Below are 56,211 nucleotides of genomic sequence, written 5' to 3' on the forward strand. Positions count from 1 at the left end.
CGACAGGCTCGGGGTGCCCTGAGCTTGTCGAAGGGCAGGACTCGAACCTGCCCGCCTCCGCGCTTCGCGCTGCGGCGTGGTCTCGCCGTAGCTCGCATGGATCTCCCGGCGAGCGAAGGCGGACGACCTCCTGGTTCGTAGGAATTCGAAAGGAGGCAACCGGGGGCAGCGGGAAGCCGCTGCCCCAATGTTTACGGGCCTTCTTTCACACCCGAGGCAACCCGAGCATGCTTCGAGCCGCCGCGGATTGTCAGTCATTTGTCAGTCAAAACGGGGGTCCCTGCGACGACCTGGCAACCCGCCAGGAGGTCGCAGCAAGTTCAGTATATAGTTGTTGTTCAACAATTATGAACATGTCATAATATCCGAACACCAGAGAACCGCCATGCCACCCCTCGAGCCGTACTTCGCCCTGCTCGCCACCTGGATACCCGGAGTCGACACCGGTGTCGTCGAGCAACTCCATGCGGGGAGGGGCCGTTTCGATGCCGCGCTCACGTGGAAGGGTCCTCGGGGAACGATTCGCTACCTCCTGGAAGAGAAGCGGCACCTCCCCAACCAGGACGTCCGCGTCGTCGTCGACCAGCTCGAGAGGTGGAGAGCGGAGCTGCCGGCCGCCGAGCGCCGAGCCAAGTTGCTCGTCCTGGCGCCTGCGGTGCGTCCCCACCAGGCCGCTGTCCTGGAGCGCGCGGGCGTCGACTATCTCGACCTCGCCGGCAACGCACACCTGGCCGGCCCCGGTTTGCTGATTCACGTCGAGGGTCGGAAGTTGGCGGAGACGCCCCTCGCCCGGCGCGGGCGACCGAACAGAGGCTGGGTGAAGGCCGTGCTGACCTGGCTGATTCAGCCAGAGCTCGTCGGCCGTCCGTATCGCGACACCGCGGAGCGGGCCGGCGTGGCCCTCGGCACCGTGGCCGCCTGCGTCCAGGACCTGATCGCACGTGGGCTGCTCGTCGAAGCCAAGCAGGCGCGGCAGATTGCGGACCGCCCACAACTCGTCGCGCTCTGGGTTCAGACCTATGTCGAGGTCCTCCGGCCGAAGCTGACCGAGCGGCGCTTCCAGGTTCGTGCCGAGACGAAGCCTGAGATCTGGACGCGGCTCGCAGAGACACTCGCGAAGCGCGGGGTCCCCTGGGCGTTGACTGGGGCGGATGCCGCAGAGCGCCGGACCCATTTCTTCCACGCCGAAGACACCGAGATCTACGCGCCGATTGCCGCGTTCGACGATCGCGAACTGCTGAAGCGGCTGGTGGCGCAGCCCACGGCACGCGGAGGGAATCTGCTGGTCATCGAGCCTCCGGTGCGAGCGGCAATACCGGCGGACCACGACGTTCCCCCGGTGGCGCCAGACCTGCTGACGTATGCCGAATTGCGCTACCGCGGCACAGGACAGGCCCTCGAGGCGGCGGAGCTGCTGTTACCGGGAGTGATCGGCCATGACGAGCGTTGACCCCATCGTCCTCGCCGCTCTCTTGGACCTGGCCCGGGGCCTTCGGGCGCTGCAGGTCAGGTTCTGCATCATCGGCGCGCTCGTTCCGGAGGTCCTGCTCGGAGCGGCGCCCCGGCGGCGAACGAACGACGCGGACGCCACGATCATCGTCGGCTCGCTCGAGGACTTCGACCGCCTCAAGCGACAACTCGTGGAGTTCGGGTTCGGCCCTACGCCGCGCCGATACCGTATCGCCCACGGGGCTGGAGGATGGGTCGACCTGATTCCCTACAGCGCGACCCTGGCGCCCAATGGCCACCTCGAGTTGGGCGACGAGGTGACTTTCAACCTGGCGGGTTTCGAGTTGGTGGTGCCGAATGCCGTTGACGTGCCGATCGGTCCCGAACTGGTCGTGCCGATGGTCCCGGTCGCCCTTTACGTGCTCCTGAAGCTCGTCGCGTACGCGGACCGGAAGGCGCGGAAAGACCTCGCCAGCGTGTTCCATTGCCTGCGACACTACCGTGAGGACGATGACGCCCGCTACGGCCTCGAGCATGGAGGCGAACTCGTCCCGTTCGAGTTCACGCCGGCGTGCCTGCTTGGCCTCGACACCCGCCCCTTCGTGCCGTCTCTCGCGTTATCCGTTCGTCCATTGCTCGACCGGTTCGATAGCCCCGATGCGGCAATCGTCGGACTCGTTGCCAGCGAAGATCGTCCCGGCCTGATAGAAGACGCGGACCGTATCGAGGTCTTCGAGCTCTTCCGCTGGTTCCGCTTGTCAGCCGGTCTTTGAAACCCGCTGGCACGGCCGGCGTTGCCCCCTCGTCCCTGCGGCCCGGAGCCACTCCCACGCCGCGAGCGACGCCATTCGAGGCGCCCTCAGGGCCCCTCCCCGCACAACCCGTTCGGTGTCGTGGAGGGACCTATGCACGAGATCGATCCCCGCGATTTCACCTCTCATGACCGTGACGATCGACGGCCCGGCCTGAGTCGGGGCGGACATGGCGAGCACGCCGCGCGAGGCCCCGAGAGAGCGACCGACGACCCGCGTGACATTGCCGTCCGCCACGTCAATCTCCCGAGCGGCCCGCGCCGCGAGCCGGTCCGCGTTCGCGGCCGCGACTACACGCTCAACGGTGATCAGAGCCGGGTGCTGGCCACCGTCGGCGCGTTCCGGGTGGTGTCGTCACACGACCTCGAGGTGAGCTTCGGACGGGCCGGCGATCACCGCTCCGCCGACCTCCGCCATCTTCGCGAAAATGGCCTCATCGACACCGTCGCCCGGCCCGGTCACGGCGACCGGACCGTGACGCTCACTGAGCGAGGACGGGACCTCCTGGAGGCCCAGCGCTGGCCAAATGAAGGCGGCGGCGGAGCCCGCCAGGCGTTCTACGCGGGCGTGCGGAAGCCGCGGGAACTGGAGCACGACGTCCAGGTGTATCGCGCGTACCGCGAGGCGGCGGACCGCGTGACGAGTCGTGGCGGCCGGCTGCACCGGGTCGTCCTCGACTACGAGCTCAAGCGGGAGTACCAGCGCTTCCTGCAGGAGCGGAATCGCGGCCGTGCCGACGGCGACGGGCGCCCCGATCGGGACGATGACGAGATAGCCGCGTGGGCCGTCGATCACCACCTGCCCTACTTCGACGAACAGGTCCACCTTCCCGACGTGCGCATCGAGTACGAGGACATCGACGGGCGCTCACGCGAGGAGGATGTGGAGGTGACGACGCCACACTACCGAGGGGCGCATGCGGCTGCGGTTACGCGCTCGGGATTCTCGAGCTACGGTGGCATGTCCTCGCGGGTATCAGCCGGTCGTGGAAGCGGACGAGGGCGGGGCGGCGGTCGCGATCCGCGCCTTGCCGAGGAGATGTTGTCATGAACGCCAACGAACGGATTCAAGCCGTGGAGCGCTTCGGTTTCACCACGCGCCAGGCCGGGTTCCTGGTGGCCGTGATGACCCACTCCGGCGTCTGCCTGCCCCGGCAGTACGCGGTCTTTGCAGGCGTGGCCTATGGGCACAAGGTGAACCGGTTCTTCGGACGCCTCGTCGCTCGCGGGTTCGCGTCGGCGTGCCCGTCGGCGCACAACCGCGCCCTCGTCTACCACGTGCAGCACCGTGGTCTCTACGAGGCGATCGGCGAACCTCATAGCCGGTTCCGGAGGCCGGTGCCGGCGAACGCCGTGGCGCCGCGGTTGGTCGTTCTCGACGCCGTGATCAGCGCTCCGGAGGTGACCAGGTTGGCGACGGCATCCGCCCGCGCCCGACGTCTATATCACGCTCGAGCGCCCCGTCGGTGCGCGCTGCCAAGCAGCACACCGCCGGAGCGCTTCACGTCGGACGGCAGCGCGTCGACCACAGGTCCCGTTCGCTTCCACGTCCGTCGAGCCGGCCGGAAGATGCCGCCCGCAAGACACGCCAGCGACGTCTCCGGCAGCAACCGGCTCGCCACCCGTCATGTTGACCGGCGCGGCCTCGAATGCCGCGCCCCGGACCGTGGAGGCGACCATGACAGAGACCTCGTATCGCGAGACGGAGACGCTTCGTGAGCCCTCGGTGAGCGACCGCGCGAGCACGTCCGACGGCCGGCCAGGCAAGCTCCTGACCGCCTTCGAAGTGGCCGAACTCGTCGGTTGTCACGAGGAGAGCGTGCGCCGCGCGTACCTGTGCGGCCAGCTCAAGCGACAGCGGTTCGGCGTTCGGAGCTGGCGTTTTCGCCCGGCTGACGTCGAGGACTGGATCGGGCGAGGCGCGCCGACGAGAATCTCGTAGAGGAGCGCCGGCGTGACGGCGGATTGGCCGCCTGCTCTGCCTGACGCAGGAAGGAGAGGAACGATGACCGTGCGAAAGATCTGCAAGCCGAAGGGCTGCCGGGGCAGCCCGCGATGCGACCACCCCTGGTGGTTCGACGTGATGTGCCAGGGTAAGCGCTGGCGCATGCGCGTCGACGACTTCGCGTCCCTGCGAGGCGCGAAGGAACCGGTGACCTCCAAGCAGGCAGCCGAGCGTGTGTGGGAGCCGAAGTTCGTTGGCGAGATCATGGCGGGGCGCGATCCGAGAATTGCGCCGGTGCCGGGGTCGGTCGGCGAGAGCCTAACAGTGGACGACTTCCTCGACCGCTACTTCAAGGAGTACGTCGAGGCCGAGGGCCTCCGGGACGCTGTCACGATCAGGAGCCAGCTCACCGCGATCAAGGCGGTGCTGGGCAACCAGGCGGTGACGACGCTCGAGAAGGTGAGCGAGATCCTGCGGTTCAAGGCCGCCTACCGCGAAGGGCGGTCCGTCGCCACGGTGAACCGGGCGCTCGGCACGCTTCGGGCGGCCATCAACTGGGGCCGCTTCCAGAACCCGCCGTACCTCGCGAACTCGCCGTTCCACCGGTTCGGCGTGACCATCAGGACGAAGGAGGAAACCAAGCGCGATCGGCGCGTGGGACCTGCCGAAGAGAAGGCGCTGCTCGACGCGGCCCTGGCGATGAACGCCTGGGAACATCGCTGGGTCGGCTCGTCGATGCACGACCGGATCATCGGGGCCCTCGAAACGTGCTGCCGCCAGGGAGAGATGCTGCGCATCCAGAACCGACACGTGGACTGGGACCAGCATCAGATTGCCATCCCGGGCGCGCACGCGAAGGACATGGAGAATCGGCGGATCCCGTTCGACCCGCAGGGGCGCCTCGCCCCGATTCTCAAGCGACGGAAGGAACTCGGGCCGGCCGCCTACGTCTTCGGCGGCGAGTTGGGCGAGTTCCAGGAGAGCTTCAAGACGGCCTGGGAGACGGTGCTCATGCTGGCGAACGGCCACGACTCGAAGCGGACCGCGCACGGTGTGCGCGTGGACCGCGAGAAGCTCAGGCAGATCGACCTTCACTGGCACGACCTGCGCCATGAAGGCGCCTGCCGACTACTGGCCGACGGCGTCGACATCCGCACGATTCAGCTGATGCTCGGCCACGCCGACATCAAGCAGACGCAGCGATACCTCAACATCACGGACGAGGAGCTGCGCAAGTCCATGACGGGCGTCTGGGAGCGCCGCCGCCAACTCCGCCTCGCCGGGCAGTCGAGCCACGGTGAGACCACCGCGGAGCAGGCGGTCGGCCAATAGGTCGCACGGCCAGGACGCAGACACGAGTCCCAGGACCACTTCGAGCCGCCGCAGATTGTCAGTCGTTTGTCAGTCGGCCGGTGGGAAAGTGGCGCGCCCTGCAGGACTCGAACCTGCGACCTCCTGGTTCGTAGCCAGACGCTCTATCCAACTGAGCTAAGGGCGCGTCGTGGGCTCCCGGGTCGCGCAGGCGCGCGGCCCGGTCAGGAACTTGAGATCTTAGCACGGGCACGCCGACGGCTCAACTCTGAGCGCCCGTCGAATCGCCGCAGCCAGGTGGATAGCCGCGAGCGCGCCCGGCCTCGCCGCGGCCAACCGGCTCAGGCGGGAAATCCGCGGGCTGGGCGCCCACGACGCTCGGACAGGGCCCGCGGCCACTCCGACAACGCCTACTTCGCCGGCCGCGCCAGGCCGTGGCCGACGGGGAACAGCCCCGGCATCGCGATCGGGAGCTTGCCGCCAATCGCAATCTCGCCCGCCAGCGCGCGCACCGCCGCCGTCTCCATCGCGTCGGAGAACTCGTAGGTCAGAAGCTGCGCCGGGAGCTTCTGCAGGGCCATCGCGGTGTACGGGTTGCCGAAGATCACGGTCACGAACGGCTTCTGCTGATCGTTCGCCACCGACTCCAGAAGCGACACGGCCTGCTGCGACAGGTCCATCCGCCCGCTGTAGGACGCGATGCGCACGAACACTGACGCGACGACCGCGTCAGCCTGCTTCGCCAGCACCCGCACCATGTCGAGTTCGGACGCCGTCGTGTGGTCGGAGATTTCCACGGCGGTGACGTTCGGCCACCGCTGCTTGAGCGCCGGGATGAACGCGCGGCTCGGCACACCCTCGCGCCAGCCGCTCGGGTAGTCCACGATCGACAGGTACAGGATCCGCGCGTCCTTCGCGGCCTTGAGCGGCACCTGGCCCCGGTCGTCCTTCACCAGCGTCAGCGCTCGCTCGCAGATCTCCGCGTTCACGGCCTCGTGCGCGCGACCGCCGACCTTCGTCTCGACGCCCATCGGATCGACGGTCCGCGACTTGTGGAGCCCGATCCGCGCCTTCGCGCGCAGGATCCGTTCGACCGACGCGTCCACCTGCGCCCGCCCGATCTCTCCCGACTCCACGGCCGCCTTGATCCCCTTGAACGCCGCATCATCGTCTGGCGAATGGAGGACGACATCGACGCCCGCCTTCACCGCCATCGCCGCCGCCCTGTCGTTGCCGAAGTTCCTGGAGATGGCCCACATCGACATCGAGTCGGTGTAGATCAGGCCGTCGAACTTCATCTCGCCGCGCAGCAGGCCGGTGAGGATCGGCCGGCTGAGCGTGGCCGGGATGCCCGGTTCCGGATCGAGCGCCGGCAGGATGATGTGCGTGGACATGAACGCGTCGATCCCCGCGTCGACGGCCGCCTTGAACGGCAGCAATTCGACCGCGTCGAGGTGCTCGCGCGGATGATCGATCTTCGCGAGCCCGATATGCGTGTCCACGCTGGTGTCGCCATGGCCCGGGAAGTGCTTCGCGGTGGCCAGCATGCCGCCGGCCTGGATGCCCTGCATGTACGCGACGCCCATCTTCGCCACGAAAGCGGGGTCTTCGCCGAACGAACGGATGTTGATGATCGGATTGCGCGGGTTGTTGTTGACGTCGAACACCGGGTAGAAGTCCACGAGGACGCCCATCGCCCGGCCTTCGATCGCGGTCAACTGCCCGGCCTTGAAGGCGAGTCGAGGATCGCCGGTCGCACCGATCGCCATCGCCCGCGGCAGCCGCGTCGCGCCGTTCATGATGTAGCCTGCCCCACCCTCGAAATCCGCCGACGTCAGCAGCGGAATGGTCGAGGCCTGCTGGAGCCGGTTGAAGAACGTCGCCGCGGCGAGCGGTTCCCCCTTCCGGCCCACGCTGCCGCCGGCGTAGTTCGGATTGAGCAGCGCCGCCGGCATCGCCTCCCATCCGGCGAACACGTGAATGGCTCCCACGTGCAGGTCGCGCACCAGGTGCAGCTTGCGCTCGTAGGTGTCCGTGTCGGTGCTCGTGAACATCGCGTCGATCGACGGCGAGAGCAACTGGCCCACCTTCTCGTCGAGCGTCATCTTCTTGAGCGTGTCCTGCACCCATTTCTCGGACAGCTTGTCGAGCGGCGGCCTGGGCGGCGCGGCCGCCACGAGCAGGGCGGCCATGGAGAGGACGATGAGGACCGGTATGAGTGCGACGACGGATCGGCGGTGGTTCATGGGCAGCAATCGTAATACCGAGCCGATGCGCGTGGGAAGTGGAACGTCTCGGACGCCGCCGGCGGGAGCCCCGGGGCGAAGTTCCGGGTCACGCGCCGCCGGCCCGCGCGGTGATGCGCGCGCCGTCGCCGAGGCTGTCGGGTGGATAGACGACGACACGGTCGCCGGGCCGGAGGCCGGAGAGGATCTCGGCCGAGGTCCCGTTCCGCTGGCCCACGGTCACCGACCGGATGCGGGCGAGCCCGCCGGCATCGACGTACACGGCCCACCCCTCGGCGCGGCGAAACAGGCTGCTCGTCGGCGCAAGCACGACGTCGGGCCGCTCCCACACGACGACGCGCGCCTCCACCCGGTAGCCGTCTCCGAGCGCCTGCGACGCGGCGCGGGGATCCTCGAGGTCGATCACCACGAGCACGCGCTGCTCCTCCACGCCGAGCGCCGAGACCTTCACGAAAGCCGAGGGCTCGACGCGCCCCACGATCGCCCGGAGCGGTTCGCTGCCGCCCCACTGGTCGATGAGCGCCGACATCCGCGGCTTGATCCTCACCGCGTCGGTGGACAGGAAGTCGGCGATCACCTCGATGGCCGCGGTGTCACCCACCTCGACGAGGGGCGCGCCCTGCGCCACCACCGCCTCGCTCTCCTGCAGCCTCGACAAGACGACGCCGTCGATTGGCGATCGAAGCGTGAGCACCGGCCGGCCGCCGGCGGCAGACCCGCCCGGTCCGCCGGACTCGACGAGCACGGCGCGCGCGGCCTCCACCTCGTGCTCGGCCGCCTCGACCCCCGCGTCGGCCGCTTCGAGCGCCCGCTGGCTGGCGGCCGAAGCCGCGTCCACGGTCTGCCTCGCCTCGACGGTCATCAGTCCGAACTCGGCGAGACTCTTCGCGCGGTTGCGCTCGACGGCCGCGTGCTCGCTCTGCACACGGGCCTGCTCCCGCTGCGCACGCGCCTGCTGCAGCACGGCCCCGGCCTCGCTCACCCTCGCCTCGGCCCCGGCCCGGCTTCGTGCGTCGAGCAGCGGGGGCGCGCCGGGCAGGAACGTGGCGATCACGGTCCGGTTCGCGACGACGCGATCCCCCGGGCGCAACTCGATCCGCCGGACGCGCCCCGCCACTGGCGCCGACACCACGTAGCGGTCCCGCACGCGGGTCTTGCCCTCGTGGTCCAGCGTCACCGTCAGCCGACCGCGGGTCACCGCCGCGAAGTCCACCGGGACGGCCCGCGGCATCATCGCCACCGCGAGCGCGCCCACGATCACCGCGCCGATGACTCCCCAGAACGCCACACGCCGCCTCGTTGCCGTCTTCATGGGAACCCCGCTCCACGTTCTCCGATGCCCGCGCTGCGTTCTCTTCGTTCCGTGCTCAGTTGCGATTCCGCGTGACGGCCGCCGACGTCCGGCGGCGCATCACTCGCGGGTCTTCAGGACCTCGACCAGGTCCAACCGGTCGAGTTGCCGGCGTACGACCAGCGCCGAGATCGCGGTCGCCGTCAGGATCGTCGTCCCGGCGAGCGCATAGGTGCCGGGCCCGACGACGAGCGGCATGCGCCACATCTCCGTGTCCATCGCCTTCACGAGCGCAGCGGCCATCCCGTACCCCGTGAGCAGCCCCAGCGGCACAGCCGCCAGCGACACCAGCGCCAGCTCGCCGAGCAGGATGTACGACACCTCGGCGCGCGTGAACCCGATGACGCGCAGCGTGGCCAGCTCGCGGCTCCGCTCCGACAGCGAGATGCGCACCGTGTTGTAGACGACGCCGAAGGCGATGATGCTCGCGAACAGGACGTAGACCACCTGGACCTTGCGCATCATGTCGGCCAGCGTGGCCTGGAAGCTGTCGATCGCCGCCCGCTTCAGCATCACGCCGGCCACGCGCGGCGTCGCCTTCAGCCGGCGGTAGAGCGCCGCGGCCTCGCGCCGGTCGACCTGCAGGTACGCCCCTGACACGGTTCCGTCCTCCCGCATCAGCCGGTGGAGGGCGTCGAGCGACATGTAGGCGTTGGTGCCCATGTATTCCTCGACGAGATCCGTCACTGGCACCTGCCGGATGGCACGCGGCCCTTCGAGCAGCTCGATCGCCACGGGGTCACCGCGTGAAACGCCCAGCAACTCGGCGAGCTTCGCCGACAGCACCAGGCCGTCCGCCGGCAGCTCCGTCGGGCCGCGCGACGCGTCCACGACGCGATTGAGCCGGCCGCCCGACAGCACGCCCAGCACCGCCACGTTGCGCGTCCGCGGGCCCGACTGCAGGCGCGCCGCCACGGCGCGGAACGGCTCGGCGTCCATGACGCCTGGCAGGCGGCCGAACTCGTCGGTCGCGCCGGCCGACGTGGGCTCGACGAGCGTCACCATCACGTCGTACCGCTGCGCGACGTCGAACTGCGTCCGCATCATCACGTCCACCGCGTCCATCGAGAAGTTGCCGACGACGAGCAGCGACCCGGCCAGCGCGATGCCGACCACCGAGGCGGCCACGCGGGCCGGGTGGCGCTGCAGCGTGCGGAGGATGATCCGCGCCGGCTGCGACAGCAGCCGTTTCGCCCCCGCGCGTTCGGCCCAGCTCTCGGAGAACCGCGCCGGCGGCTCCGGCCGCATCGCCTCGGCCGGAGGCAGGCGGACGGCGCGGCGCACCGCGGCGACGGCACCCGCCACGGCCGCGACGACGGCGATGACCCCGCCCGCCACCGCGACCTGCGTGTTCAACCGGTAGAGCAACACCGGGAAGTGGAAGAACTGCGTGTAGATCCGCGTCAGCGCCGAACCGAGCCACGCGCCCAGGGCGACGCCCCCAATCGCCCCGGCAACGGCCACGACGAGGCTCCACTTCACGTAGTGCGCGGCGATGGCAGCGTTCCCGTACCCGAGCGCCTTGATGGCCGCAATCTGCGCGCGCTGGACCGCAACGATGCGCGACAGCACGACGTTCAGCAGGAAGGCGGCGACGCCGAGGAAGATCACCGGCACGAGCGCGCCCGACACCTCGAGCTGGCTCAACTCGTTCGCCAGGTACCAGTGCGAGGGCTGGAGCGACCGCGGCACGGCGCCGACGCCGCCGTACGACGCGCCAATCAGCCGGTCGATCCGCGCCAAGACCTCGCGCTCCGGCGCGTGGTGCATCAGCTTCAAGACGACGTTGTTGAACGCGCCCTCCATCTGGAACGCGGACGCGAGGGCGCGCCGCTCCATCCACAGCACGGCGAAGCGCGATTCGTCCGGCAGCAGCTCGCCCGGGCGGATCGGGTAGATGTACTCCGGCGACAGCACGAGGCCGACGATCCGCAGCTCGCGGCGGCGTCCGTTGATCACCGCACCGATCGAGTCGCCCGGCCCGAGATGGTGGGCCCGGGCAAACGACTCGATCGCGAGCACCTCATCCGGTCGGCCGGGCTCCAGGTATCGGCCCGATCGGAGAAAGACGTCGCACACCGCAGGGCGACGATCGGCCGGGATCGACGTGATGCGTGCCGTGGCGGGTTCCGTCATCCCTGGCACGTCGAGCGTGACGTCCACGACCACGCGCGTTTCCACCTGCGCGACGCCCGGGATCGCCTCGATCTCGGGGACGAGCGACAGCGGTGCCCGCGACAGCGAGACGAAGACGTCGGCAAACCGGTAGCGGTCGTAGTAGGTGCGGAGCGAGAGGTCGAGCGAGTCGAAAGTCGAGTACATCGACACGAAGATGGCGATGCCCGCCGAGATGACGAGCGCGATGGCCAGCGCCTGCCCACGCGACCCCCACACGTCGCGGAGCAGCTTCCGGTCGAGGGCGGTCAGCCCCCTCCGAACCGCCGGCGGACGCTCTCCTGCCCGCCTCACCAGTGGATCTCCCTCGCGCCGGCGCGCCTCTCGTTCGCGTGGTCGTCCACGATCCGGCCGTCGGCCAGCGTCACGACCCGGTGCGCCATCGCTGCAATGGCCGCGTTGTGCGTAATGACCGCGACGGTCGTCCCGAGTTCGTCGTTCACGCGCGCCAGCGCCTCGAGGACGACGACGCCGGTCGAAATGTCCAGCGCCCCGGTGGGCTCATCGCACAGGAGGACATCGGGCCGCTTCGCAATGGCGCGGGCGATCGCGACGCGCTGCTGCTCGCCGCCCGAGAGCTGCGAGGGGAAGTGGTCGAGACGCTCCCGCAGTCCCATCAGCGCGAGCGCGTCGTCCGAGGGCAGCGGGTCGTCGGAGATCTCCGTCACGAGGTCCACGTTCTCCCGCGCGGTGAGGCTGGGGATGAGGTTGTAGAACTGGAACACGAACCCCACCCGGTGCCGGCGAAACGCCGTCATCGCCCGCTCGTCGGCCATCGTCAGCGCCTGGCCGCGGTAGCGGACCTCGCCGCTCGTCGGCAGGTCGAGGCCGCCGAGGATGTTCAGCAGCGTGGACTTGCCGCTGCCCGAGTGGCCGAGGATGACGACGAAGCGTCCCTCGTCCACGTCGAGGTCCACGCCCCGCAGCGCGTGCACTTCGACCTCGCCCATCCGGTAGACCTTCGTGAGGCCCCGGACCTCGAAGACCGGCGTCATGGCCGTATCTCCGGCCTGGTGCCGGACGGTGCCACGATCCGGCGCCAGAGGTCCACGGTGCGCTCGCTGGCGGCCTCGCGCTCGCGCTGGGCGAGCACCTCCCAGTTGGCGAGCAGCCAGCGGTCGGCCGCCTGGTCGGCCGTCGTCACGACGTCGAGCAGGAGGTCGAGCGAGAGGTCGGTGCGCACGATGCCGAGGGCCTGACCGCGCGCGAGGAGCGTGCGCGCCCAGGTATGGCCGCGTGCGATCTGTTCGGCGATCGCAGGGTCGATCCCCGTGCCCCGCTCGGGCTGGAGCAGGAGCCTGGCCACGCCGGCCAGCCACGGCTTCTCGCCGAACTGGGCGTGACTGCGCTGCAGCAGCCGGCGGACGGCCGGCCAGAACGTCTGCTCGTCGAGCGCGGCGACATTTACGTCGCCGAGGGCGACGGTGGTCTCCCAGATCATCTCGATGACGGCGGCGAACAGGTCGGCCTTCGAGTCGAAGTAGTAGTAGAAGACCCCCTTGTTCAGGCCGAGGGCTGTGATGATGTGGTTGAGCGAGGCGTGGGAGTAGCCGTGCGCGGCAAACTCCTCGGCGGCGCGCTCGAGGATTTCGAGCTGGCGGTCGGACGGGAGCTTCGAGAAGCGTGGACGGGGCATGGGTGATGCCTCAGGACATTAGACCGGCCGGTCTAACCAGATGGTAACCCAGCATCCGGGACCGGTGTCAAGAACGTTCGCCGGACTGCCCGGCCGCCTGTCTGCCTGTCCGCCTCCCCTCGTCCCGCCCCGGAACGGGTCGACCGGGCTCGCTCGGGACTTCGCAGGGCAAGCTGGTATGATTTCCCTATGGGACATCTCGAGCACAAGGCGCAGTCGCCCGCCGTGGCGAACTGCTACATCCTGACGATCAGCGATACGCGGACGGAGGCGACCGACGCCAGCGGACGCGCGATCTTCGACCTGTTGTGGGCGGGCGGCCACCAGGTGGCGGGGCGGAAGATCGTACACGACGAGCCGGACCAGGTGCGCGCGGCGATCGAGGACCAACTCGCCAACCCGGGCGTGCAGGCGGTCATCACGACGGGCGGAACCGGCATCACCTCGCGCGACACGACCTTCGAGGCCATCGACGCGCTGCTCGAGAAGCGACTCGACGGCTTCGGCGAGTTGTTCCGGATGCTGAGCTTCCAGGAGATCGGATCGGCCGCCATGCTCAGCCGTGCGTGCGCGGGGCTGGCCAGGAAGAAGGTGATCATCTCGCTGCCCGGCTCCGAGAATGCCGTGCGACTGGCCATGACCAAGCTCGTCCTGCCGGAACTGGGCCACTTGGTGAGAGAAGCGTCGCGGTGATGTCGAAGACTTCCATGCGACCGATTCGCGAGACGATTCCGCTCGAGGAGGCGCGCGCGCTGATGCGCCAGGCGGCCAGGCCGATCACGCGGACCGAGCGCGTCCCGCTCGACGAAGCAGCAGGCCGGGTCGTCGCCCGCGAGATCGTGGCCGGCCAGGACGTGCCGCCGTTCGCCCGAGCGGCGATGGACGGGTTCGCGGTTCTCGCCGAGGACACCTTCGGCGCGGGGCAGTTCGACGCGAAGGTGCTGCGCGCGGTCGAGAAGGTCTATACGGGCCAGATGCCGACGCGTGCCGTCTCGCCCGGCACGTGCATCGAGATCGCCACCGGCGCGCCGATGCCGGAGGGCGCGAACGCCGTCGTGATGGTCGAGGAGACCGAGAAGGACGAGTCGGGGCAGGTGCGCATCTTCAGCCCGGTCTACCCTGGGCAGAACGTCGGGCGCCAGGGCGCCGACATCCGCGCGGGGCAGACCATCCTCGCGCCCGGTGAGTACCTCACGTCGAGCCGCGTCGGCGCCATCGCCGCACTGGGCTTCGATTCGGTGGAGGTCTTCGCGCGGCCGCGCGTCGCGATCCTGTCGACGGGCAACGAGATCGTCCAACCGGGACGCCCGCTCGCGCCGGGCCAGATCTACGACATCAACCGTTTCACGCTCGGCGCCATCATCATCGAGCATGGCGCGGTGCCGGTGCCCCATCCGACCTCGGCCGACACGCTGGACGATCTCGACCACGCGCTCGACGCGTGTCTCTCCGAAGACCTCATCATCTTCTCCGGCGGCAGCTCGGTCGGCGAGCGCGACCTCATCCTCGATGCCATCGCGGCGCGGGGCGAGATCGTGTTCCACGGCATCGCGGTGAAACCCGGCAAGCCGACACTGTTCGGCCTCATCGACGGCACGCCGGTCCTCGGCATGCCCGGCTACCCGACGTCCTGCCTGTCGAACGGCTACATGCTGCTGGTTCCGGTGCTTCGCCGCCTGGCGCGCCTGCCCGATCAGGCCCCGCGCTCGCTGCGCCTGCCGCTCGGCCAGCGCGTCGTCTCGACGACGGGCCGCCACCAGTTCTATACCGTGCGCATCGTGGACGGCCAGGCGATGCCCGCGTTCAAGGCATCGGGCGACATCACCAGCATGTCGCAGGCCGACGGCTACATCGAGATTCCCGCGCAGACGGATATCGTAGAAAAGGGCGAGATGGTGGACGTCGTGCTCTTCTGAACCGGAAACCGACACGCATCTTCGACCATGCCCCGTCATCCCACTCTCGTGCCCGGCACGCCCGCACCGCCGTTCTCGCTCCCGTCGCAGCACGGGACGATGAAGACGCTGGCCGACTACTGCATGCTCGGCTCGGTGCTGCTGGCGTTCCACCGGGGCACCTGGTGACCGAACTGTCGCCGCCAGTTCGGTGAACTGGCACACCACTCCCTGGAATACCTGTCGCTCGGCGTGCAGGTTGCTGCCGTCGTTGCGCAGCGATCCGCCAAGGTGAAGCGGTACATCGAGGACCACGGCCTGCCGTTCGACATCCTGGTGGACGACTCGCGCGACACGGTGAAGGCGTACGGCGTGTGGCACCCGGTGGGATTCGATGCGTGGAACATCGCCCGACCGGCCCTCTTCCTGATCGACCGCGAGGGGGTCATCCGTTTCAGTTTCGTGGCGTCGTGGCAGACCGAATTCCCGACGCATGAGGAGATCGTGGAACAGATCGCGCTGTTGCTCTTGTAGCGCGCGGCGAAACCGAAGCCGCAGAATGAGAATCCGGATGGTCTCGGCGTCCTCTGCGGCCTCGGTGTCTGGTTGTAACCCGCCTTTCCGCCTTCCCGTCTTTCCGTCCTTTACTTGAGGCGGCTGGCCACGATGTCCCAGTTGAGCACGTTCCACCAGGCGGCGACATAGTCTGCCCGGCGGTTCTGATACTTCAGGTAGTACGCGTGCTCCCACACGTCGAGGCCGAAGACCGGCCACTTCCCGTCCATCAGCGGGTTGTCCTGGTTCGCCGTGCTGTCGATCGAGAGCGTCCCGTCGGCCGCCTGGACCAGCCACGCCCAGCCGCTGCCAAAACGGCCCATCGCCGCCTTCGCAAACTGTTCCTTGAACGTGTCGAGGCTCCCGAACGCGCTGTTGATCCCGCCGAGGAGCGGGCCGCCCAGGCGACCGCCGCCCGGCTTCATGATTTCCCAGAACATCGTGTGATTGACGTGGCCGCCGCCATTGTTGCGAACGGCGGTGCGGATGGCCTCAGGGACCGCGTTGAGGTGGCGCAGCAGGTCTTCGGCCGACTTCTGCTGCAGCTCGGGGTGTTTCTCCAGCGCGGCGTTCAGGTTGGTGACATACGCACCGTGATGCTTGTCGTGATGGATCCGCATCGTCTGTTCGTCGATGTGCGGTTCGAGCGCGGTATACGCGTACGGGAGTGGGGGCAATTCATGCGCCACGGGGGTTTCCTCCTTGGAGTGGCTGCGGTTGTGCTGTTGTGGATGGATCGATGGTACCAAGTGGAGAACGGAAGAGCAAGACATCGTCTCACCCGAGCTTCGAGTCCGGGGCCGCGTGTTATACTGGCGCCGCAACTGACGGTTCGCCGGCGTCCAAGCGAAGTGGGTGCAAGTCCCACACGGTCACGCCACTGTAAGCGGGGAGCGAACGCCGCAGAGGATCTCCCGTGAGATCCCGTCACTGTGCCGCTCACGGCATGGGAAGACGGCAGCGTTCGGCGCGGATCCGCGAGTCAGGAAACCTGGCCGCCCGGCACGTCCCAACAATCTCCTCGGCAGGGTTGCACTGTGTTGTGCCCCTGCAAGTCCGGCCCGATCACCATTCGGGCGTCAGGACGATGGAGATCGGCGCGAAAGACGCCGAAGGACAGCATCATGCTGAAGGCTCGTGTCTCGATCCGCTCTATCCGCCTGTCTCTTCTCACATTCACCCTCGTCGTCATTACCGTCATTTCAGGTTCCGCGGTAGCGGCCCTCGCTGCATCGCCCACGCCGGAGCCCCGGGTCCAGAGCCCGGCGGCCAGCACCCAGCATCCAGCGCCCGGGGCGCGAAACCCGGAGCCCGCGATGTCGGCCCCGGGAGGCGTGCAAGGTGTCGTCACGGATCCGGACGGCAGCCGCGTGCGCGGCGCCCGCGTCATCCTCGTCGGCCATGCGGCGGTCGCCAGCGCGGTGCTGTCGGACGCGGTCGGCCGGTTCCGGATCGAGCGCGTGCCAGCCGGACAGTACGAGCTTCGCGTGTCGGCGGATGGCTTCCGCGCGGATCCGGTGGCCGTCGCGGTGGATGCCGGACGCGACGCGGACGTGCCGGTGCGATTGCACGTGAGCGCCGTGTCGGAGTCGGTCGTGGTCTCGGCGGCGCAGGTCGAACTGCCGCTCGCGCGCGCGGCCGATTCGGTGTCGATCGTGTCCGCCCGCGAGTTGCGTGCGCTGCAGGCCGAAACCGTCGCCGACGCGATGCGCGCGGTTCCGGGCCTCTCCATCTCGCGCAACGGCGGCCGCGGAGGCGTGACGTCGGTGTTCCCACGCGGCGGCGAATCGGACTTCACGCTCGTGCTCGTGGACGGCATCAAGGCCAACGCGTTCGGCGGCGGCTACGACTTCTCCGCGCTGTCCGCCGCTGACGTGGAGCGGATCGAGGTCGTGCGCGGGCCGGAGAGCGCGCTGTTCGGTGCGGATGCGATGGGCGCGGTGGTGCAGGTCATCACGCGCCGAGGCGGGTCGCCGCGCGTCGAGGGCTCGATCGAATCGGGCTCTCTCAGGACGACGCGGCTGACTGCCGGCAGCTGGGGATCGCGCGGCGCCTGGAACTGGGGCGGGTCCGCCGAGCGGCTGTCGAGCGACGGCTTCACCGGGATCGCCCCGGCTACGGGCGAGACGGTGTCGAACGACGACTTCCTCATGAAGCACGCGTCGCTCAGTGGCGGCTGGCATGCGCCGGGCGGCTCCGACGTGCGCGGCACCTTCACCGTCACGTCGGGCGACCGCGGATTCCCGGGGCCCTTCGGATCGAATCCGATCGACGCCTACACCAGCGTGGACCGGATGTCGCGCGGCGCCACGACGACCTGGCAGTACGGCGCCAGGTGGCTGCAGCCGATCTCGAGTGGCTCGCGTCACATCCGGCAGACGTCGAGCCTCAACTACCTCGACCTGCACAGCGATTTCGCCAGCAGCTACGGCCTGTCGGCCTCGACGACGAGCCGGCTGGGTGTGCGGACGCAGACCGACGTGGACCTTTCGGGCGCGCTCGGGCTCTCGGCCGGCGTCGAGCTGCAGCGCGAGCAGGCGACGAGCACGTTCATCACCGCCGGCAGCACGGGGCCGGTTCCGATTCGTCGACGCGTGATCGGCGGTTTTGCCGAAGCGCGAATTCAACCGTCGTCGCGGCTCACGCTGACCGCCGGCGTGCGGGCTGAACAGGTGCAACGCGATCGGCTGGGCAGCAATCCCGATCCGTACGCACCGCGACCTGCCTTCGACACCGATACCCGCGTGTCGGTGAATCCGCGCATGTCGGCGGCGCTGTTCCTGCCGGGCCTGGCCGGGCCGCGGGGATGGCTGCGCCTGCACGCAGCGGCCGGTACCGGCATGCGTGCGCCCGACGCGCTCGAGATTGCGTTCACCGACAATCCGGGGCTGAAGCCGGAGCGCAGCCGCAGCGTCGAAGGCGGTGCGGACCATGCCTTCCTCGGCGAGACGCTCGTCGTCGGCGCCACGGTGTTCTTCAACCGGTACGACGATCTGATTGTGGCGATCGGACCGGCGCTGAAGGACGCCAGCCGGTACCGTACCGACAACATCTCCAATGCGCAGTCGCGCGGGGCGGAACTGTCGGCGGCGATGCGGGCGCGGTGGGGTCTGGCGGCAAGGGCCAGCTACACGTTCCTCGACACGGAGATCCTCGCGGTCGATCGCCTCGGCACGGCGCCTCCGCCCTTCAAGGCTGGCGACCCGCTGTTGCGGCGACCCAGGCACCTGGCGTCGTTCGACCTCACTATGACGCGCGGGAAGGCGACGGCGTTCGCCCGCGTGGGCGGCCGCGGCCGCACGCTCGACGTCGAGCCCTCGTACGGCACATACGGCGGCCTGTTCGACAATCCTGGCTACACCGTGGTGGACGCGGGTCTGACCTGGCGCGTCGGGCAGGTCGTCGAACTGTTCGGCCGCGTCGGGAACCTGCTCGATCGCCGCTACGAGGAGACGTTTGGCTTCCCGGCGCTCGGGCGCAACGCGACAATCGGGGTGAGGGTTGCTGCAGGCCGATAACGTCTCCATCGTCTACGGCGCAGGTCGCGGGGGAAAAAGCCCCTCACGGAGGATCGACACAGAGCACGCAGAGACCGCAGAGACAAAGACCGGCAGCGGTGGAGACCTGCGGACCACGACCGCCGTCCCTGCGAACTCCGCATGCTCTGTGTTGAATCACGAGCGACTTGCCGGGCTGCATGAGGTGTCGGTGCAAATCGCACGCGGCGCGCTCGTGGGGATTCTCGGTCCCAACGGTTCGGGAAAGACCACGCTGCTGCGGGTGCTCGGTGGCATGCTGCGGCCGTCGGCCGGCCGGGTCACCCTCGACGGGCGCGACATCTCGACCGTCTCGCGGCGTGCCCTTGCGCGACAGATGGCTGTCGTTCCGCAGGAGACGCGGCTGTCGTTCGACTACACCGTGATCGAAATCGTCCTGATGGGGCGGTTTCCTCATCTCGGTGCGTTCGAGCTCGAGAGCGACGTCGATCTGGCGATCGCGCGACAGGCGCTGGCCGATACCGGCACGCGCGCCCTCGAGGATCGGATGTTCGGCACGCTGAGCGGCGGCGAGAAGCAGCGCGTCGTGATTGCCGGCGCGCTGGCGCAAGCCGCCGGCCTGTTGCTGCTCGACGAACCCACCGCCGCGCTCGACCCCGGCTTCCAGATCGAGATTGCCACGCTCCTCCGCCGCCTGAACACCGAACGCGGCGCGACGATGGTGGTGGCGACGCACGATCTGAACCTGGCTGCCGGATTGTGCAAGGAACTGGTGCTGCTGCGCGAGGGCCGCGTGCTGGCCGCCGGCCCGACCGGGCAGGTGCTGACGCGCGACAGCATTCGCGCGCTGTACGACGTCGAGGCCGACGTGCAGTACCATGCCGGTGCCGGCCATCTGACTGTCGTGCCCATCGGGCGCAGCCGCGGACACGAACACCCGCGGTCACGGTGATGCCCGCCAATCGAGACCTTGTGACGCTTCGCCGACGAGTCATACTCACCGTGTTGGTGTTCGGCGTGATCGCGGCGGCAGCCTGCCTGCTGGCGCCGCTTGTCGGCTCGACGCCTGTGTCGCTGCGCCGCGTCTTCGACCGCGGCCTGCCGTTCCACGACAACGCCGACGCGCAGATATTCTTCATCGCGCGGCTGCCGAGGACGCTGGCTGCGGCGCTCGTGGGCGCCGCGCTGGCTGCTGCCGGCGTCGTGTTCCAGGCGCTGCTTCGGAACCCACTCGCCACGCCGTTCACGCTCGGCGTGTCCGCCGGCGCGGCCCTGGGCGCGATGCTCGCCATCACCTTCCCGGTGGCGCTCGCGTTCGCGGGCGTCACGACGGTTCCCATCGCGAGCTTCGCGGGCGCGATTGGCGCGGTCGCCGTCGTCTACTTCCTCGCGACGGCGCGGCGGCAGGGCCTCTCGACGAGCGTGCTGCTGCTGGCGGGCATCACGCTGAATTCGTTCTTCTCGTCGCTCATTCTCTTCGTCCAGTACCTCGCCGATTTCACGCAGACATTCCGTACCGTCAGGTGGCTCCTGGGAGATCTCGACGTCGCCGGCTACGGGCCGATCGTGGCGGCGTTGCCCTTCATGGTCATCGCGTTCGGGGCGTTTGCGTGGCTGCCGCGATCGTTGAACCTGCTGACGCTCGGCGCCGACGCCGCGTCGGCCCGCGGCGTGGACGTCCTCCGCACGCAGCGCCTCGCCTTCTTCAGCGCATCGCTCGCGACGGGCGCGGCCGTCTCGCTCGGCGGGCCCGTGGGCTTCATCGGCATCATCGTGCCGCACCTGGTCAGGTTGCTCGTCGGGTCCGACCATCGCATCGTGCTGCCGGCATCGGCGCTGTTCGGCGCCGCATTCCTGGTGTCGTGCGATGTGGCGGCCCGCACGCTGCTGGCTCCGATGGAGTTGCCGGTCGGGGTGCTCACCGCGATGATTGGCGGCCCGTTCTTTCTCTGGCTGCTCATTCGAAAGGCCTAGCGGAACATGTCCCCCTCGACGCACTCCGGCGCCGCATCGTCGCGCACAGTATCGCCACGCGGTCGCCCACTGGCGGGTCTTCTCTGCTGCGTCCTCGCGTTCGCGCTCGGGCAGGCGGCCTGCTCGCGCGAATCGCCGAGCCACCTCCGGCCACCACACTCCGAGACCGGGCACACGCCCCAGCGCATCGTGTCCATCGTGCCCGCCGTCACCGAGATGCTCTTCGCCATCGGCGCCGGTCCGCGCGTCATCGCGGTCGGCAGCTTCGACAAGTGGCCGCCTGAAGTGGGGAAGCTCACGAAGGTGGGCGCCCTGCTCGATCCCGATGTCGAGCGGATCATCGGCTTGCGGCCGGACCTGGTCGTGGTCTACGGCACGCAGTCGGATCTGCAGGCCCAGCTCGACCGCGCCGGCATCCGCACGTTTTCCTACGTCCTGGGTGGCCTCGGCAACGTGACCGCGACGATCCGGCGTCTCGGGAACGCCGTGGGTGGCCGCGCCCGCGCCGAAGAGGTGGCGACGGCGATTGAATCGCGTCTCGAGGCCATCAGGAGGGCGGTTGTGGGGAAGGCGCGACCTCGGACGCTCCTCGTGTTCGGCCGGGAGCCGGGCGCCCTGCGAGGCATCGACGCCAGCGGCGGCCCGGGCTTCCTCAGCGACCTGGTCGAACTCGGCGGCGGCGACAACGTCCTGGCGGACCAGAAGCGCGAATCGCTGCGCGCGAGCACCGAGACGATTCTCGCCGCCTCACCCGACCTCATCATCGAGCTGCACTACGGCCAGGGTCTGACACCCGACCAACTCGCCCGCGAACGCCTCGTCTGGAACGAGCTGCCGGCAATCCCCGCCGTTCGCAGCGGCCGCGTGGTGTTGTTGATGGGCGACCAGTTCGTGATCCCCGGCCCGCGCGTCGTGGACGCCGCCGAGGAAATCGCCAGGGCGATCGCGGCCCCGAGCGCTACTTCTTCTTCCGGCCGAGGACGTTGAATCCGCCGTAGGTGCGGAAACCGTAGGGAGTCACGGCGTTGATGATTTCCTGGTGCGTGGGGCTGCCATAGGGGACGTCGCCCTTGGTCCGGAGGTCGAAGTTCTTAAAGAAATCGACCGACGGTTCCTTGCCCATGACGTCAACGTGGAAGTCGTATCGAAGCGCCCCCTTGGGCGCTGTCGCCGGAGACTCCCGGAGCTGCTTGCGGATTCGGCTGAGGGAGACGCCCAGATCGGCGGCGGGTGGTTCGGAGGCCGGCGGCGCCATCGACGGCTGCTGCGCGCGCGCATCGGTCGCGGGAGGCGGCTCGTGCGCGGCGACCGGTGTCGCGAGCAACAGCGCGCCGATGAGTGGCATCGCAGCGAACGCTCGCATGGTCATCGCCCCATTACGACGCCAGCCCCGGGGGTTTGGCCTTGCCGGCCCCACTCGCGCATCAGAGAACCAGCGCTACGGCTGCGCGTCCTTCCACTCATCGTACCATGCCATCTGAATCGCTTCCAGGCGGCCTTCGGTCGAGCCGGTCTCGTCTTCGTTGAACCCGGGGAGCTGTGTCACCCATTCGCGCAGCTCGGTGAACCGCACGGACAAAGGGTCCACGGTGGGGTGCAGCTCGGTCAACGCGATCCCGATTTCTTCTGCGTCGGTCCAGGTCATGAGTCCTCGCCGCGCGGCCCCGGGCCGGGCGGCCGCCTGAGAACAGAAAGAGCAGCTTCCTGTTCAGCGCCTGGCCGCACCGAGGCGGATTCCCCCGCCCTCCTCCACGTAGTTCCTCGTGTAGGCCGGGATCTCGCACGTCACGTCACCCTTCACCACGGCCTGACACGCCAGCCTGGATGCCGGTGTCAGATCCCACGCCGTGTCGAGGCGATCCGCCTCGTTGTCGTCCATCTCGCTGAGGTGCTCCATCCCGGACCGGATGATGACGTGACACGTCGTGCACGCGCAGTTGCCGCCGCAGACGTGCTCGAGGGGCACGCCGACGTTCAGCGCGACATCGAGCAGCGACGCCGGCACTCCGTGGCGCTGGTAGGACAGCGTCGCCAGATCGATGGCGAAGGTCTTCGGCTCACCGTCCAGGATGAAGGTGACGTTCACGCTGTTCCCGCCTCCCCGCCTACCGGCTCAGATCCCGTCCACGCTCTTCCCCGCCAGCGCAGCCTTGACGCTTCGGTTCATCATCACCTCGGCCAGGTGACGCGTGACGTCGTTGAGCACCTTGGTCTTCTGCTCGATCGCGGCGCGGTCGTTCGATTCCATCGTTCTGCGGAGATCGGCCAGCGCCGACTCGATCGCGGCCTGTTCGCCGGGCGCGAGGTCGGTGGCCGCGACGGCGGCCAGATCGGGATTCCGCAGCGACTTCTCCGTGGCGCGCATCACGGTCTCGGCCTCGTTACGGGTCTCGATCAGGAATCTGGCCTCGACGTCCGCTTTCGCGTGCTCGAACGACTCGATCAGCATCCGCTCGACTTCCTCGTCGGTCAGACCGTACGACGGCTTCACCTCGATCGTCTGCTCGATGCCCGTGCGCAATTCGCGCGCGCTGACGCTCAGGATGCCGTTGGCGTCAATCTGGAACCGCACCTGGATCCGTGGCAATCCGGCGGGCATCGGCGGGATGCCGCGGAGCTTGAAACGCGCCAGCGACCGGTTGTCGCTCACCAGTTCGCGCTCCCCCTGGAGGACATGGATGTCCACGGCCGTCTGGTTGTCCACGAAGGTCGTGAACATCTCGGTGCCGCTCGCCGGAATCGTGGAGTTGCGCAGGATGATCTTCGACACCGCCCCACCCATCGTCTCGATGCCGAGTGAGAGCGGCGTGACGTCGAGCAGCAGCATGTCGCGGCTGCCGCTGATCATGATGTGGGCCTGCACGGCCGCGCCGAGCGCGACGACCTCGTCCGGATTCAACTCGGCGTGCGGCAATCGTCCGAACAGGCTCTGCACAGCGCGACGCACGAGCGGAATGCGCGTGGATCCGCCCACGAGCACGGCTTCGTCAACTTGCGACGGCTCGAGCCCCGCATCGGCCAGCGCGAGCCGACACGGCTCGACGGTGCGGTCGATGACCGGCCCGATGATCGTCTCGAACTCCGCGCGCGTGATGCGGCGCCTGAAGACCTCCTCGCGGGCGCCACCCGGGGCCTGCACGCGAATCTCGGTCTCGTCGCGCTCCGAGAGGTCCCACTTCGCCTGGATGACCGCCTGTCGGATCGCCTGCAGGAGCGCGGGAGGAAGATCACGCACGGGCGAGGACGCCTGTGCCACGCCCGGACCATGGGCATCCCCCCCGTTCATGTCGGCCACCACGAGGCTCACCAGCAGGTTGTCGATGTCGTCGCCGCCCAGGTGTGTGTCGCCGTTGGTGGAGAGCACCTGGAACACACCGTCCTCGACGCGCAGGATCGAGATGTCGAATGTCCCGCCGCCGAAGTCGTAGACGGCAATCGTGCCCCTCTTGTGCCGATCCAGGCCGTACGCGAGCGATGCCGCCGTCGGCTCGTTGATGATCCGCAGCACCTCGAGGCCGGCGATTCGGCCGGCGTCGCGCGTGGCCGTCCGCTGCGCGTCGTTGAAATAGGCCGGGACGGTGATGACGGCGCGATCCACTTCGAAATCGAATTCTCCCTGCGCCTGGAAGTACTCTTCGGCCCGCCGTTTCAGCTCGCGGAGGATGAACGCCGAGATCTCCGGCGGCGTGAACAGCCGATCGCCAAGGCCCAGGCGCAACACGCCGCCCGTTTCACCCTGGAACCGGAACGGGAACAGCTTCGCCTCGTCCCGCACATCGTCGCTGCCCCGGCCCATGAACCGCTTGACCGAGTAGACCGTGCGGAGCGGGTCGGTCAGGAGACGACGCTGCGCCTCGCGCCCGACGAAGACGGTCCCGCCGCCATCGACGGAGACGATGGAGGGGAGCAGGCCGTCGCCCGATTCGTCGCGGATGACGATGGGCCCGCCGCGCTCGACGCAGGCGACGAGGCTGTTGGTGGTGCCGAGATCGATGCCAACGACTCTGGACATAGACGCATGTCGGACGGGCGAGACACCCGTCCCGCTCGGTCAATGGTGACCTACAGGTCGGTCACGGTGGCGAGCAGGTTTGCCACGTAGCTGCGCTCCTGCAAGAGCCGGCGAAGCTCCTCGAGTGTCTCGCGCCTGGTCTCGGGTGTCGCCTGCCCGTCGACCAGACGGTCCCAGCGCTCGAACAACTCCTGCAGTCGCGCCTCCTGGCGCGCGGCGCGCTCGTCGATCGGACGCCGGGCGACCTCGACGCGTGCCTGCAACTGCTCGCGCGGCGTGCCTGCCGCCCGCGCAGCCCGAATCTCGTCGAGTTCCTCGTTCAACGCGAAGACGTCTTCCAGCACGCCGGCTGGAAGTTCCTTCGCGTCCTGGTGGCGTCCCATCGCGGGCATCCCTTCGATCTTGAGGAGATACTCCGCGCGATCGAGCGGCTGCTTCAGCACCCGGTACGCGTCGTTCAGGTACGACGAGCGTTCCAGGCTCGCGAGGCGTTCGGGGGTCGACGCCGTGTAGAAGTAGTCCGGATGGAACTGCCGGCTGAGACGACGGAGTCGCTGATCGAGATCGGCCTGGTCGATCGTCAGCCTGCGCGGCAGGCCGAAGAAACTGAAGTAGTCGCCGTGGCGCGCGAGCGTCATGATGCGGTCGCACTGGGGGCAGAAGTGTGCCTCGGCGGGCGCACCCGCGCCGCAGTGGCGGCACGACTGGAGCGTGAGGGTCCGGTCGTGGGGCACGTTACACCGTGAACGACGTGCCGCACCCGCAGGTGCCCTTCGCGTTCGGGTTCTGGAAGACGAACCCCTTGCTCATCAGGCTCGTGTCGTAGTCGAGCACCGTGTTGTCGAGATAGAGGAGGCTCTTGGTGTCGACGAAGATCCTGGTGTCGTCCGGCCCCTCGATCACCTGGTCGCCCGTGCGCGCCTGCGTCTCCCACGCGAACGTGTAGCTGAGGCCGGAGCAGCCTCCGCCCTTCACGCCCACGCGCAGACCGCCTTCGGTCAGCCCCTGCTTGGCCATGAGCATCCGAATCCGCTTTGCCGCCGTGTCGGTCACCTGGATTGCCATAACAGAATTCCCGCGGGTCCGAGGGACCCGCGCTACAGTGCCTTCTTCCCGTTGTCCTCTGCCTGCTTCCGCTTGTAGTCGGCAATCGCCGCCTTGATCGCATCCTCGGCGAGCACCGAGCAGTGGATCTTGACCGGCGGCAGGCTCAACTCCTGCACGATGTCGACGTTCTTGATCTCGAGCGCCTGGTCCAGCGTCTTCCCTTTCAACCACTCGGTGGCCAGGCTCGAGCTCGCAATCGCCGACCCGCACCCGAACGTCTTGAACTTCGCATCGTCGATGACGCCGGTCTCGGGGTTCACCCTGACCTGCAGCTTCATCACGTCGCCGCACTCCGGCGCGCCGACGAGCCCGGTTCCAACCGTGGCATCGTCTTTCGACAGCGACCCGACGTTGCGCGGGTTGTTGTAGTGGTCGATGACTTTTTCCGAGTACGACATACGTCCCCCTCGTGGGCTCTGGGCTCCAGGCTCTCGGCTACGGTCGAGCGCTGGTATTCTCCTTCGCCAACTCGTAGAGCGGCGACATCTCGCGCAGCCGTTTCACCACCGCTGCCACCTTGTCCGCCACGTAGTCCACCTCTTCCTCGGTGTTGAACCGTCCGAGGCCGAACCGAATCGACGAATGCGCCATCTCGTCGCCGATGCCCATCGCCTTCAGGACGTAGGACGGTTCGAGCGTCGCCGACGTGCACGCCGACCCGGACGAGACGGCGACGTCGTTGGTGCCCATCAGCAGCGACTCGCCCTCGACGTAGGCAAAGCTCATGTTGAGGTTGCCCGGCAGGCGGTGCTCCATCGAGCCGTTGACGACAATCTCGTCGAGTTCGCGCCTCAGGCCGTCGTACAGCCGGTTGCGCAGCGCAGTCAACCGCGGGCCTTCGGTCGGCAGTTCCTCGCGGCAGATCGCCGCCGCCTTCCCGAACCCGACAATGCCGGGAACGTTGAGCGTGCCCGACCGCATGCCCCGCTCGTGGCCGCCACCGTCGATGATTGGCGTCAGCAGCACGCGCGGGTTGCGGCGCCGCACGTAGAGCGCGCCCACGCCCTTCGGCCCGTACATCTTGTGCGCCGAGAGCGACACCAGGTCGGCCTGCACGGCGTTGACGTCGAACGGCACCTTGCCGGCCGCCTGCACCGCGTCGGTGTGGAACAGGATGCCCCGCTCGCGCGCGATGCGCCCGATCTCGGCGATCGGCTGCAGCACGCCCACCTCGTTGTTCGCGGCCATCACGCTGATGAGGATCGTACGGCTGGTGATCGCGGCGACGAGTTGATCCAGATCAACGAGGCCGTCTTTCTTCACCGGCAGGTACGTCACCGCGCAGCCCTCTTTCTCGAGGTGCTTGCAGGTGTCGATGACGGCCTTGTGCTCGGTCACCACCGTGATCAGGTGGTCGCCCTTCTCGCGGTACATGTGGGCCGCACCCTTGATCGCGAGGTTGTCGGACTCCGTCGCGCCGCTCGTGAAGACGATTTCCTTCGCGGTCCCGCCAATCAACTCGGCGATCTGCTTGCGACCCACTTCCACGGCTTCCTCGGCCTGCCAGCCAAAGGAGTGATTCCGGCTGGCCGCGTTGCCGAAGCGCTCGGTGAAGTACGGCAGCATCGCCTCCAGCACCCGGGGATCGACGGGTGTGGTCGCGTGGTTGTCCATGTAGATCGGGAACTTGAGCATAGACCTCTACCCGGCGTGGGGAATGACTTCCGTTCGGGAGGCGGGCGCCGTCGCGGAATCCAGAGGGCTTTCGGCGGCCATCTCCGAAACGGTGCACGTCGCCAGGGCCGTCACGATCCGCTCCCGTATCTTCCAGAGCGGGTCGCGCACGTTGCAGGTGGCGAACTGCCCGCACCGTTCGTTGTGGGCCGAGCAGGCGGTGACGGTCAGCGGACCGTCGATCGCCTGAATGACGTCGGCGACCGAAATGGTCGCTGACCCACGCGTGAGCTGGTAACCGCCGCGCGTACCCTGCTGCGACGAGAGCAGGCCGCGGCGCGCCAGACGCTGGAGCACTTTCGCCATCAACTCGACCGGAATCGAGTACAACTCCGCAATCTCGCGGGCGCTGGAGGAGCCAAGCCCCTCGCGCAGTGCAAGATGCTTCATGGCGATGAGCGCGTAGTCTGCCTTCTTCGACAACCTGAGCATAGGCTCTGCCTTAAATACGACCTCTCAAGTCGTATTTTAGCGGCCTCGGGCGGGAAAAATCAATACCGCACCATCGTCGGTTCCACCCGGTCGGCCCAGGCGGAGATGCCGCCCTCGAGGTTGCGGGCCCTGAAGCCGGCGCCGCGCAGGAGCTCGACGGCGCGCACGCTCCGGATGCCGTAGTGGCAATAGACAACGAAGTCGCGGGTGTTGTCGAGGTGCCCGAGTTGGTCGGGCAGGGTGCCGAGCGGCACCAGCACGGCACCGGGGAGGCGGTTGATCTGGAACTCCATTGGCTCGCGCACGTCGAGCAATACCGGCGGAACCTGGTCGTCGAGCGCCCGCCTCAATTCCTCGGGCGTGATGTCGAACCCCTTCTCGACGACCTGCCCGGTCGAGTGCGCGACACCGCAGAACTGCTCGTAGTCCTGGAGCTCGCGGATCGACGGCGCGGTGCCGCAGATCGGGCATTCGGGGTCGCGCTGCAGGCGCACCTCACGGAACCGCATCCGCAGTGCATCGAGAATGAGCAACCGCCCAACCAGCGTCTCACCGGCACCGAGGACGAGCTTCAGCGCTTCGGTCGCCTGGATGGTGCCGATGATGCCCGGCAGGACGCCGAGCACACCGCCCTCGGCGCACGTCGGCACGAGTCCGGGCGGCGGCGGCTCGGGATAGAGGCAGCGGTAGCACGGGCCGTCCTCGGTGGCAAACACCGACGCCTGTCCCTCGAACCGGAAAATCGCGCCGTACACATACGGCTTGTGCGTGAGGACACAGGCGTCGTTCACGAGATACCGCGTCGGGAAGTTGTCCGTGCCGTCCACGACGAGGTCGTAGCCGGCGAACAACCCGAATGCGTTCGCCGACGACAGCGCGACTTCGTGCGTGTCGATGTGAACGTCGGGATTGATCGCCAGGAGGCGCTCGCGCGCCGACTCGACCTTCGGGCGCCCGACGTCGCGCGTCATATGGAGGAGCTGGCGCTGGAGGTTGCTGTAGTCCACGACGTCATAGTCGACGATGCCGAGCGTGCCGACGCCGGCCGCGGCCAGGTACATCGCCACGGGCGAGCCGAGGCCCCCGGCGCCGACACACAGCACGCGCGCCCGCTTCAGCCGGCGCTGCCCCTCGACGCCAACCTCGGGCAACAGGAGATGCCGACTGTAGCGCCGCACCTCGTCGTGGGAGAGTTCGGGTAGCGGCGCGGCGGCAGACGTCGGAGGCATGTCGGACATAACAGGGGGATTGTACCAAAGGCGGAACGGCCTTGTCGTACGGCCTGGTAATACGGTGGCTGGTAGTAGAGTTGCCGTCCGGGACAGAATGGCCCGCCCTTGTCGTCATCAGGAGTGTCCATGTCCTCAGGCGCGTCTCGTCTTCATGTCACTGTCGCGGTCGTCTGTCTCATCGTGCTCTCTGCTTCGCTGGTGCTCGCCGAGTCGAGCGTGTCTGGAGTCGTCAAGGATTCGTCCGGCGCCGTCGTTGCTCGGGCGAGCGTGTCCCTGGTGACCGCCGAGCAGCGAATTGTCGCGGCGGGCTCGACCGATGCCGCCGGGCGATTCACGTTCCCGGACATCCGCCCGGGGCGCTACCTGCTCATCGTGTCGTCGCCGGGCTTCGGCGACGTGCGGCAGGCGGTCGTCGCCGGGGCGGCGGGTCTGCCCGGCCTCGCCATCACCCTGCAACCCCAGCCGGTACGTGAGGATGTCACCGTCACGGCCAGCCGCGGAACGGTGCAGCAGGCCGCTGCCTCGGTTCAGGCCGTCACGGTCATCGACGCGAACGACATCGCCTCGCGCGCACACTCGGTGGTCGCACAGGCCGTCTCCGAGGAGTCGGGCGTGAACCTGCTCCGCACGAGCCCGACGATGGCCGGGATCTACGTGCGGGGGCTGACGGGCAACAAGGTGAGCGTGTACGTCGATGGCGTGCGCTACTCGACATCCGCCGCGCGTGGCGGCGTGAGCACGTTCCTCGACCTGATCGAACCGACCAGTCTCCAGGCGATCGAGATCCTGCGGGGACCGAACAGCGCGCAGTACGGCAGCGACGCGATCGGCGGCAGCGTGCAGTTCCTCTCGAAGGTCCCGACCTTCGCGACCGCTGATGAGCCGCGTGTTCACGGCGCGGTCGCCCTGAACGGCGGCACGGCGGATTGGAGCGGCGGCGCCAACGTCTCGGCAGGCTACAGTCGCGGCCAACTCGGTATCTTCGCAAACCTCGCGGCCCGCCGGATCAACGACATTCGAACCGGGGAGGGGATCGACTCGCATGCGGCCGTGACGCGGTTCCTGGGCATCAGCTCGAATCGCCTCATGGACGCGCATCTCCCGGACACGGCGTTCACGCAGTACGGCGGTCTCGTGCGCCTCAACTGGGCGCCCACGCCGGACCAGCAACTGATGGCCTTCTACAGCCGTGCGCAACAGGACGATGGGAAGCGGTACGACCAACTGCTGGGCGGGGACGGGAACCTCGTGGCCGACCTCCGCAACCTGATGCTCGACCTGTTCTACGTCAAGTACCAGCGAACGGGCCTCGGGTGGTTCGATCAGGCCACAATCACCTACTCGTTCAACTCCCAGCGCGAGGAGCGCGTGAACCAGGGCGGGAACGGCAACCCGCGCGGATCCATCACGCACGAGTTCGAGCGAACCAATGCGCACGGATTCCAGGCGAACGCCACCCGCCGATTGAAGGGGCGCCACGACATCCTGATCGGCGGTGAGTTCTATCCCGAGCGCATTCACGCCCCGTCCTTCTCGTTCAACCCGGTGACGCAGGCATCCGCCACCCGGCGCGGCCGGGTGCCCGACCACGCGGCGTATCGCAGCGACGGGGCATACGTGCAGGACTCGTTCGACGCCATCCCCGGACGGCTGCAGGTCGTTGGAAACCTGCGCTACAGCTACGCGTCGTACGAATCGCTGGCGGCCGACCGCCCGCTAATCGGCGGCAAGCCGCTCTGGCCGAACGACTCGCTGTCGGTCTCGAACCTGACGTTCCGTGCCGGCGTGGTGGCCAAGCCGGGTCGCGAGGGCCTCACGCTCACCGCCAGCGTGAGCCGCGGATTCCGCGCGCCGCACGTGACCGACCTCGGCACCCTCGGGCTGACAGGTTCCGGCTTCCAGGTATCGGCTTCGTCGGTCCAGGGGATGAACGCGACGGTGGGCACCACGGCGGGGTCGACCGCGGTGTCCACTGGGCAACCGGTCGAGCAGCTCGGACCCGAAACGAGCCTGAGCTACGACGGCGGGTTGCACCTGCGAACCGGCCGTTTCTCGACCGATCTCTCGGCGTTCATCAACGACGTCTCGGACAACATCGCCTACCAGGCACTCATCCTGCCGCAAGGCGCCGTCGGGAAATCGCTGGGCGACCAGCCGATCATGTCGCAGAACGCCAACGGTGCGGTCTTCGTTTCAGCCAGTTCGTCGCCGGTGCTGGTGCGGACCAACGTCGGTGACGCGCGGATCTACGGCGTCGAGCACACGCTCGACTGGCGATTGTCGCGCGCGTTGTCCATCGGCACCGTCTTCACCTATCTGCACGCGGCCGACCGGTCGACGGGTTTGCCGCCAAACATCGAAGGCGGGACGCCGGCAGCGGACGCCTACGTCAGGGTGCGGTACATGCAGCCAGGCGGGCGCTGGTTTGTCGAACCCTACCTGCACGCGGCTGCGACGCAGGGCCGGCTGTCGTCGCTCGATCTCGAGGACCGTCGGACTGGCGCGACACGGTCGCGTTCGAACATCAAGAACTTCTTCTACAACGGTGCGACGGCGCGGGGATGGGTGGGCACCGGGCCTGACGGAATCGCCGGAACGGCTGACGATGTCCTCCTCATCACCGGTGAGACGCTCGCGCAGATCCAGGCGCGCGTGCTCGGCGTCGGCGTCGACTCGGCGCCGCTCGTCACGGAGGTGCCGGGTTATGTCACCGTCGGCGTGCGCGCGGCGCTCACGCTCGCGACGCGCCACGAGGTGACGCTCCAGGTCGAGAACATCGGCGACAGGAACTACCGCGGCATCGCCTGGGGTATCGACGCACCAGGGATCAATCTCGTCGTCGGGTGGAGGGCGAGATTCTAGAGGGCGGTTGCGGTTACCGGCCGGTGGTCCGCCTTCCCGGTTTTCTCGGCTCAGGTGCGCTGGGTCACGACGATTGTGAGCAGGTCGGCGGGGGACCGTGCCAGCGCGTCGGCCCCGGCGGCCTCGAGATCGCCGGGCTCGGAGGGTCCCCACAGCGCGCCGATCGTGCGCATGCCGGCCGCGCGACCCGCGGCCATGTCGTGGATGCTGTCGCCGACGTATGCGGTCCGCTCGACGGCCAGGTTCGCCTTCTTCGCCGCGAGGAGCAATGGCTCCGGATCGGGCTTGTGCCGGACCGTGTCGTCGTGGAACACGCCGACGCTGAAGAACTCGTCCATGCGGTAGCGCTCGTAACACTCGCGGGCGGCCCACTCGACCTTGCTCGTCACCACGCCGAGCGTCAAGCCTCGGCGATGAAACTCCGCCAGCGTCTCGCGCATCCCGTCATATGACCGGATCTGCCGGTCGAGTTCGCCGCGCTGATAGGTGCGGTACGTGTCCAGCATCGTGCGCGACATCGCCTTCGGGTCGGCCACGCCGGCGGCAGCCGCGTAGTCGTAGAGAATCTCGTCGAGCGACCGCCCGAGGTTGCCGATGATCACGCGGCGCCCCGGGTCGAATCCCGGGAGGTGTGTCGCGAGCGTATACGTGTAGCACGACAGGATCAGCGGGATCGTGTCGACGAGCGTCCCATCGAGATCGAAGAGTACTGCGTCTACGGAAGTCATCATGGTCAGATCTCTTGTACCATAGACTGGTGTCCAGCAGCGAACCGGGAGGGTTCATGCGCATCGACTCCTTCGTGATGGAACGCATGCAGTCGATCTGGGAGAACCAGGTCGAGATCAATCTGTCCGAGAGCGGCGTGCACCCGCTGACGGTCGGCGAACTGCTCGAGACCGACGCGGACCGCGCGCGGATGCTCGAGGTCGCACTCGGGTATCCGCAGACCAACGGGACGCTGGCGCTCCGAACCGCCATCGCGGCGATGTACCCGGACGCGACGCCGTCGCACATTCACGTGACCAACGGCGGATCCGAGGCGAACTTCTGCAGCACGTGGAGCCTGCTCGAGCCTGGCGACGAAGTCGTCATGATGGCTCCCAACTACATGCAGACGTGGGGTCTCGCGCGCGCGTTCGCCGGAACGCTGCGCGAGTGGCCGCTCCGCGAACACGATGGGAAGTGGCGGCCCGACGTGGACGAACTCGCCACGCTGCTCACTCCGAAGACGAAGCTGCTCCTCATCTGCAACCCGAACAACCCGACGGGGGCCAGGTTTGGCGCCGCCGACCTCGACGCAATCTGCCGCGCTGCCAGCCGGCACGGGACGTGGGTGCTCTCTGACGAAATCTACCGGGGGGCCGAACTCGATGGTGTGGAGACACCGTCCATCTGGGGCCGATACGAACGCGCGTTCGTGACGTGTGGCCTGTCGAAGGCGTACGGACTGCCCGGGTTGCGCATCGGCTGGATCGTCGGCCCGCCCGCGTTCGTGGAGACGACCTGGGCCTACCACGACTACACGAGCATCGCACCCGGCGCCATCAACGATCGCCTCGCGGCCTTCGCCCTCCAGCCCGCGCAGCGGGCGCGGATTCTCGGCCGGACGCGCGGAATCCTGCGCGCGAACTTCCCGGCGCTGGGCGACTGGCTGTCGGCGCGGCCCGACATGTTCTCGTTCATTCCCCCGGAGGCCGGTGCCATTGTCTACGTCCGCTATCTGCGCGCGGTCAACTCGTCGGCGCTGACGAACCGGCTGCGTGAGCAACGGGGCGTGCTGATCGTCCCCGGCGATCAGTTCGGCATGGACGGCTACCTGCGCATCGGCTTCGGTGGCCCGGCCGCCGCGTTGCAGGAAGGGCTGCGGCGGCTGGAGGGGCTGCTTCGGGCGTAGGCGGTCAGGCGGACCATCGTGAACGCCTGGAGGCGGAGTCATGCTGCTCGATCTCGCACTGGTCGGGTTCGGTAACGTGGGCCGGCGCTTCGTCCGGCTCCTCGACGAGCGTGCCGACGAACTGCGGCGCGACCACGATCTCGAGTGCCGCATCGTCGGCATCGCGACCGGGCGGCACGGCGTGGCGCGAGATCTGCGCGGCCTGGATGTGCCTCGCGCGGTTGGCCTCGTCGAGCGTGGCGAGGCGCTGGGCGCGCTCGACGCACCCTCTTCCTTTCCGGCCGACGTCGGTGCCGAGCCCCGATCGGGAACGGCATTCATCGAACAGGTGGCGGCCGGCGTCAGGGCGCTCGACGCCTCCCGCGTTCTCGTGGTCGTCGAAACAACCGTGCTGGACATCCACGCGGGACAGCCGGCCATCGATCACGTTCGAGCCGGCCTAGGCGCGGGCGCACACGTCGTCACCGCCAACAAGGGCCCGGCGGCGTTCGCGTACGCCGAACTCGCGGGGTTGGCGCGCACGTCGAACCGCTCGTTCCTCTTCGAAGGTGCCGTGATGGACGGCATCCCCATCTTCAATCTCGCCCGCGAGACGCTCCCGACGGTTCACGTCAACGGCTTTCGCGGGGTCGTCAACAGCACGACCAACTACATCATCACGGCGATGGAGAACGGTCGCGAGTTCGATGAGGCGCTCGCCGAGATGCAATCAGCCGGCATCGCGGAAGCGGATGCGTCGCTCGACGTGGACGGCTGGGATGCGGCGGCCAAGGCATCGGCGATCGCCAACGTGCTGATGGGCGGGGCGCTGACGCCTCAGCGAGTGGAGCGGACAGGGATAGGCGGGCTGACCGGAGCCGACGTGCGGGCGGCGGTCGCGCGCGGGCGCCGTCTCAAGCTCGTGGCCAGCGCCGAGCGGCGTGGCGGCGAGGTCCGTGCACGGGTGGCGCCGGAGGAACTGCCCGCAGACGATCTGCTCGCGACGCTGCGCGACCAGCAGAACGCCCTGCTCCTCGACACGGACCTGCTCGGTCGGTTCGCCATCGTTCAGCTCGGCGGCGGCCTGACGCAGACGGCGTATGCGCTGGTGAGCGATCTGGTTGCCGCGAGGAATCAGGTCGTGGCTTCCAATGCCTCCCGCAGCTTCCTCTCGTCGAAGCCTCGGACCACGTAGTCGCCGATGATGGTCACGGGAATCGTCATCAGGCCGAGCGCCGCCATTTCGCTGTAGGCGTCCGGATCGGTATCGACGTCCTTGACCGAATAGGTCCTGCCGGCTCGTGAAAGAAACTCCTTCACCTTCTGGCACGACCTTCAATGACTGCCCGAGTACACCGTGATGGCCATTCGTGTGCTCCTCTGTTGTCGTCCGCCGCCCAATTACGGCGGCGTTCGGCGCGTTCTATTGTACGATGCTCAGTGCTATGGAGATCTCAGACATCCGGCGACGGTTCAGGCACGCGCTCGATCAGGCAAGGAAGGCTGGCGCGGAGAAGCGCGCGCGGGCTGAGATGGCATCGACCGCCTACGACGCGTTCCTTCGCGACGTGGCGACGCCCGTCTTCCGGACGTTCGCGAACGTGGCCAAGGCGGAAGGGCAACCGTTCACCGTCTTCACGCCCGCCGAGGGCGTGCGGCTGGTGTCCGAACGCCAGGGCGACGACTTCATCGAGGTGTGGCTCGACACCTCGCTCGACCCACCACAGATTGCCACTCGGGTGAACCACACCCGCGGCCGCAACGTCACGACGAGCGAGGGCCTGCTGCGTCCCGACGCGCCGATCAACAGCGTCACCGACGAGGACGTGCTGTCGTTCCTGCTGGCGCGGGTTGGGGAGTTGACGGAACGGTAGTCAGGCGAGGCGCTCGACGAAGGAGGTGTCGACGCCTTCGCGGCGCAGAACCGCGAGGAACGCCTGGCGCTCGTAGGCCTTCCGGTAGGCATCCTTGACGTCCACGATCCCGCTTTGCACGAACGCGGCCAGCGCGTCGTTGAGCGGCACCATGCCGTGCTTGCGTCCGTTGTCGAGTGCCAGCGGCAACTGGCTGATGCGTCCCTCGGCGATCAGGTTGGAGATCGATGGCGTGTTGATCAGCAACTCGCGCGCTGCGATGCGACCGCCGCTGGTCTTGTGCAGCAGGACCTGCGAGACGATCCCCCGCAGCCCCTCGGCGAGCATCAACTGCACCTGGTCGCGACGCTCGGGTGGGAACTGATCCAGGATGCGGCCGATGGCGGTCGTTGCCGTGTGCGCCGCCACGGCGCCAATCACCAGATGCCCGGCTTCCATGGCCTCGAGCGCGAGCGCAATCACTTCGGGGGAACGGAGATCCTCGATGACGAGGATGTCCGGGTTCTCGCGCAGCGCCGCGCGAACGACGGTGGCCACCTCCTCGGCATTGCCCCGCACCTCGCGCTGGCTGACAAGGCAGCCGCGGCTCTCGTGCGCGCACTTGATGAGGCTCTCGATCGTGATGACGTAGTCGTTTCGGGTGCGGTTGATCAAGTCCACGAACGCGGAGATGAGCGTGGACTTGCCGCTCGAGCGCGGCCCCGCGACGAGCACGAGGCCTTCCGGCTCGGCGCAGAGCGACTGGATCTCACGCGAGAGGCCGAGCTGCTCGGCCGACGTTGGCCGCGTGGAGATCATTCGGAAGATGCCACCGGGACCGCGGTGGTCGCGGAAGCTCTGGCAGCGGATCCGGCCGACCTCCGGCACCTCCGACATCCACTCGGTGCCTTCCCCGTTCCGCAGCGCCTCACGATTGCGCTCGGGCGCCAGGTCGAGCAGCAACGATTCGACTTCGGGCGCGGTCAGCACCGCTTCGCCGTCGAGCGCCGCAATCTCTCCGTCGACGCGAACCGATGGCCGCGCCTGCGCCATCAGGTACAGCGTGTTGGCCCCGCGTGCCGCGGCCAGTCGGAGTAACCGATCCAAGCCCGCGATTCGCGGTGGGGACAGCGCACGCCCTCCCGCCTCCGCCCGCACCGGGTTGCGTGCCAGCGGCAACACGACCGCCGGCACCTGTTCCGCACCTGGCGCCGGGGCGGATCGCTGAGGAGCTGGCGCCGGTCGTTTCAATTCCGGCACCGGGCGCTCGGGTGCCGCCGCTCGGGGTTCGTTCGGCGCCGCCTGCCGGTCCGCTCCTGGCGCGCCCCGCTCGACGTGTCGCTCGATGGCGGCCCTCGGTCGCTCGGCCACCGCCGACGGACGCGCGACAGGCAACTCCGGAGGCACGGGCGCAGCCGTCTCCGTGATCGTCTCGGGCAGACGCTCGATCCGCAGCGGCTGCTTCGGGGACGGAGGGGGGGGAATGGGCTCGGCCCGCAGTGGCCTGACGGCCGGAGGCACCGCCATGGCGGGCGCAGGAGCGGATGGCCGCCCGGGGGGGCCAAGCAGAGGAAATGCCGGCGAGGCCGACTCGACGACAGGCGCGCGCGTCACGGCTACCGGGGGTGCGGGAGCGGGTCGCGCGGCCTCGACGTCCAGGACTGGCTCGGCCGGCTTCGCGGGCTCAACGTCGGTCGGGACGTTTCGGTGCCGGCGAATTTCAATCCAGATGTCGTCGCCGCCACGGGCGGCCACCACCGTGAACCGCTCCCCGTAGGTTTCCGCCGATGTCGACCACGAATGCTCGACGGCCCCGAGTTCCTCGAGCGTTCGCCGGCTGTCTGCGGGGAGGAGTTGGCCGAGCATCCCGGCCACGGCCTCGAGCGTGAGCGGTCGCGCCGACAGCTCAACGGGGCCGGCTGGTGCGACGACGTAGGGGCGCTCCCCGACGTGCATCACCAGCGCGTCGCCGTCCGCTCGCACGATGGCGGTCAACAGTGAGTTGACCAAGGCATTCGCTCCCCTGACACCGGTGACACATAGCCGCGCGTCGAGCTCGGCTGCTCTCTCACTCAGTCTCGGCCGGAGCCGTTGAGCTCATTAGCCCTCGGAGCGCGACACTTCGTACACCCGCACCATCTCAACCAGCTTGTAACCCCGGGTCTGGTAGGGCGGAATCACGCGTTCCGTCCGGAGGTACTGCAGCATGCCGTTGTCGGAGTAGTCGGCGGACCCTACTCCTTCGACCGGCGCAAGCCGCGCCTCGAGGCCGGCCAGCCTCAACCGAGGAACGATCACCCGCCGGGTGACGGGAATGAGGCCGAAGCGCCAGGCGCGCTCCAGACGAAGGTCCGTCACGAAGGAGACAAATATCTCGTTCGCGAGAAAGGCGTAGCCGGCCCCGGTCCCGCTGGCGGGGGCATCCTGGAGCCGGAGAAAGGCAATCTCCTCGATGGCCCTCAGCGTCTCGAGCAGACGGATGGTGAAGTCACCGTCGCCCGACCAGGCTGACGTATCGAGGTCCATGACGGCCCGATCTACCTGATGCTCTTCAGCAGCGACAGCGCCCGCTCGGCTGCCGCCTTCTCGAGAGCGGCCAGATCGGCCGGCGACGGGTTCTTCGCCAGGAGTGCCGACGCCTGGCTCATGGTCTCGTCCTCGGCCGCGATGAGCTTCGGCAGCCAGCCGGTTCCGGCCGCGTTGTCGAGTTTCGACAGGTCCGCGTACTCCTTGCGCTCGCGGGCCTTCAGAGGCCGCAGCCGGTCCTTCAGGCGCAGGCTCTCGGTTGCCAGCGCGGACCGCTCTCCTTCCCACAGCGCACTCGGTGGCACGCCCGCCGCCACCCACAACGGCACCGCCACGCTGCAGACCGGCTCCCCGAGCGCCACCCACATGGTCGTCCGACGCGGGTCCTCGCCCTGCTTCACGCCGTGGACGACGACCACGCTCGCCGTGCTCGCCCGGTCGATCGTGTAGTTGCTGTGCACCCACGTGGGGCGGTCAGCCGGGAGCTTCTTCCAGTCTTCGCGCGCCGGGTGCGACAGGAGGGCGTGCCCCAGGTCGCGCGCGGCCGTCTGCAGGACCCACGCTGGCGTGAAGCCGCCCGGCTTGGCCGCCTCGAGCAATGTTGTCTCTCGCTCGAATCGCAGGTACCCGGCCCCTTGGTCCGGACTGCCGCTTCGCGAGAAGTTCGTGTTGGCCAGGTAGTGGGTCGGGGCGGCGGCCGCGTCGATTCTGTTGAAGCCGTGGTTGTGCGTCTCGAAGATCCCGGCGCCGCCCTTGGCGTCCATCGCGAGGAAGTTCGCCCGGCTGCCCAGATCTGGACCGACGTTGCGTGAGAGATACCGCTCGAAGTCGGCGAGCGTCTCGCACGTTCGGAGGGCGTCGGCCATGATCATGCCCTCGAGGTCGGCCTGTTCGCCCGGCATCTGCGGCAGGTTGTAGGCGACGGAATTGGCGACGGCAAATCCCGCCGAGTTCACGCCCGCCCACACCATCCTCCCGTCGGCATCGTCGGCATTCACGAGGCCCAGGTAGGTGTAGGGCTTGTCTTCGACGAAGACGACCTTGTTGGAGAGCCGGTCGGTGTCCCGATTCTTCCAGAGCATCGGGCGGCCGTCGGCGGTGGACGTGCCGGCGAAGATCGCGGTTGTGCACTCCTGGGCGCCGGTTCGGCCGGCCAGGACGGCGGTCGCGACGAAGGCCGCGACGATCAGCAGGACGACGAGCAGTGCCCGGTGTGTCATGAGAGCGGATTGTGTCCCAAGGCGGCTGTCCGTTCAATCACCCTGCGGCCGTGATGGCCGAGAGGATCCCGCGCGGGTCGTCCGCGAAGGTCTCGTCTCCGTGGAGCTGGCCGCGGTCGAAGGTAAGCTGGCCGAAGCCGTAGCGTGCAACACAGGCGCGGGTGCCGGCCGCGTGGGCTGTGCGGACGTCCACCGAGGAATCACCCACCATCAGGGTGGACACCGCGTCGACGCCGGCCGTCCGCACGAGATGCAACAGGCCGTCGGGATGCGGCTTGCGCCGGAACGGGCTGTCACCGCCGATGACTTCGCGGAACAACGGCGCGAGGTCGAGCAGGTCGAGGAGTTTCTGCGTGGCGGCCGTCGGCTTGTTGGTGAGGACGGCGAGCGACGCGCGGGCGGACGCCTCGCACAGCATCTCGGGAACGCCCGGATAGGGGCGCGTGACGCCGGGCAGCAGGCTGTCGTAGATCTCGAGGAACCGCGGGAGCGCGTCCTGCACCGCGACGCCGAGGCCGGCCGCGCTGAGCGCGCGGGAGACCAGCAGGCGGGCGCCTTCGCCCACCATGCGCGCCACGTCTTCGTCCCGCAGCGGGCGGCCGCCGTACTCCGCGACGAGACGGTTCACGGCAAGCGCCAGATCCCCAATCGAGTCGATCAGCGTGCCGTCGAGATCGAAGACGACGAGTCGAATCACCGGTCAGTCCCCAAGGTACGTGGCGAACGACGTGGGCGTTTCCCACACGCGCACCTTCACGACGCCAAAGCCCTGGTCCTTGGCATACGTGAAGATCAGCTTGGCAATCAGCTCGACTGTGGGGTTCGTGTCCACGATGAAGACCGGCTCGCCCAGGGATTTGAGCGGAGCGACGAGGGGATCGTCGTGGCGGAGGATCATCTTGTGATCCAACTCACGGTCGATCCATTCTTTGATGATGCGCTTGATGTCGCTGAAATCGCAGACCATGTTGCGATTGTCGAGCGTGCTGGTCCGGACCTCGATCTCGGCCAGCGCATTGTGCCCGTGGGGGTGCTTGCACACACCACCGTAGTCGAGCAGCCGATGGCCATAGCAGAAGTCGATGCGCTTGGTCACGGAGTACATGTCTCGATTCTACCGCGGCAGAAACGGAAAGTGGTTCCCTGGAGGATCCGATGTGCCAGGTCGCGGTTCTTCTCTCGGGCGGGCTGGACAGCGCGGTCCTCGTGGCGCACGAGGCCCGGGCGGTCAGGGTGCAGCCGGTCTATGTGAGCGCCGGACTGGCGTGGGAGCGCGAGGAGATCGCGCTCGCCGAGCGATTTCTGGCAGCGCCGGCGTGCGCCGGGCGCGTCGCCGCCCTGGCCCGCCTCCGGGTGGATGTCACCGATCTCTACCCGGAGAGCCACTGGGCGCTGCGGGGAACGCCCCCCGCGTACGACACGCCTGACGAAGATGTCTACCTTCCCGGCCGCAACCTGTTGCTGCTGTCGAAGGCGGGCGTGCTGTGCGCGCTTCGAGGCATTCCGCGCCTGGTGATCGGACCGCTCGCCGGGAATCCGTTCCCGGACGCGACGCCCGAGTTCTTCGCGGCCACGGCGCGCGCGCTGTCGCTCGGGCTCGCTCACGACCTGCGCATCGAGGCGCCGTTCGCGGCATTCCACAAGGCGGACGTGATCAAGCTGGGCTCCTCGCTTGGCGTCCCCTTCGAATTGACGATGTCGTGCATGAAGCCGACAGACGGCCGGCACTGCGGGTCGTGCAGCAAGTGTCGCGAACGTCGGGACGCGTTTGCCGAAGCGGGAATCCAGGATCCGACGGACTACCGGGCGGCATCGCCGCGATGAACGGCGGCCCCACCCATCGGCTACAGCCGCTTCACCGAAATCGATCCGCTTCCGCTCCGCAGGCGGAGCAACTTGCCACCGCCGCCAATCGCGCGCCTGAGTTCCCGGCGGCTCTCCTCGTCCCTCCCGCCGACGGTCGGGTCGCCGAACCCGTCAACGCGCACGTCGCCGTCGCTGGTGCTGGCATCGAGATTCCCGCTGAAGTGCTCGGGCAACTCCAGGCGCAGGCCACCATCACCCGTCCGGATCTCCCAGTCGTCCGCCATGGCGCTGCCGTCCTCCGCCCGCACCTCGACCGATCCATCGCCGGTCTTCAGCCTCACGGACTTCAGCGCGCCGGAGACGCGCGCACCGCCGTCGCCGCTGTCGAGATCCACCGCACCACTGATGTTGTCGAAGCGCAGCGAGCCGTCGCCCGTGTGAGCCCGCAGTGACCCGGCCAGGTCCACGCCCTTGATGCTGCCGTCGCCGGTGTTGAGATCGAGCGTGCCCTCGATCCGCTCGATGGCGATCGAACCGTCGCCGCTCCGGGCTACGACGTTGCAGCGTTTCGGAACCGAGGCAATGACCCGGGCGCTCGGCGACCGCTTGAAGCCGATCATCTGGCGGCCGACCGGCCTCCGGATCTCGAGCCGGATCGTATTCCCTGTCTGTTCCGCAGTGACGACGATGCTGTCGGCCTGGGCCTTGTCCCCAGCGCGCTTCTCGATCTCGAGGAGCACCTCCGGGCGGTCCCACGACCGGATCTCGAGCGAACCGTCGAACGTGGCAAGAGACAGATCCGGGGTGCCGTTCACCGTGAAGCGTTTCTCCTCGCGCACTGAATACTGGTCGGCGCCCACCGTCACCATGCACGCGGAACCGAGAAGGAGCGCAGCTCCGCAGACGGCCGCGGCCCCGAACAGACTGTAGGCATCACGCTTCATAATTCCCCCCTCGTTGGGTTAATACGGCTCGCCGCCGCCAAAGGTTCGGGCCTCGAATCCGGTGTCCAGCCGCTGAAATCAGCTTAGTCCTTCGATGCACAAATACGGCAACGTATTCGTGCCCTCAGGACTCAATCCTTCGATGGACGATCTCAAGTGCCGCGTTGGCACCGCTACGGGCGAGGCGCACCGTTGGCCGGGCGCGACGGCCTGGAATGCCGGGGGTATTCGACGACGGGACAATGGCGGCAGGCGAGATAGGTCGGCGGTCGAATGTCGCTGGACTTCCATCCCGGGCTGCTAGAATAGGGCGCAATGCTGGAAACGCGGATCCTGGTCGGCGTCGGCGTGTTTCTTGTCGTGTGCCTTGGGGTCCTGCTGCTCGTCGTTGCCAGGAAGGGCCGGCCGTTCACGTCGGGCGACGTGTTTCGGGCGAGCCGCTGGAGCCGCGGCAACCGGTTGTTCCCCACCCAGGTAATGGTGTCGCCGACGAGCGTCGCCCACTTCACGCCGCAGTGGGTGGGCAAGCTCGAGCACACGATCCACATCGCGCACGTGGCCTCGGTCCGTATCGACACCAAGTTGCTGTTCTCCGACGTCTTCATCGAGACGAGCGGCGGCGTCAGCCCGATCAGCTGCTATGGCCACCACAAGAAGGATGCGATCCGGATCAAGGAACTGATCGAGAAGTATCAGTCGGCCTACTTCCGATCCCCGACGACGACGGCCGCGCCGCCACCGCAATAGACGACAGTGGGCGAAGACACCCCCGATACCCTGCCGCCGTCGACCGAGGGGCCGCAATCTGCGGCCGGAGGGCACGATCAGTCGTCCCGCTTTCGAACGCTGGTCCAGTCGCCGCTGCGCGCCGGCATCCTCCGGTACCTGTTCTCGCAGCCGAACGAGTCGTTCGACGTCGAAGCCCTGATGCGCGTGTTCGGGCGCATGCGCCTCGACGTCGACAATTGCGTCAGTGAACTGGTCGCCTCCGGCCTCGTACGCCGGCTCTCTGGCGCCCCGGTCCGTTACGTCGCCAACCGGCCGGCGCCCGAACCGGTCGCGCGCCTGCTCGAGGATTTCCTCGAACGCAGCGCGATCGTGAGCAACGAAGACCAGGCGCCCTCGGTCCAGCGTTTCCGCGAGATGATCGGCCGCGACGAGAAGATGCTGATCGTCTTCGAGTGGATCCGCACCGCCGCCAAGTCCGACATCTCGGTGCTGATACTCGGCCCCACGGGCTCGGGCAAAGAAGTCGTCGCCCGGATGATCCACGAGCTGAGCCGCCGCGGAACGGCTCGGTTCCAGGCCGTCAACTGCGCCGCGCTGCCCGACACGCTGTTCGAATCGGAGATATTCGGCCACGAGAAGGGCGCGTTCACCGGCGCGCACGACCGCAAGCCCGGCCGACTCGAACTGGCCAACGGCGGCACGCTGTTCCTCGACGAGATCGGCGACCTGTCGATCATCGCGCAAGCCAAGCTGCTGCGTGTGCTCGAGGAACGACGGTTCGAGCGCCTCGGCGGCAACCGGTCGATCGAGGTGGACTTCCGGCTGATCTCTGCGACCAACCGACCGCTCGAACAATTCGTGCGCGAGTCGAGGTTCCGGGAAGATCTCTACTACCGGGTGAACGCCTTCTCGATTCGCCTGCCGTCCCTGCGCGAGCGCCAGGTGGACATCCCCGTCCTCGCCCGTCGGTTCCTGTCGCGCTACTGCGCCGCGAACGGCCTGCCGATGGACGGCAAGGTCCTCTCGCGCGAGGCGCTCGAACAGTTCGCCAGCTACGCCTGGCCCGGCAACATCCGCGAACTGGAAAGCACCGTCTCACGCGCGGCGATGTCGGCACCGGGCCGGATCATCCGCGGCACGGACGTCGACTTCCTCAACGCCAGCGGGGAGCCGCTCGAATCGGGGTCCGAACGCCTGCCCTCCCTGGCCCAGGTCGAGCGTGCCCACATCGCCCGTGTGCTGCAGGCCGTCAACTGGAACAAGAAGGAGGCGGCGGCGGTTCTGGAAATCAGCCGCGGCACGCTGTACCGCAAGATCGTGGAATACGGTCTCGAACCCCACACGAGCGCAGCCATGTACCGAAACAGACCATGACAGCCGAACCTGTCGCGCTATATGCGCCTATTCGGTGTAATATGGTCCATCATGGCGTGTTCTGCATTGGAACACTGCGCGGAGCGCCCGGAACATCCGAAACCTCAACGGGTTAGGCTTACAAATCGCGTTGCCTGTGTCACGACCTGCCACACGGACTACCCCCGGCCGTCCCACGTCCGGACGCTGCGACAGCCGAGTACTGTCGCGGTAAGTACCATTTCAATCAATTGTTTATGGAGACTGCCCGTCCGTCATTTGACTGGCGGCAGCGCTCTTGCTACACGACGTGTGCAGTGGAACTGAAGTGGTCTGCCGTCGCCTCGTGGGTCCAGACCGTTCGTCGCGCCTGGCTGTCATCCGGTCGGGGCGTCGGGCGCAGCCTTCTTTTCGCGCCTGCCGTTCTCTACCCGCTCGCCATCGCCGCGACCGTCGCCGGCGTGCTCCTGGTCGAACATGGCCGCTCCATCCTCGGCGCAGCCGCCGTGGGGCTGGCGGCCGCCGTCTGGCACCGGGGCCACCGGCTGGGCTGTCTGCAGGCGGAGTCCGCCCGCCGGGACCGTCGCTTGTCGGATCTGCACCTTGCCACCATCGAGGCCCTCGCCCTGGCCATCGACGCGAAGGACAAGACCTCGGGCAGTCACATTCGCCGCGTGCAGGCCTATTCACGCGCGCTCGCGCAGGCCGTCGGCATGGGAGCGGACAACATCCAGGGTTTGACGACGGCCGCGCTGCTTCACGACATCGGCAAACTGGCGGTGCCCGAGCACATCCTGTCGAAGCCGGGCCGCCTCACCGACGAGGAATTCCAGAAGATCCAGATCCATCCCCAGGTCGGGTTCGAGATCGTCGAGCACGTCCCCTTCCCGTACCCTGTCGCGCCGCTGGTGCTGTGCCATCACGAGCGCTGGGACGGCAAGGGATACCCTCTCGGCCTGAAGGCCGAAGACATCCCGCTCGGCGCCCGCATTCTCGCGGTCGCCGACTACTTCGACTCGCTCACCCGCGATCGGCCCTACAACAAGAGGATGCCTCGCGACCTGGCGATGCTGAAGCTGCGGCAGGAAGCCGGCAAGGCACTCGACCCGCAGATTGTCTCCGCGTTCCTGGACCTGCTGCCCTCGCTGCCGGCCGTCGAGGACGCGATGGTGCCGTCGATGCACATCGAGGTCGACGCGCGCGCGGCGGTGTCCACGTCGCGTCGTCTGCTCGAGCACGGCGAGAAGTCGGCGTTCGAGAACATCGCGCGGGCGCACCAGGAGATTTACGCGCTCTACGACATCGCGCAGGCGATCGGGTCGTGCCTGGGTGTGGCCGACACGATGGCCCTCGTCGCCAACAAGCTGTCGGCGCTCGTGCCGTTCTCCTGCTGCGCGCTGTTCGTGCGCGACGAGGACGACATCATCCGCTGCAAGTTCGCGTCGGGCGTGGATGCGGACGACATCAGCCGGATCACGTTGCATCCGGGGCGTGGTCTGGCCGGATGGGTGGCGCGCAACCGCCGCGCGCTCGTCAACGCGCGACCGGCCGCCGACTTCGAGGCTGGGGATGTCCCACCGGCCGCACCGCGCCTGCAGTCGGCACTCGTCTGCCCGCTGATCTTCAACGATCACGTCATCGGCACCCTGTCCGTCTATCACACCGACGCGAACTTCTACAACGACGAGCATCGGCGCCTGCTCGATCGCATCTCCCAGCAGACGGCCGCCGCGATCTCCAATTCCATCGTCTTCGAGACGACCCGCGAAGCCTCGCTCAGCGACCCGCTGACCGGATTGCCGAACACCCGGTTCATGTTCACGCATCTCGGCCGCGAGTTGTCGCGCGCCAGGCGGCTGAGCACGCAGGTGTCCATCCTGGTGCTCGACCTGGACGACTTCAAGGAGATCAACGACACCTACGGGCACCACATCGGTGACCGCGCGTTGCGCGAGGTTGCACGCGTGTTGCGGGAGACCATCCGCCCGTACGACCTGTGCGTCCGCTACGCCGGTGACGAGTTCATCGTCGTCCTCTCCGACTGCGGGCCGGAGGAATCCGAGGCGAAGCGCGTCGAGCTGCAGCAGGCGATCGATGCCGTCGTGTTCGAGTCGTCGCCGGGACGCGCCGTGAATCTCAGCGTGAGTATCGGCGCCGCGGTGTTTCCGACCGACGGCGAGACCTACGAGGCGCTGCTGGCCACGGCCGACGGCCGGATGTATCGGGACAAGAAGAATCGGAAACAGGGCATCACCCCTGTTCGATCGCGGCGCGTCGATCCGGTGACGCTCGCCGACGAAGTCGAGCGCCAGGCGCTCGCCCACGCCCTGCCGACCGCACGAATCAACTAGCGGGTAGAGGGCGACGTTCGCGTGTGGCGTGCGCTCGCCGAATCCCACTGGTGACCGCGGATCCTGTACCCTGGACGGGTGCTCCTGACCCTGCCCGTGACGGCCGTTCGCCGCGAGACGCCGCGCAACCGCGTGGTGACGCTTGCCCTCGGCAAGACCGACTTCCCGTTCCAGGCTGGCCAGTACGTCCTGCTCGGGGACCATGGTCAGCCCGACCGCCGGCCCTACTCGATTGCCTGCGCGCCGCTGGCCTGCGCGGGGCGGCACACGCTCGAGTTCCTCGTCCAGGTCGACGGCAACGAGAGCCCGGGGCCGCATGTGATGGAGCTTGCCCCCGGTCGCCTGCTCGACGTCGAAGGGCCGGCCGGCTCCTTCGTGCTTCCGGTTCCGCTTGCCGCGCACCGTGTCCTGTTCGTGGGCGGCGGAACGGGCATCGCGCCGCTCCGGGCGATGCTGTGGCAGGTCGTCATGAGCGATGCGCGATGTCGGGTGGCCATGCTGCACAGTGCGCGCACGCCGGACGAATTGTCGTTCGGATCGGAATTGCGCCAACTGGCGGACGAGGGGCGAATTCGGCTGATCGAGACCGTGACGCGGGATGCGCCGGAGGGCTGGCCCGGCGCCAGGGGCCGGATCGACAGCGGGCAACTGGGCTCGTTGATTGAAGGTCCCGGGACGTTGTGCTTCGTCTGCGGGCCTGATTCGCTCGTGGAGGACGTGCCGCGCCAACTCGAGGCACTCGGCATCGCCCCTCGCCTCATCGGAACGGAGCACTGGGCCGATCTCCCAAACTCAACCGACGTCTGACCCGATCGAGCCGTGAGCTGGGGAATCTCTCGGCGGCGGCCTCCTGTCAGATCCCGACTGTGTGGAAGCCGGCATCCACGTAGAGTATTTCGCCGGTAATAGCCCGGGCGGCCTGCCCGAGCAGGAACACCGCGGCCTCGGCCACCTCCGTCGCATCGATGTTGCGCCGCAGTGGAGATCGGTCGCGGTAGATCTGCAGAATATCCGAGAAGCCCGAGATGCCGGCCGCCGCGAGCGTCCGGATGGGGCCAGCAGAGATGGCGTTGACGCGGATGTTCTCGCGCCCCAGGTCGTAGGCGAGGTAGCGAACGGTCGCCTCGAGGGCAGCCTTCGCGACGCCCATCACGTTGTAGTTGGGAAATACCCGCTGGCTCCCCAGGTAGGTCAGCGTCAGGATGCTGCCGCCGCCCCGTCGAGCCATGAGCGGCTGCGCGCCGCGGGCCATCGCGATGAGCGAGTAGGCGCTCACGTCGAGCGAGACCCTGAACCCCTCGCGCGTCGTCTGCACGAACGGCGCCGCCAGTTCACCGCGCGGCGCGAAGGCCGCGCCGTGCACGACGAAGTCGAGACCGCCGAACTCGTGGTCGATCTTCTCGAACAGGCGTCCGAGTTGTTCGTCGCTCGCGACATCGCACGGGAACACGAGCGGGTCGCGGATCGTCGCCGCCAGATCCTGCACATTCTGTTCGAGGCGGACGTCCTGGTACGTCAGGGCCAGGCGCGCGCCGGCCTCCGCAGCTGCCTGAGCGATCGACCAGGCAATCGACCGCTTGTTCGCGACGCCCACGACGACGCCGTGCTTCCCCGCAAGGTCAGTCATAGCAGTTGAACGCCCGCCGTCGAGCCCGAGATCGAGGTGAGAGGAGTGTCCCCAGTCCTACAGTTTACCCGACCTTCCGGCGGACATCTCGGGCGTGCCGCGGACACGAGCCCCGATCGCCGGGAACGGATGGCGGAAGCCTGGCGGGAGTAACAGGGGGGAGGAGGCTATTTCGACTGCTTCTTGCCGTGACGCGGTCCGTGGCCACCTCGTGGCGGGCGCATCTCGTTGCGGCCGCCTGGGCGTCCTCCCTGACTTGGGCGGCTGCCGGCAGCTGGCCGGCTGAAGATCGGCGCGCGGCCGTTGTTGCTGCCCGGTTGGCGTCCCGGCGGGCCGGGTCGCTGGCCCGGGCCTCGTCCTCCGCCCGGCCGGAACTTGCCCGCGCGGCCGGCTGGCTGACGCATCGTGAATTCGGGCACGGGGCGAACGACCTGCTGATTCTCGGGGCGCGGCAACGTGGCGCGAATCAGCCTGCGGTGAACGCGTCCCAGGTCCTCCACGCCTCCCTCGGCAACGCCGTCGCCGCCCGGCTCCGGTTCCGCGACGGTCGCGTGAGGACCCGAATCAGGTGTGGCTGCGTCGGCCGCGAACGGCAGCGAAGGCTCGGGAACCTCGTCGCCCCGGGCCGGCGCGGGCACTGGAGGCGCCGCGGGCCTGCCCTCGGCGACGACCGTGGCGAGCACTTCTTTGTACGCGGCGGACGTCGAGTCCTTCTTGCGGCGGAGCGTTGGCACCCTCGCCTGCTTGTACTCGTGCTCGGCGTCGCACGTCGTGCACCGCGTCTGTTTGACGTCTTCGTCGACCATGGCGACGACGGCGTGGTTCGTGACGCGGCGCTCGCGCGGACAATAGTCGTCTAGGATGTCACCAAGCCGAAGCCGGCGCTGTTGCATGAAAGCCCCTCGAGAACTCGCTGGCGGGATTGGAAGAATACGCGCAGGCCACGAGATTGTAGCAGAGCCATTTGTTGAGCCGCAACTCTCCGACCACTCTCTCTCCCGGCCTACTCCGCCATAGCGGCCGGGTGCGATTCGATCCGATCTGGCCGGTACGCGACCAGGTTTACCGGGACTTGCGTACGAATCGGATGGCGTCCGCGAACATGTCGCCGCCGCGCGGTTGCGCGGCCATCCAGGACCGGAGTCCGGCGGTGTCCGCCGTAAGCACGACGTTCGTGCGCCCGTCGAGCGCGGCGCGGAGCTTGGTCAGCCGGCCGCCCTCGGTCTCGTGCAGGAACCAGTCGTAGTCGAATCCGGTCACCGTCACGGTGTCGCCGAGCACTTGGAGTCGCACGGCGAGGTGCGCGGGTATGAACAGCGCTGCCGGATCCGTGGGTCGGCCGGGTGACAGGTCGAACACCCGGCTCTCGCCGAGACGCGAGAGAACCCCGGTCATGACGACCGGGCCGCTCCGCGCGGGATACGTTACTTTATACGATTTCCACTCCCCGCGATCCACCCGAACGATCGACTTGTCGTCGGGATTCTCCCATGAGCCGAGCAGCGCGTCGTCGAATTCGATCGACGCGTCATCGTAGAAAGGCTGCAGGCTCGAGACGAGACAGCCTCCCGAAACGATGGCCGCCGACAACAGCACGGCCAGGAGTGCCAGTCGCATGAGTGGAACGCGTTGGTTCGGACGCCCGACCAGCCGGCGACCCGCGGATGGCGTGCCGCACGGCCTGATAGAATGGGCCGGCTACTGACCGTCGGTGTCGCAATTCTAGCCGCGCTGCCCGTAGAGCTCAATCGCTATTTTCGTCAAGGAGTCCGCGTGATGTCTTCCCGTCGCCCATCGTCGACCCGGAATCTCTGCCTGGCGCTCCAGGTCGCGACCGCGCTCGTCATCGGAATGGGAACCGCCTCAGCGCAGAGCCAGGGACAGGACGAGGATTTCGCACGCCAGGTGAAGACCTGGACCACCCGGCCGGAGTTCCTGAGCCCGCTCGTGGATCACCTGCCGAGAGTGGCCGGTATTCCCTCTCCGAAGGATATTCTCGGCCATCACATCGGCGCGCCGAACGAGCTCAGCTACTACGACGACATCCTTCGATACTACCGCGCCCTGGCCGCCGCCAGTCCCCGCGTGAAGGTCATGACCATCGGCCGGACCGATGAGGGGCGCGATTCGGTCGTCGTCGCCATTGCGTCCGCCGAGACGATCCGCGACCTGGATCGCTACCGCGGATACCTGGGCCAGTTGGCCGATCCGCGTCCGCTCACGGACCGGCAGGCGCGGGACATCATCGCCGTGGCGAAGCCGATCTACCACGTGATGGGCGGCCTCCACAGCGCCGAGACCGGTCCCCCGGAAATGCTGATGGAACTGGCGTATCGCCTGGCCGTCGAGGACTCGTCGATGTTCCGGCAGATCCGCGACAACATCATCGTCACCATCACGCCGGTGGCCGAACCCGACGGCCGCGATCGCTACGTGGACTGGTACTACGCCTACAAGGTGGACGAAACCGGGGAGAACGACTCCTACGGCGGGCCGCCGTACTGGGGCAAGTACGTCTTCCACGACAACAATCGCGACATCAACTTCTCGCAGGCGATCTCCAAGTCGCTGCTCGGCTGGTACCTGCAGTGGCACCCCCCGATCGTGCACGACATCCACGAGTCGGTGCCGTTCCTCTACACGTTCAGCGGCCAGGCGCCGCAGAATCCGACGCTCGATCCGATCGTCTTCGGCGAGATGCCCTGGTTTGCGAACTTCGAGATGGCGCAGGCCATCAAGTACGGCATGCCAGGCGTCTGGACGCACGCATTCGTGGACATGTGGTCCCCCGGCTACTTCGGGTTCGTCGCGTCGAACCACAACGGCCTGCTGCGCATGTACGAAGTGTTCGGCAACGGCGGCGCGAACACCATGAAGCGGAAGATCGGCGGCGGGGGCCCGACCGGCAGCCAGACGACGCGCGAATGGTATCGGCCGATGCCGCCCTACGCCGAGGTGGAGTGGTCGTTACGGAACAACGTGAACTACGGCGAGACGGCCGTACTCTCCGCGCTGCAGCTCACGGCGGGCTTCCCGCAGGTCGTGCTCGAGAACTTCTACCAGAAGAGCCGCAACGCGGTGGAGGCCGGGAAGAAGGAGGCGCCGTACGCGTTCCTGATTCCGGCGGGCCAGCGTGACATGACGCGCGTCGCGTTCCTCGTCAACGTGCTGCGCGCGCAAGGCATCGAGGTCGGCCGGACGAAGAGCGAGGTCAAGCTCGCGGACGGCACCTTTCCCGCCGGATCCCTGCTCATCAGGCGCGACCAGCCGTACGGCCGCCTGGCGAAGATCCTGCTCGAGAAGCAGGACTACCCGGACCCCGGCTTGCGCACCTACGACGACAGCGGTTGGACGATGGGATTGATGACGCAGACCGACGTCCGGGGAATTGCCGACAAGACGGTGCTCGACGTGGCCGTCGATCCGATCACCGAGTTCCGCGCCGCGGGCAGACTCGAGGGCAAGGTGCGCAGCCTCGTCGCCGTCCAGGAAGATGGCTCCACCAACCTCGTCACGCTTCGTTACGAACTGAAAGACCTGAAGGTCCGCGCGGTCGAGAAGCCGTTCAAGGCCGGTGACAGGGAAATGGCCGCAGGATCCCTCATCATCGAGGTGTCCGCCGATCTGGCGGCACGCGTCGCGGGCGCTGTCGAGCGGCTCGGTCTGTCGGCCGTCGCGCTCGACGCCGCGCCCGCGGTCCCGATGCACGAGGTCGCGCTGCCGCGCCTGGCCATCTACAGCACGTGGGGCAGCACGCAGGAAGTCGGCTGGGTACGCCATGCGTTCGACCAGTTCGGTCTTGGGTACGATCTCATCTACAAGGAGCGCGTGCGACGCGGCAGCCTCCGCGACGCCTACGACATCATCGTCGTCCCCAGCCAGGGCGGCACCGGCAAGCGCCTGGTGTTCGACGTCGAACCGAAGTCGAAACCGCTTGCCTACAAGAAGAACGACCGGTTCAAGTCACTCGGGATGTACGGCGAGTCGGACGACATCACCGGGGGCATGGGCCTGGAGGGCGTGGCGGAGTTCCAGAAGTTCGTCGAGAGCGGCGGCGTGCTCGTCACGATGGGCGCGGCGAGCTTCTTCCCGCCTGAATTCGGACTGACGCGCCGGGTGGACGCGGCTCGGCCTTCGGCGCAGTTCTATGCGCCAGGCCCAATCGTACAGGTGGAAATCCTGAAGCCGGAGAGCCCGATCTTCTACGGGTACGACCACAAGACGCTGCCCGTGCGGTGGGCCGGCGGCCCGCTGCTGCGCGTGCCAGAGCAGGACAAGGCGCAGGTGCTCATGCAATACCCGGGCGGGGATGCCTCGGTGCTCAGCGGGCTGATGAAAGGCGCAGCCGAGATTCGCAACCGTCCGGCGGCCATCCAGGTGCCTGTCGGCAAGGGACAGGTCCTGCTGTTCGCGACAAATCCCTGCTACCGCTGGCAGAACCTCGGCGAGTTCAACATGCTGTTCAACGCGATTCTGCACTGGAAGGCACTGTAGCGGAGACGGAGTGTCGGGGCTCAGGGGCCAGGGCACGCTACTCGAGTTTCACCGGTGCCGTGGGTACCTGCGTGCTCGGTGGATTCTGCGTGGATGTCTACGCCTTCTCCACCATCGATCCCCGGGCGCTCGCCACCGCGGCGCGCCAGGCCTTCCAGCGCGACACGCCCTGGTTCTTCAGCAGTGTGACGCCGTACATAAACAGGGTGAACACCGCGAACGCCAGGACCGTGTCGGAGAACGCGAGCTTGCGGTGGAAACGCTGGGTGAAGACGCCATAGACGAGTTCGACGTGCACCCAGTAGACGAAGAGGGACGAGCGGCCGAACAGCGCCATCGGGCTCGTCTTCCACCCGAAACGATCGGCCAGCAACTTCGGACGCTGTTCCCAGAAGTACACGGCGGACAGCGTGGCCGTCATCAGGCCGACACGCAGCAGGAAGAACATCGGCGAACTGGTCCAGAACTGCGAATCGGCGTAGATCGACGGAAGATACGACCCGGCGTAGCACGCCACCGCGAAGAGCAGGCTCGTGAGGCCCGCGACCAGGTGGAAGCGCCGCTCCGACACCGACTCACGCGGGTAGTCGAGCAGAACGCCAACCATGCCGCCGGCAAACACGAAGCCCGCCCACGGAAAGAGCGTGAAGTTGTTCCGGCCGGGCGTCGGTCGGAGATACCACTGCATCATGTCGGGGAGCCAGTTCACCCACCCCGCCGTGCGGATGAGCGGCGTGACGAGCGTGACGGCGAGCGCGGCCCCGCCGAACACCAGCATGCGCCGGCTGTTGCGGCGTGCCACCTGCCACAACGCCGCCGTCGCGACGATCGACGGCCCCATGATGTTGAGGATGTCCACCTTCAGCAGGCCGGCCATCATCGCCTTCGGATTGAGGATGTAGGCCTGGAAGCGGAAGAGATATGCCAGCCCGAAGACCTCCCAGCCGCGCCGGCGCACGCGGCCCGCGGCCCGCGCCGGATCCCCGAGCTTCCGCTGCCCCGCACTCGCCGCCAGCGCCACGGACACGCCGGCGAGGAAGAGGAACATGGGCGCGGCACAGCCCGCCAGGATCGCCGCGCAGCCGAACGCCAGGCTCTGGCGATCGGCGGGCAGGGTCCACGCGTCGGTCACGTGCGCCTCGATCATGATCACGATCGCCAGGCCGCGCATCCAGTCGATGTAGGCGAGGCGTTTCGAACCCGGTCGTTGGTCACTCATCGCCGGTCCTCAGGACGCGATCGTGAACGCCACATCGAGGTCGATGTCCTGGCGGAACGTGTTCCACACCGAGCAGTACTTGTCGCGCGACAGCTGGATGGCGCGCTCGACGTGTTCGGGTTGCATCGATCCGGTGAGCGTGAACTCCAGCCGGATCTTCGTGAAACGCTTCGGGTCGTCGGGGGCGCGCTCGCCGGTGAAGGCCGCCGTCAGCGACGTGGCCGGGTGCCGGCCCCGCTCGAGGATGTGCACGAGATCGATGGCCATGCAGCCGGCCAGCGAAAGCGCCAGCAGGTGCACGGGCGTCGGCGACGCGTCGGCGTTGCCGTCGATGCTGACTTCGTGCTTTCCGACAAAGCCGGTGAATTGCAGCTCTCCATCCCATTCGAGCGTGGCGGTCAGCGGCGGACGTGTCTCGGCCATCGAAATGCGCTCCTGTCGTGCGGGTGGTTCAAGTCCAGGCGAGTTCTCGAGCGGGGAGATTCTACAGGATGTGGGGCGATCGCGGGTGATTCCGAAAAGGACCCCGCCGGTGCTACTCTCGATGTATGGGCTTCCGACAGTCTCTGACGCTTCTGGGCGCGCTCGCCCTGGTGGTGGCGCCCCTGCTCGCCGGCGGTCAACAGGGGCCGACCTTCAAGAGCGGCACGAAGGTCGTGTCACTCTTCGCCACGGTGACCGACGCCGACCGGCGGCTCGTCCCCGGGCTCGCCAAAGAGGACTTCGAGATCCTCGACAACGACAAGCCGCAACCGCTGGCGGTCTTCAGCAGCGAAGTGCTGCCGATCACGGTCGTCGTCATGCTCGACACGAGCGGGAGCATGACGGGCAGCATCGGGATGCTCAAGCAGGGCGCCGAGCAGTTCTTCCTCCGGCTGTTGCCAGGCGACCGCGCGCGGCTCGGCGACTTCAACGACAAGATCCAGATGCTGTCGGACCTCACGGGCGACCGTGACGGGCTGATCTCCTCGCTGCGCGACGTGGACTTCGGCTACCCGACGCGGCTCTACGACGCCATCGCCGCAGGCCTCGATGAACTGAAGGGAGTGGAAGGGCGTCGTGTCGTGCTCGTCTTCACGGACGGCGACGACACGTCGAGCAAGATCAGGTTCGGTACGGTGCTGGAGCGGGCGCAGACCGAAGAGGTGATGATCTACGCGATTGGCCTGCAGAGCGACTACTTCAACGGCGTCCAACACGTCCGCACGCGTCCCGATCGCAGCCTCAAGAAGCTGGCCGAGGATACGGGCGGAGGGTTCTTCGAACTCGAGAAGACGGACCAGCTGACCTCGACCTTCACAAGGGTGTCAGAGGAGTTGCACAGCCAATATGCACTGGGGTTCTCAGCCGAGGTGCGCGACGGCAAGACGCACAAGCTGGATGTGCGCGTGAAGAGGCCGGGCATGAAGGCGCGAGCCCGGAAGAGCTACGTAGCTTCGTAGCCCTTCCGCGCACGTCGTACCGGACCGAGACCGTCAAAGAGCGAACGCCCGTGTGGGCCGTCGCATTGGCTGCGGGCCGTCACACGGGCTCGATGGTTACACCAGCGCGAGTACCATCGCCACAACGAGCAGAATGCCCACACCCCAGTCCGCCTTGTCGTAGATCTTGCCGAACATCGTGTATCTCCTTTCCCACTCATATAGACGGTGGGGGGAGGGGATTGGTTCGCGATGACGCCTTCCACGGATTGTCCACCACCAGGTCCGGATGCTCCCTGCGAAAAGTCTCTGCGACATAGCAGTCGAAGCAGACCGGACGCTGGGTGGCGAGAACCTCGGGCAGGCGCTCGGCCTGGACCTCGGGCCACGGTCTCGCGATGCCGGCCTCGTCCATCAGCGCGGGCTTGCGGTCGTACCAGTCGATATCGCCAACCGGCTTGTTGCACACCGCGCAGCGTTTGTCCTGGTACCAGTTGGTCACAATGGTGCGGACCAGGCAGCCCTCGGGCGACCGCTCGATCTGCGCGAGGCACTCCCGCCCGCACGACTGCTTCTCGGGCCACCTGGAGCACGCCGACAGGGAGAACGGACCGCCGGCCGCGGCCCG

Annotated in this window: 54 protein-coding genes, 1 tRNA gene, 1 pseudogene and 1 riboswitch (1 of these 57 only partly in view); of the genes and pseudogenes, 25 read left to right on the top strand and 31 right to left on the bottom strand. The window is 67.8% G+C overall.

The window, feature by feature from the left end:
• Positions 1 to 385: 385 nt before the first annotated feature.
• The 6 genes from VGK32_14560 (at position 386) to VGK32_14585 (ending at position 5,537) form a co-directional block, all read left to right on the top strand.
• Positions 386 to 1,450, top strand: a complete 1,065-nt coding sequence (locus VGK32_14560) for a type IV toxin-antitoxin system AbiEi family antitoxin (protein ID HEY3382993.1) — start codon at positions 386 to 388, stop codon at positions 1,448 to 1,450.
• Positions 1,437 to 2,222 carry a hypothetical protein gene (locus VGK32_14565; GenBank protein HEY3382994.1) on the top strand — a complete coding sequence of 262 codons (786 nt, stop codon included), beginning with the start codon at positions 1,437 to 1,439 and terminating at the stop codon, positions 2,220 to 2,222. The genes VGK32_14560 and VGK32_14565 overlap by 14 nt, the downstream gene beginning before the upstream one ends.
• A 132-nt stretch (positions 2,223 to 2,354) precedes the next feature.
• A complete protein-coding gene (locus tag VGK32_14570) occupies positions 2,355 to 3,311 on the top strand; it encodes a hypothetical protein (protein ID HEY3382995.1) in 957 nt (318 codons plus the stop codon).
• Positions 3,308 to 3,979, top strand: a complete 672-nt coding sequence (locus VGK32_14575; protein ID HEY3382996.1) for a hypothetical protein — start codon at positions 3,308 to 3,310, stop codon at positions 3,977 to 3,979. Before VGK32_14570 ends, VGK32_14575 begins: the two co-directional genes overlap by 4 nt.
• Positions 3,939 to 4,202, top strand: a complete 264-nt coding sequence (locus tag VGK32_14580; protein ID HEY3382997.1) for a helix-turn-helix domain-containing protein — start codon at positions 3,939 to 3,941, stop codon at positions 4,200 to 4,202. Before VGK32_14575 ends, VGK32_14580 begins: the two co-directional genes overlap by 41 nt.
• A 63-nt stretch (positions 4,203 to 4,265) precedes the next feature.
• Positions 4,266 to 5,537 carry a site-specific integrase gene (locus VGK32_14585; GenBank protein ID HEY3382998.1) on the top strand — a complete coding sequence of 424 codons (1,272 nt, stop codon included), beginning with the start codon at positions 4,266 to 4,268 and terminating at the stop codon, positions 5,535 to 5,537.
• A gap of 89 nt (positions 5,538 to 5,626) precedes the next feature.
• Here the strand turns inward: VGK32_14585 and VGK32_14590 are convergent.
• From VGK32_14590 to VGK32_14615, 6 genes are all read right to left on the bottom strand, one after another.
• Positions 5,627 to 5,703, bottom strand: a tRNA-Arg gene (locus VGK32_14590).
• 223 nt (positions 5,704 to 5,926) lie between these two features.
• Positions 5,927 to 7,762 carry a glycoside hydrolase family 3 N-terminal domain-containing protein gene (locus VGK32_14595; GenBank protein ID HEY3382999.1) on the bottom strand — a complete coding sequence of 612 codons (1,836 nt, stop codon included), beginning with the start codon at positions 7,760 to 7,762 and terminating at the stop codon, positions 5,927 to 5,929.
• Positions 7,763 to 7,850: 88 nt separating this feature from the next.
• On the bottom strand, positions 7,851 to 9,074 hold the full coding sequence (locus VGK32_14600) for an HlyD family efflux transporter periplasmic adaptor subunit (GenBank protein HEY3383000.1): 1,224 nt from the start codon (positions 9,072 to 9,074) through the stop codon (positions 7,851 to 7,853).
• A 99-nt stretch (positions 9,075 to 9,173) separates the two neighbouring features.
• Positions 9,174 to 11,582, bottom strand: a complete 2,409-nt coding sequence (locus VGK32_14605; protein ID HEY3383001.1) for an FtsX-like permease family protein — start codon at positions 11,580 to 11,582, stop codon at positions 9,174 to 9,176.
• Positions 11,579 to 12,283 carry an ABC transporter ATP-binding protein gene (locus VGK32_14610; protein ID HEY3383002.1) on the bottom strand — a complete coding sequence of 235 codons (705 nt, stop codon included), beginning with the start codon at positions 12,281 to 12,283 and terminating at the stop codon, positions 11,579 to 11,581. The genes VGK32_14605 and VGK32_14610 overlap by 4 nt, the downstream gene beginning before the upstream one ends.
• Entirely contained in the window at positions 12,280 to 12,924 is a 645-nt protein-coding gene (locus VGK32_14615) for a TetR/AcrR family transcriptional regulator (protein HEY3383003.1), read from the bottom strand. The genes VGK32_14610 and VGK32_14615 overlap by 4 nt, the downstream gene beginning before the upstream one ends.
• A gap of 189 nt (positions 12,925 to 13,113) precedes the next feature.
• Between VGK32_14615 and VGK32_14620 the strand changes: the two genes are divergently transcribed.
• From VGK32_14620 to VGK32_14635, 4 genes and pseudogenes are all read left to right on the top strand, one after another.
• Positions 13,114 to 13,617 (top strand): MogA/MoaB family molybdenum cofactor biosynthesis protein, encoded by a 504-nt coding sequence (locus tag VGK32_14620; GenBank protein HEY3383004.1) that lies wholly within the window; start codon positions 13,114 to 13,116, stop codon positions 13,615 to 13,617.
• Positions 13,618 to 13,631: 14 nt separating this feature from the next.
• On the top strand, positions 13,632 to 14,840 hold the full coding sequence (gene glp, locus VGK32_14625) for a gephyrin-like molybdotransferase Glp (GenBank protein HEY3383005.1): 1,209 nt from the start codon (positions 13,632 to 13,634) through the stop codon (positions 14,838 to 14,840).
• A 27-nt stretch (positions 14,841 to 14,867) separates the two neighbouring features.
• Positions 14,868 to 15,008, top strand: a complete 141-nt coding sequence (locus VGK32_14630) for a hypothetical protein (protein ID HEY3383006.1) — start codon at positions 14,868 to 14,870, stop codon at positions 15,006 to 15,008.
• A 12-nt stretch (positions 15,009 to 15,020) separates the two neighbouring features.
• Positions 15,021 to 15,353: pseudogene (locus tag VGK32_14635) on the top strand (redoxin domain-containing protein).
• Between the two features lie 110 nt (positions 15,354 to 15,463).
• Here the strand turns inward: VGK32_14635 and VGK32_14640 are convergent.
• Positions 15,464 to 16,063, bottom strand: coding sequence for a superoxide dismutase (locus VGK32_14640; protein HEY3383007.1), 600 nt, complete (start codon positions 16,061 to 16,063; stop codon positions 15,464 to 15,466).
• A gap of 116 nt (positions 16,064 to 16,179) precedes the next feature.
• A riboswitch (cobalamin riboswitch) is annotated at positions 16,180 to 16,388 on the top strand.
• Positions 16,389 to 16,690: 302 nt separating this feature from the next.
• On the opposite strand from VGK32_14640, the gene VGK32_14645 reads away from it, so the two are divergent.
• From VGK32_14645 to VGK32_14660, 4 genes are all read left to right on the top strand, one after another.
• Positions 16,691 to 18,892: a TonB-dependent receptor gene (locus VGK32_14645; GenBank protein ID HEY3383008.1), complete on the top strand. Its 2,202-nt coding sequence runs from the start codon at positions 16,691 to 16,693 to the stop codon at positions 18,890 to 18,892.
• 184 nt (positions 18,893 to 19,076) lie between these two features.
• On the top strand, positions 19,077 to 19,823 hold the full coding sequence (locus VGK32_14650) for an ABC transporter ATP-binding protein (protein HEY3383009.1): 747 nt from the start codon (positions 19,077 to 19,079) through the stop codon (positions 19,821 to 19,823).
• 20 nt (positions 19,824 to 19,843) lie between these two features.
• Positions 19,844 to 20,845 carry an iron ABC transporter permease gene (locus VGK32_14655; GenBank protein HEY3383010.1) on the top strand — a complete coding sequence of 334 codons (1,002 nt, stop codon included), beginning with the start codon at positions 19,844 to 19,846 and terminating at the stop codon, positions 20,843 to 20,845.
• A gap of 189 nt (positions 20,846 to 21,034) precedes the next feature.
• Positions 21,035 to 21,832, top strand: coding sequence for an ABC transporter substrate-binding protein (locus VGK32_14660; protein ID HEY3383011.1), 798 nt, complete (start codon positions 21,035 to 21,037; stop codon positions 21,830 to 21,832).
• On the opposite strand, the gene VGK32_14665 is transcribed toward VGK32_14660, so the two are convergent.
• The 10 genes from VGK32_14665 to moeB form a co-directional block, all read right to left on the bottom strand.
• Positions 21,804 to 22,214, bottom strand: a complete 411-nt coding sequence (locus VGK32_14665; GenBank protein HEY3383012.1) for a hypothetical protein — start codon at positions 22,212 to 22,214, stop codon at positions 21,804 to 21,806. The genes VGK32_14660 and VGK32_14665 overlap by 29 nt on opposite strands.
• 69 nt (positions 22,215 to 22,283) lie before the next feature.
• Positions 22,284 to 22,490 (bottom strand): Fe-S cluster assembly protein IscX, encoded by a 207-nt coding sequence (gene iscX / locus VGK32_14670; GenBank protein ID HEY3383013.1) that lies wholly within the window; start codon positions 22,488 to 22,490, stop codon positions 22,284 to 22,286.
• A gap of 63 nt (positions 22,491 to 22,553) precedes the next feature.
• On the bottom strand, positions 22,554 to 22,931 hold the full coding sequence (locus VGK32_14675; GenBank protein ID HEY3383014.1) for a 2Fe-2S iron-sulfur cluster-binding protein: 378 nt from the start codon (positions 22,929 to 22,931) through the stop codon (positions 22,554 to 22,556).
• Positions 22,932 to 22,958: 27 nt separating this feature from the next.
• On the bottom strand, positions 22,959 to 24,857 hold the full coding sequence (hscA, locus tag VGK32_14680) for a Fe-S protein assembly chaperone HscA (protein ID HEY3383015.1): 1,899 nt from the start codon (positions 24,855 to 24,857) through the stop codon (positions 22,959 to 22,961).
• A gap of 50 nt (positions 24,858 to 24,907) precedes the next feature.
• Positions 24,908 to 25,495: a Fe-S protein assembly co-chaperone HscB gene (gene hscB / locus VGK32_14685; GenBank protein HEY3383016.1), complete on the bottom strand. Its 588-nt coding sequence runs from the start codon at positions 25,493 to 25,495 to the stop codon at positions 24,908 to 24,910.
• 97 nt (positions 25,496 to 25,592) lie between these two features.
• Positions 25,593 to 25,922 carry an iron-sulfur cluster assembly accessory protein gene (locus VGK32_14690; GenBank protein ID HEY3383017.1) on the bottom strand — a complete coding sequence of 110 codons (330 nt, stop codon included), beginning with the start codon at positions 25,920 to 25,922 and terminating at the stop codon, positions 25,593 to 25,595.
• Between the two features lie 32 nt (positions 25,923 to 25,954).
• Positions 25,955 to 26,362, bottom strand: coding sequence for a Fe-S cluster assembly scaffold IscU (gene iscU / locus VGK32_14695; protein ID HEY3383018.1), 408 nt, complete (start codon positions 26,360 to 26,362; stop codon positions 25,955 to 25,957).
• A 37-nt stretch (positions 26,363 to 26,399) separates the two neighbouring features.
• Positions 26,400 to 27,599, bottom strand: a complete 1,200-nt coding sequence (locus VGK32_14700; protein HEY3383019.1) for an IscS subfamily cysteine desulfurase — start codon at positions 27,597 to 27,599, stop codon at positions 26,400 to 26,402.
• Positions 27,600 to 27,605: 6 nt separating this feature from the next.
• Positions 27,606 to 28,070, bottom strand: a complete 465-nt coding sequence (locus tag VGK32_14705) for an Rrf2 family transcriptional regulator (GenBank protein HEY3383020.1) — start codon at positions 28,068 to 28,070, stop codon at positions 27,606 to 27,608.
• A gap of 59 nt (positions 28,071 to 28,129) precedes the next feature.
• Positions 28,130 to 29,299: a molybdopterin-synthase adenylyltransferase MoeB gene (moeB, locus tag VGK32_14710; protein HEY3383021.1), complete on the bottom strand. Its 1,170-nt coding sequence runs from the start codon at positions 29,297 to 29,299 to the stop codon at positions 28,130 to 28,132.
• 129 nt (positions 29,300 to 29,428) lie between these two features.
• Between moeB and VGK32_14715 the strand changes: the two genes are divergently transcribed.
• Positions 29,429 to 32,164 (top strand): TonB-dependent receptor, encoded by a 2,736-nt coding sequence (locus tag VGK32_14715; GenBank protein HEY3383022.1) that lies wholly within the window; start codon positions 29,429 to 29,431, stop codon positions 32,162 to 32,164.
• Positions 32,165 to 32,214: 50 nt separating this feature from the next.
• On the opposite strand, the gene VGK32_14720 is transcribed toward VGK32_14715, so the two are convergent.
• Entirely contained in the window at positions 32,215 to 32,895 is a 681-nt protein-coding gene (locus VGK32_14720; GenBank protein ID HEY3383023.1) for an HAD-IA family hydrolase, read from the bottom strand.
• Positions 32,896 to 32,948: 53 nt separating this feature from the next.
• On the opposite strand from VGK32_14720, the gene VGK32_14725 reads away from it, so the two are divergent.
• Positions 32,949 to 34,061 carry an aminotransferase class I/II-fold pyridoxal phosphate-dependent enzyme gene (locus VGK32_14725; protein ID HEY3383024.1) on the top strand — a complete coding sequence of 371 codons (1,113 nt, stop codon included), beginning with the start codon at positions 32,949 to 32,951 and terminating at the stop codon, positions 34,059 to 34,061.
• A 40-nt stretch (positions 34,062 to 34,101) separates the two neighbouring features.
• Entirely contained in the window at positions 34,102 to 35,235 is a 1,134-nt protein-coding gene (locus tag VGK32_14730; GenBank protein HEY3383025.1) for a hypothetical protein, read from the top strand.
• Here the strand turns inward: VGK32_14730 and VGK32_14735 are convergent.
• Positions 35,175 to 35,360 (bottom strand): glutaredoxin family protein, encoded by a 186-nt coding sequence (locus VGK32_14735; GenBank protein HEY3383026.1) that lies wholly within the window; start codon positions 35,358 to 35,360, stop codon positions 35,175 to 35,177. The genes VGK32_14730 and VGK32_14735 overlap by 61 nt on opposite strands.
• Before the next feature lie 125 nt (positions 35,361 to 35,485).
• Between VGK32_14735 and VGK32_14740 the strand changes: the two genes are divergently transcribed.
• Positions 35,486 to 35,914, top strand: coding sequence for a hypothetical protein (locus VGK32_14740; GenBank protein HEY3383027.1), 429 nt, complete (start codon positions 35,486 to 35,488; stop codon positions 35,912 to 35,914).
• On the opposite strand, the gene VGK32_14745 is transcribed toward VGK32_14740, so the two are convergent.
• From VGK32_14745 to VGK32_14765, 5 genes are all read right to left on the bottom strand, one after another.
• Entirely contained in the window at positions 35,915 to 37,903 is a 1,989-nt protein-coding gene (locus VGK32_14745) for an ATPase, T2SS/T4P/T4SS family (GenBank protein ID HEY3383028.1), read from the bottom strand.
• Between the two features lie 90 nt (positions 37,904 to 37,993).
• Positions 37,994 to 38,419 carry a hypothetical protein gene (locus VGK32_14750; GenBank protein ID HEY3383029.1) on the bottom strand — a complete coding sequence of 142 codons (426 nt, stop codon included), beginning with the start codon at positions 38,417 to 38,419 and terminating at the stop codon, positions 37,994 to 37,996.
• Between the two features lie 11 nt (positions 38,420 to 38,430).
• Positions 38,431 to 39,639, bottom strand: a complete 1,209-nt coding sequence (locus VGK32_14755; protein ID HEY3383030.1) for a hypothetical protein — start codon at positions 39,637 to 39,639, stop codon at positions 38,431 to 38,433.
• A 37-nt stretch (positions 39,640 to 39,676) separates the two neighbouring features.
• Positions 39,677 to 40,336 (bottom strand): HAD-IA family hydrolase, encoded by a 660-nt coding sequence (locus VGK32_14760; GenBank protein ID HEY3383031.1) that lies wholly within the window; start codon positions 40,334 to 40,336, stop codon positions 39,677 to 39,679.
• A 3-nt stretch (positions 40,337 to 40,339) separates the two neighbouring features.
• Positions 40,340 to 40,744 (bottom strand): 6-carboxytetrahydropterin synthase, encoded by a 405-nt coding sequence (locus VGK32_14765; GenBank protein ID HEY3383032.1) that lies wholly within the window; start codon positions 40,742 to 40,744, stop codon positions 40,340 to 40,342.
• A 50-nt stretch (positions 40,745 to 40,794) separates the two neighbouring features.
• Between VGK32_14765 and VGK32_14770 the strand changes: the two genes are divergently transcribed.
• Positions 40,795 to 41,463 carry a 7-cyano-7-deazaguanine synthase gene (locus VGK32_14770; GenBank protein ID HEY3383033.1) on the top strand — a complete coding sequence of 223 codons (669 nt, stop codon included), beginning with the start codon at positions 40,795 to 40,797 and terminating at the stop codon, positions 41,461 to 41,463.
• 20 nt (positions 41,464 to 41,483) lie between these two features.
• On the opposite strand, the gene VGK32_14775 is transcribed toward VGK32_14770, so the two are convergent.
• Entirely contained in the window at positions 41,484 to 42,389 is a 906-nt protein-coding gene (locus VGK32_14775) for a DUF4097 family beta strand repeat-containing protein (GenBank protein ID HEY3383034.1), read from the bottom strand.
• Between the two features lie 315 nt (positions 42,390 to 42,704).
• On the opposite strand from VGK32_14775, the gene VGK32_14780 reads away from it, so the two are divergent.
• The 4 genes from VGK32_14780 to VGK32_14795 all read left to right on the top strand — a co-directional run bounded on the left by VGK32_14780 (position 42,705) and on the right by VGK32_14795 (position 47,629).
• Positions 42,705 to 43,136 (top strand): hypothetical protein, encoded by a 432-nt coding sequence (locus VGK32_14780; protein ID HEY3383035.1) that lies wholly within the window; start codon positions 42,705 to 42,707, stop codon positions 43,134 to 43,136.
• Between the two features lie 6 nt (positions 43,137 to 43,142).
• A complete protein-coding gene (locus tag VGK32_14785) occupies positions 43,143 to 44,492 on the top strand; it encodes a sigma-54 dependent transcriptional regulator (GenBank protein ID HEY3383036.1) in 1,350 nt (449 codons plus the stop codon).
• A 296-nt stretch (positions 44,493 to 44,788) separates the two neighbouring features.
• Complete coding sequence (locus tag VGK32_14790) at positions 44,789 to 46,822, top strand: diguanylate cyclase (GenBank protein ID HEY3383037.1); 2,034 nt, start codon at positions 44,789 to 44,791, stop codon at positions 46,820 to 46,822.
• Positions 46,823 to 46,900: 78 nt separating this feature from the next.
• Positions 46,901 to 47,629, top strand: a complete 729-nt coding sequence (locus VGK32_14795; protein HEY3383038.1) for a hypothetical protein — start codon at positions 46,901 to 46,903, stop codon at positions 47,627 to 47,629.
• Positions 47,630 to 47,675: 46 nt separating this feature from the next.
• Here the strand turns inward: VGK32_14795 and VGK32_14800 are convergent, their stop codons facing one another.
• The 3 genes from VGK32_14800 to VGK32_14810 all read right to left on the bottom strand — a co-directional run bounded on the left by VGK32_14800 (position 47,676) and on the right by VGK32_14810 (position 50,066).
• Positions 47,676 to 48,449 (bottom strand): enoyl-ACP reductase, encoded by a 774-nt coding sequence (locus VGK32_14800; protein HEY3383039.1) that lies wholly within the window; start codon positions 48,447 to 48,449, stop codon positions 47,676 to 47,678.
• A 167-nt stretch (positions 48,450 to 48,616) separates the two neighbouring features.
• On the bottom strand, positions 48,617 to 49,342 hold the full coding sequence (locus tag VGK32_14805; protein HEY3383040.1) for a hypothetical protein: 726 nt from the start codon (positions 49,340 to 49,342) through the stop codon (positions 48,617 to 48,619).
• A 169-nt stretch (positions 49,343 to 49,511) separates the two neighbouring features.
• Entirely contained in the window at positions 49,512 to 50,066 is a 555-nt protein-coding gene (locus tag VGK32_14810; GenBank protein ID HEY3383041.1) for a hypothetical protein, read from the bottom strand.
• Between the two features lie 159 nt (positions 50,067 to 50,225).
• Between VGK32_14810 and VGK32_14815 the strand changes: the two genes are divergently transcribed.
• Entirely contained in the window at positions 50,226 to 52,943 is a 2,718-nt protein-coding gene (locus VGK32_14815) for a M14 family zinc carboxypeptidase (GenBank protein ID HEY3383042.1), read from the top strand.
• 97 nt (positions 52,944 to 53,040) lie between these two features.
• On the opposite strand, the gene VGK32_14820 is transcribed toward VGK32_14815, so the two are convergent.
• Positions 53,041 to 54,162, bottom strand: coding sequence for a heparan-alpha-glucosaminide N-acetyltransferase domain-containing protein (locus VGK32_14820; GenBank protein HEY3383043.1), 1,122 nt, complete (start codon positions 54,160 to 54,162; stop codon positions 53,041 to 53,043).
• 9 nt (positions 54,163 to 54,171) lie between these two features.
• A complete protein-coding gene (locus VGK32_14825) occupies positions 54,172 to 54,585 on the bottom strand; it encodes an OsmC family protein (GenBank protein HEY3383044.1) in 414 nt (137 codons plus the stop codon).
• A 125-nt stretch (positions 54,586 to 54,710) separates the two neighbouring features.
• On the opposite strand from VGK32_14825, the gene VGK32_14830 reads away from it, so the two are divergent.
• A complete protein-coding gene (locus VGK32_14830) occupies positions 54,711 to 55,604 on the top strand; it encodes a VWA domain-containing protein (protein ID HEY3383045.1) in 894 nt (297 codons plus the stop codon).
• 196 nt (positions 55,605 to 55,800) lie between these two features.
• Here VGK32_14830 and VGK32_14835 read toward each other — a convergent pair whose 3' ends face one another.
• Positions 55,801 to 56,211: the 3' portion of a hypothetical protein gene (locus VGK32_14835; GenBank protein HEY3383046.1), read on the bottom strand. 147 nt of this gene lie beyond the right edge of the window; the window shows 411 of its 558 coding nt (coding positions 148-558); its start codon lies off the right edge, out of view — the gene reads right to left on this strand; its stop codon occupies positions 55,801 to 55,803.

It is taken from the genome of Vicinamibacterales bacterium (genome assembly GCA_036504215.1).
In the GTDB taxonomy this organism is placed as follows: Bacteria; Acidobacteriota; Vicinamibacteria; order Vicinamibacterales; family Fen-181; genus FEN-299.

Excerpts from the sequence above, each read along its gene's own strand:
- VGK32_14560 (HEY3382993.1), top strand. The coding sequence starts at position 386 with ATGCCACCCCTCGAGCCGTACTTCGCCCTGCTCGCCACCTGGATACCC.
- VGK32_14565 (HEY3382994.1), top strand. The coding sequence starts at position 1,437 with ATGACGAGCGTTGACCCCATCGTCCTCGCCGCTCTCTTGGACCTGGCC.
- VGK32_14570 (HEY3382995.1), top strand. The coding sequence starts at position 2,355 with ATGCACGAGATCGATCCCCGCGATTTCACCTCTCATGACCGTGACGAT.
- VGK32_14575 (HEY3382996.1), top strand. The coding sequence starts at position 3,308 with ATGAACGCCAACGAACGGATTCAAGCCGTGGAGCGCTTCGGTTTCACC.
- VGK32_14580 (HEY3382997.1), top strand. The coding sequence starts at position 3,939 with ATGACAGAGACCTCGTATCGCGAGACGGAGACGCTTCGTGAGCCCTCG.
- VGK32_14585 (HEY3382998.1), top strand. The coding sequence starts at position 4,266 with ATGACCGTGCGAAAGATCTGCAAGCCGAAGGGCTGCCGGGGCAGCCCG.
- VGK32_14595 (HEY3382999.1), bottom strand. The coding sequence starts at position 7,762 with ATGAACCACCGCCGATCCGTCGTCGCACTCATACCGGTCCTCATCGTC.
- VGK32_14600 (HEY3383000.1), bottom strand. The coding sequence starts at position 9,074 with ATGAAGACGGCAACGAGGCGGCGTGTGGCGTTCTGGGGAGTCATCGGC.
- VGK32_14610 (HEY3383002.1), bottom strand. The coding sequence starts at position 12,283 with ATGACGCCGGTCTTCGAGGTCCGGGGCCTCACGAAGGTCTACCGGATG.
- VGK32_14615 (HEY3383003.1), bottom strand. The coding sequence starts at position 12,924 with ATGCCCCGTCCACGCTTCTCGAAGCTCCCGTCCGACCGCCAGCTCGAA.
- VGK32_14620 (HEY3383004.1), top strand. The coding sequence starts at position 13,114 with ATGGGACATCTCGAGCACAAGGCGCAGTCGCCCGCCGTGGCGAACTGC.
- glp (HEY3383005.1), top strand. The coding sequence starts at position 13,632 with ATGCGACCGATTCGCGAGACGATTCCGCTCGAGGAGGCGCGCGCGCTG.
- VGK32_14630 (HEY3383006.1), top strand. The coding sequence starts at position 14,868 with ATGCCCCGTCATCCCACTCTCGTGCCCGGCACGCCCGCACCGCCGTTC.
- VGK32_14645 (HEY3383008.1), top strand. The coding sequence starts at position 16,691 with ATGTCGGCCCCGGGAGGCGTGCAAGGTGTCGTCACGGATCCGGACGGC.
- VGK32_14665 (HEY3383012.1), bottom strand. The coding sequence starts at position 22,214 with ATGACCATGCGAGCGTTCGCTGCGATGCCACTCATCGGCGCGCTGTTG.
- iscX (HEY3383013.1), bottom strand. The coding sequence starts at position 22,490 with ATGACCTGGACCGACGCAGAAGAAATCGGGATCGCGTTGACCGAGCTG.
- hscA (HEY3383015.1), bottom strand. The coding sequence starts at position 24,857 with ATGTCCAGAGTCGTTGGCATCGATCTCGGCACCACCAACAGCCTCGTC.
- hscB (HEY3383016.1), bottom strand. The coding sequence starts at position 25,495 with ATGACGCTCGCGCGCCACGGCGACTACTTCAGTTTCTTCGGCCTGCCG.
- VGK32_14690 (HEY3383017.1), bottom strand. The coding sequence starts at position 25,922 with ATGGCAATCCAGGTGACCGACACGGCGGCAAAGCGGATTCGGATGCTC.
- iscU (HEY3383018.1), bottom strand. The coding sequence starts at position 26,362 with ATGTCGTACTCGGAAAAAGTCATCGACCACTACAACAACCCGCGCAAC.
- VGK32_14700 (HEY3383019.1), bottom strand. The coding sequence starts at position 27,599 with ATGCTCAAGTTCCCGATCTACATGGACAACCACGCGACCACACCCGTC.
- VGK32_14705 (HEY3383020.1), bottom strand. The coding sequence starts at position 28,070 with ATGCTCAGGTTGTCGAAGAAGGCAGACTACGCGCTCATCGCCATGAAG.
- moeB (HEY3383021.1), bottom strand. The coding sequence starts at position 29,299 with ATGCCTCCGACGTCTGCCGCCGCGCCGCTACCCGAACTCTCCCACGAC.
- VGK32_14715 (HEY3383022.1), top strand. The coding sequence starts at position 29,429 with ATGTCCTCAGGCGCGTCTCGTCTTCATGTCACTGTCGCGGTCGTCTGT.
- VGK32_14720 (HEY3383023.1), bottom strand. The coding sequence starts at position 32,895 with ATGATGACTTCCGTAGACGCAGTACTCTTCGATCTCGATGGGACGCTC.
- VGK32_14725 (HEY3383024.1), top strand. The coding sequence starts at position 32,949 with ATGCGCATCGACTCCTTCGTGATGGAACGCATGCAGTCGATCTGGGAG.
- VGK32_14730 (HEY3383025.1), top strand. The coding sequence starts at position 34,102 with ATGCTGCTCGATCTCGCACTGGTCGGGTTCGGTAACGTGGGCCGGCGC.
- VGK32_14740 (HEY3383027.1), top strand. The coding sequence starts at position 35,486 with ATGGAGATCTCAGACATCCGGCGACGGTTCAGGCACGCGCTCGATCAG.
- VGK32_14750 (HEY3383029.1), bottom strand. The coding sequence starts at position 38,419 with ATGGACCTCGATACGTCAGCCTGGTCGGGCGACGGTGACTTCACCATC.
- VGK32_14755 (HEY3383030.1), bottom strand. The coding sequence starts at position 39,639 with ATGACACACCGGGCACTGCTCGTCGTCCTGCTGATCGTCGCGGCCTTC.
- VGK32_14765 (HEY3383032.1), bottom strand. The coding sequence starts at position 40,744 with ATGTACTCCGTGACCAAGCGCATCGACTTCTGCTATGGCCATCGGCTG.
- VGK32_14770 (HEY3383033.1), top strand. The coding sequence starts at position 40,795 with ATGTGCCAGGTCGCGGTTCTTCTCTCGGGCGGGCTGGACAGCGCGGTC.
- VGK32_14775 (HEY3383034.1), bottom strand. The coding sequence starts at position 42,389 with ATGAAGCGTGATGCCTACAGTCTGTTCGGGGCCGCGGCCGTCTGCGGA.
- VGK32_14780 (HEY3383035.1), top strand. The coding sequence starts at position 42,705 with ATGCTGGAAACGCGGATCCTGGTCGGCGTCGGCGTGTTTCTTGTCGTG.
- VGK32_14800 (HEY3383039.1), bottom strand. The coding sequence starts at position 48,449 with ATGACTGACCTTGCGGGGAAGCACGGCGTCGTCGTGGGCGTCGCGAAC.
- VGK32_14805 (HEY3383040.1), bottom strand. The coding sequence starts at position 49,342 with ATGCAACAGCGCCGGCTTCGGCTTGGTGACATCCTAGACGACTATTGT.
- VGK32_14810 (HEY3383041.1), bottom strand. The coding sequence starts at position 50,066 with ATGCGACTGGCACTCCTGGCCGTGCTGTTGTCGGCGGCCATCGTTTCG.
- VGK32_14815 (HEY3383042.1), top strand. The coding sequence starts at position 50,226 with ATGTCTTCCCGTCGCCCATCGTCGACCCGGAATCTCTGCCTGGCGCTC.
- VGK32_14820 (HEY3383043.1), bottom strand. The coding sequence starts at position 54,162 with ATGAGTGACCAACGACCGGGTTCGAAACGCCTCGCCTACATCGACTGG.
- VGK32_14825 (HEY3383044.1), bottom strand. The coding sequence starts at position 54,585 with ATGGCCGAGACACGTCCGCCGCTGACCGCCACGCTCGAATGGGATGGA.
- VGK32_14830 (HEY3383045.1), top strand. The coding sequence starts at position 54,711 with ATGGGCTTCCGACAGTCTCTGACGCTTCTGGGCGCGCTCGCCCTGGTG.